We start from the raw sequence: 50,038 nt of genomic DNA on the forward strand, positions 1-50,038 counted from the left end.
ATGGCTGTAACGCAGTTAGCATTATTTGATAGGGCAGAGGAAGCGAGGGCGTATCACGACCCAAACCGCGCTGGTTTCTTCTCAATTCTTGTTGATTTAAACGGTAATAAAAGACAATCAGCACACCGACTAAGCGATATGCCAAAGGTGTTGAGTTTGATTGACCCGAACCGTGACACATGGTTAAGCCAAGCCGAATTTTACCAACCTAATCGCAGAATCGTAAACCTTGCCCGTATTGGTTTGCTCTTTGCCGATCTCGACACCTACCGTACCGACTGGGCAGATGGTCGCAGCCCCGAACAATTAGCCGATTCTGTTTTGTACTTCTGCCAGCAGGAGGGCATACCCACGCCCTCGCTATTGGTTTTTAGCGGTCGTGGCATACAGGCTAAATGGTTGTTAGAGGGTGCAGTACCACGCCATGCGCTACCACGCTGGAACGCTTGCCAGCGTTATCTAGTTGACCGTTTAAAGGAAGCGGGGGCAGACGTAGGGGCTAAAGATGCAAGCCGCGTATTACGCCTTATTGAGACGGTAAACAGCAAAAGCGGTGAAGTATGCCGCGTGGTACACGTTGAAAATGGCGCAGACGGCCAGCCAGTGCGCTACAACTTTGAATATTTAGCCGAAGTGCTTTTACCCGTTGCCCGTTGGGACATTGAAAAACAAAAGCAACAACGAGACCAGCGCGAGAAGCGCAAACAGCTAAAGCTGATAGGCGGTGGTAAGACTGATAATTTGCGAGGCTTTAGCGGTAGACAATTAGCCTGGCATCGGTTGGAAGATTTAAGAACCTTGATGACGTTGCGCGGTGGTGTGGCCGAGGGCGATAGAATGCGCCACTTGCACTGGCAGCTAAACTTTTTGCTGCTATCGGGTGCAACCAATAGCCGCTTGATGTACCAAGAGGCCGCCACGTTAGCCCGCGCCATTGATGGTGGTTGGGGTCACAACTGCAAGGAGCTAATGACGCTCTACAGCAAGGCTAAACAGTTTGAGGCTGGGCAAAAGATTAGCTTTGGCGGTAAAGAGTACCCAGCGCTCTACACGCCCCGTAACGACACCCTAATAAACCTTTTTGAAATCACAGATAATGAGCAAAGAGAGCTACGCACGATTATCAGTAAGCCGATGGCACTAGAGCGCGACAGAGACCGTAAGCAAGCTGTTAGACGTGCAGCAGGAGCAATGGAGAGGGAAATCTATCTAGGTGCAGCAAACATCAAGCAGGAGCAGGCACAGGCACTTAGAGCGCAAGGCTTGAGTGTACGGGCGATTGCAGAGCAAATGGGCATTAGTAAAACAGCAGCAGGTAGGTATATTCAGGCTGAAAATATCAAGTGTCCCAAGTCCGTCCGTATTACTAATGGCGTAGCCTGCGAGCTTTTGCGGTTTGGCTCTTAGGCTAGATAAACGTATTCATATCAGGTTGCATCAAGCTGAAAATATCAAGTGTCCCCAGTCCGTCCGTATTACTAATGGCCCCATTCCCCGCCAGCGCCATTTCTTCCAGATGCCGTGCGTGGGTATCCAGCGGCAGCATTGTTGCCAAGTGAGTTAACCAGCCATCCAGATATGCCAGATGATCGAGCAACATGAGGCTGTCACGGCATGAGGCTGATGCCCCATTCCCGAACGAAACGCAACAAACCATCATGCGTTATGCAGCGAGTAGATACTCTAAAAATACCTCATTCGGTGAGCTGTATTCCAGAGATTTGCGCCCCCGAGTGTTGAGGATGTGCTCCAGTCTCGCAATATCTTCATCGCTGACGCCATTAAAATCGGTTCCTTTCGGATAAAACCGCCGTATCAGACCGTTGGTATGCTCATTCAACCCCCGCTCCCAGGAATGATAAGGCCGGGCAAAGTAAACCTTTGCGCCCGTTACCTGAGTGATGTCCTTATGTTTCGCAAACTCGGGGCCCCATTCCCGAACGAAACGCAACAAACCATCATGCGTTATGCAGCGAGTAGATACTCTAAAAATACCTCATTCGGTGAGCTGTATTCCAGAGATTTGCGCCCCCGAGTGTTGAGGATGTGCTCCAGTCTCGCAATATCTTCATCGCTGACGCCATTAAAATCGGTTCCTTTCGGATAAAACCGCCGTATCAGACCGTTGGTATGCTCATTCAACCCCCGCTCCCAGGAATGATAAGGCCGGGCAAAGTAAACCTTTGCGCCCGTTACCTGAGTGATGTCCTTATGTTTCGCAAACTCGGGTCCGTTATCTGCCGTCAGGGTTTTAAACTCACAGAAAGTATTCGCCACGATGTCCCTGAACGCTTCCACGACGCTCTCAGCGCACTTATTGGGGAGTTTACGGATAATGACCTGCTTTGTGGCTTTGTCCACGACCGTCAGCAGGAATGACTTCTGGTCTTTGCCAAAAATCGTATCGATTTCAACATGCCCGGGAACCTGTTTGAGTTCAGCCTCAGCAGGCCTGTGCTCAATGCCAACCCTGTCCGGGATGGGCGTGCGTCCGGGCTCACCCGTATCATAGCGATAGCGTTTACCCCGGTGAGGGAGCTGAAGGTAAAGCTTACCGCCAGCCTGTCTGTCCGAACGGATATAGCGGTAGAGGGTATTTTTGCTGACGGCGATATCAAACTGGATTTTCAGTCTCCCACAGATAACCTCAGGGGAGGTATGTACAGCCAGCGCCTGCCGGAGAAAGTCTTGTGTCTGCTGGCCCAGAGGGAAACAGGCATTGTGTGCCGAGGTGGCGCCCCGCCGTTGTCTGGCTAAGGCATCAGCGCGTCTGGAGGAGTAAAGTCCGTTGAAGGCGGGGTCCGTATTACGTCTGAGCTCCCGGCTCAGGGTAGAGCGAGAGACGCCGAGCTCTCTGGCAATGCAGGACTGATTAACGCCTTCAGCTTTTCGTTTTTCGATGTAAAAGCGCTCATGCTGAGTCAAATGTTTTCCCTTCATGCAACAGGGTCTCCGACAGGGTCAATACGGCTATTTTATCCGTACCTGACCGGTGGGTCACTTTGTTGCATTTCGTTTGGGAATTGGCGGGGTCCGTTATCTGCCGTCAGGGTTTTAAACTCGCAGAAAGTATTCGCCACGATGTCCCTGAACGCTTCCACGACGCTCTCAGCGCACTTATTGGGGAGTTTACGGATAATGACCTGCTTTGTGGCTTTGTCCACGACCGTCAGCAGGAATGACTTCTGGTCTTTGCCAAAAATCGTATCGATTTCAACATGCCCGGGAACCTGTTTGAGTTCAGCCTCAGCAGGCCTGTGCTCAATGCCAACCCTGTCCGGGATGGGCGTGCGTCCGGGCTCACCCGTATCATAGCGATAGCGTTTACCCCGGTGAGGGAGCTGAAGGTAAAGCTTACCGCCAGCCTGTCTGTCCGAACGGATATAGCGGTAGAGGGTATTTTTGCTGACGGCGATATCAAACTGGATTTTCAGTCTCCCACAGATAACCTCAGGGGAGGTATGTACAGCCAGCGCCTGCCGGAGAAAGTCTTGTGTCTGCTGGCCCAGAGGGACACAGGCATTGTGTGCCGAGGTGGCGCCCCGCCGTTGTCTGGCTAAGGCATCAGCGCGTCTGGAGGAGTAAAGTCCGTTGAAGGCGGGGTCCGTATTACGTCTGAGCTCCCGGCTCAGGGTAGAGCGAGAGACGCCGAGCTCTCTGGCAATGCAGGACTGATTAACGCCTTCAGCTTTTCGTTTTTCGATGTAAAAGCGCTCATGCTGAGTCAAATGTTTTCCCTTCATGCAACAGGGTCTCCGACAGGGTCAATACGGCTATTTTATCCGTACCTGACCGGTGGGTCACTTTGTTGCATTTCGTTTGGGAATTGGCGAATTCATCCAAAAAAATAGCGATCGGACGGGGTTCGCTGTCAATACGGTCACGGGTTTCCGCTATCTGGAATAGCCGCACTAAAATCATGCGCTGCGCGGTGATCACTTTGGTGTTTCGCATGGATCCAATCACATAACAGCATCCACCGTGGTCGAAAATGGTTTTAAGATTTACACCGCCCTTGGCATTAATGGCATTCAGTAGCGCGATTTCTTCTATCTCGCCAAAGAAGCCTTTAATGGTTTCAGCGATATCTTGAACGTATTTGGAGTTATACAAGTCCCTCAAGGTCATGTCTTTTTTAAAGGTATTTGCGGTAGCACGGGCCGCTCGTCGATCATCAATCCGGTAGAAGTCGGCAGAGTTACCTTTTTTCCCTAAACTAAAACCGGCAATAAAAATTTCTTCCAGTTGTTCGGGGGTCATATCCGCCAGAAAGTCGAGTTGATATTCTGGTTTGTTTAAATCAATTAAATAAAACGGCACCCCCGCAGCCTCACATGCCGCTTTATACAGATGCGGTGCCCATTCGTCATTCTTAGGGTCTAAAACAAAAACCCCTTCACCGGCTAAAATACTTTGGTACAACAACACGCCTGACGCCACCCCTTTCCCTGCCCCTGTGGTACCAATAATATCCGCATGTTGTTTCTGCCATTTTTTGACGGAGATATATTGCGGTTGACGTTTTTCACTTAACCCAATAAATATTCCGTTATTTAAATCAACGTACCGTAGCGGGTCATATTCTTCCGGCTCAGGGAGATGACTTTTAATGTCACGGACATCAGTTCTGACATTACGCTCCAGACTTGATTTCTTAATCAGTGAATGTTTTAGTTTGTCCAGTTCGGGGGTTAACAGTCGCCGCGCCACGTAATGAAAAACAATTCCCGCCGCCGTAAAAGTAATCAGCGCTATCCACAAAATAGGCGAGGTGTTAAATCCAACCTTGCCTTCGTAAAAATAATAAACAACGGAAAAGCTCAGGGGCGAGAGAGTACCAAACAGCAAACAAATAAATGAAAATACAATAATGCACCGCTGCCAAATCGGGGCTTTATTGTGCTCATCTTTGGTGAGGAAGAAAATAAAGGGCAATGTTAGCCCCGCGAATAGAGCCAATAATAATTGGTGCGCCTGCAAATAAGCGAAGAAAACTATAGCGTTATCACTTATTGCAGAAAGTTTCTGCATTAATTTATTACTCATGGGATCCTTTATTCTTGGTTTTGTGGTTACTCATTCTGGTTACTGGTTCTGGTCGATTCTGTAACCAGAACCAGTAACCAGAATGAGTAACCAGAATTGAGGTCAAAAAGGGCAGAGACGGATCGTCTCCTTTCGGTCAAGGGTAGAGACGTACCGTCTCCTTCAATTCTACTGCAAGCGCCTTTACGTGCGGGCTGGGACGCCCTTACTCCTCGTCGCTAGGGGGTAATGCCTCGCCTGTATGTCGAGTCAAAACCCCCAAGGTCAAATACAGGGCCGAACCGTCCGCGCTACGCTTGACCACCCCCTTTGAGACCCTCGTTTTTGCCCTATTCTTTCTTTGTCTCGTTCCTCGACACGAAATAATGGGAAAACTCAGTCAAAGAGGGTGGTCAAGCGCCGGCGATAAAGCTGCCTAGCTGGACGGTACGGCCGGGCTTTGCCCCCGAACTGCGTTATTTCCTCATTTTCTTGGCTGGACGCCGAAAATAAAGAAATAACTTGTCGGCCCCCCCCGTTGCTTAATTTCCGCTCCGCTGGAAATGTGCGCAATGACACTCTGGCTACACGAATTTAAATCCGCTTATGCGTATTTCTCTTCGTTAGCTTCGTTGTCACTTTCTGGCCCGTGCCCATTACCTTCAAATCATTTCGGCTTAGGCCGAATTGCTTCTTGTTAATGAACCCGATCCCGAAAGCCGAAAGCAATCGTCTGTGAGTGGGGTGTTTATAATGCCAATGGTGGAGCGTACGATGGTTAGCATTAGCTTTTAGTCGTGGGGTATATTCAGAATAAGCCTTGCTGCTCTTGGCTTATTTGTCTCATGGATTCATTTAAAGTCAGAACATTTTTATCAAAGCCACAGTAGACTTTTCTAGCAACTAATAAAAAACGCTCTCTATCTTCGGGATAAAGAGCATCAGCAAATTCATAAACATTTTCTTTAAAAAAGACAGCATACAATAGGTCAAAAGAACCACAGCGCCGCCCCGCATCTTTATTTAAACGTAGGAGGATATTTTCAGCAATAAAACATGATCCCTTAACATTCTGGTTTTCAATTCTTGTTCCCATAAAATCCAACTTATACTTATGGCTGTACTTTAATCAAAAAATCATCCAGCGATTGACCCGCCGCTAATGCCGCCTCAATGGGTTTCGGTTTTCGCCCTACACCTGTCCACGTTTTCACTTCTCCATTTTCTTCATAGGTGTATTTAACATGGCGGCGATTGCCTTGCCGCTTCTTTTTAAGTTCCCGCCCCTGCAAATCATCAAGCGTAAATCCTTCACTGGCAATGAGCGCTATTAATTCATTTTTCTTTTCTTCCTTTTTCGCTCTCTCTGCGCATTCACGCTCAAAATCGTCTTTGCGTTCATTCAGTACCATGCCTAACTTTTCATGCGCTTCCACTAGAAAAACATAATCCATATCACGCACAAAATTTCTAATGTTACGGATATTAGAAAGGATTCGTGTTATCTCGGCGTATTTTTCTGACATTTAAAGTTCCTTTTAGTCTTCCATAGACTATTTAACGTGTTGCCATACTGAGGCAGGGATTTTATCGTAGAGTTTATTCATTGTCAGTTCAGCAAGGCGATGATCTGCCGCTGAATTGAAAACCTCTAGCTGTTCATCATCTAATGCATATTTATTACGCTCTATAATTTGCTCTAAGGTTTCCATTGTCGTACAACGACGTAACTTCATTAACCAGTCTATTTTATTCATTATTAACTTAGCCGTTAAACCAGCAGCATAAGCTGAACCGGATGAAGCAAAAAGGGCGAGAAGGATAGAAGTTGTTAATTTTTCAAGTACAATCTTGTTCGTAGACATGTTGATACTCATTTAATAAAGGTTGGTTTTTTCATGGCTACAGCCTCTTTTGCGTTCCAGCGCAAAAGAGGCACCACAAGTAGCTTTTTAAAGGGCTAACCGCGAATCTGTCCAAACTTCGCAATGATTTTGCTTATCTCTACAGGGTCAGCGCCGCTGCATCCATTTAATAAAGCCCGCCGCATATCCGCCGTTTTAGTTGGGTCAAATCGACCTTTCTTTTTAAATGCATTGAGACTGAAAAAATCACTTTCGGCAGCACGGCAGTCTTCACCGCCATCACCACCTGTCATTTTTCCGTACATGCACGTCACGACTTCACAAACATCTGCCGCGAATACCGGAACAGGGATCGTGAATGCGAGACAAAGCAAAGCCGCCCCAGAGAGGATTTTTTTCATGGATTTACCTTTTGGTCAGTAAAGTGAGTATTTCAGGCTGTTCATGGCCTATTTCACGTCAAAAATTGAAATGTTAAATCTGGACAAGGCGAGGCCAAAAACCGTCATTAACTTTCAGGGGTAAAAAAGGTGATATAGAGGTGATGGGGTGTGTATTTTACCGTCTAGCGGTGTTTGTGGGTGCGAACAGGTCGTTTTCAGTAGCAAACTCAACCATTTAACATAATGGGCATTACCCGCCCCATTCCCGAACGAAACGCAACAAACCATCATGCGTTATGCAGCGAGTAGATACTCTAAAAATACCTCATTCGGTGAGCTGTATTCCAGAGATTTGCGCCCCCGAGTGTTGAGGATGTGCTCCAGTCTCGCAATATCTTCATCGCTGACGCCATTAAAATCGGTTCCTTTCGGATAAAACCGCCGTATCAGACCGTTGGTATGCTCATTCAACCCCCGCTCCCAGGAATGATAAGGCCGGGCAAAGTAAACCTTTGCGCCCGTTACCTGAGTGATGTCCTTATGTTTCGCAAACTCGGGTCCGTTATCTGCCGTCAGGGTTTTAAACTCACAGAAAGTATTCGCCACGATGTCCCTGAACGCTTCCACGACGCTCTCAGCGCACTTATTGGGGAGTTTACGGATAATGACCTGCTTTGTGGCTTTGTCCACGACCGTCAGCAGGAATGACTTCTGGTCTTTGCCAAAAATCGTATCGATTTCAACATGCCCGGGAACCTGTTTGAGTTCAGCCTCAGCAGGCCTGTGCTCAATGCCAACCCTGTCCGGGATGGGCGTGCGTCCGGGCTCACCCGTATCATAGCGATAGCGTTTACCCCGGTGAGGGAGCTGAAGGTAAAGCTTACCGCCAGCCTGTCTGTCCGAACGGATATAGCGGTAGAGGGTATTTTTGCTGACGGCGATATCAAACTGGATTTTCAGTCTCCCAGAGATAACCTCAGGGGAGGTATGTACAGCCAGCGCCTGCCGGAGAAAGTCTTGTGTCTGCTGGCCCAGAGGGAAACAGGCATTGTGTGCCGAGGTGGCGCCCCGCCGTTGTCTGGCTAAGGCATCAGCGCGTCTGGAGGAGTAAAGTCCGTTGAAGGCGGGGTCCGTATTACGTCTGAGCTCCCGGCTCAGGGTAGAGCGAGAGACGCCGAGCTCTCTGGCAATGCAGGACTGATTAACGCCTTCAGCTTTTCGTTTTTCGATGTAAAAGCGCTCATGCTGAGTCAAATGTTTTCCCTTCATGCAACAGGGTCTCCGACAGGGTCAATACGGCTATTTTATCCGTACCTGACCGGTGGGTCACTTTGTTGCATTTCGTTTGGGAATTGGCGCCCGCCCCTCGTTTGTCAGCCAAGTTAACATGTCACCTTGGCGTTTGAGATTAACATTTATAACCCACTGCTACGTATTTGGGGTATAATGATATACATGTATATCACCTCTATTTAAGGCGTTCATATGTTAGCTATCCGTTTACCTGATGATATCGAGTCCCGTTTAGATGCACTGGCAAAGCAAACCGGTAGAACGAAAACGTTCTATGCTCGGGAAGCTATACTGGCTCATCTGGAAGATTTGGAGGATTACTACCTCTCTGCTGAAACCGCTGCTCGCGTTCGGCGTGGTGACGAACCTGTTCATTCTTCTCAAGACGTGAGGAAATCACTTGGCCTGGACGATTAATTATTCTGATCGGGCGCTCAAATCCTTACGGAAGATGGACAAACAAAGCGCCCGACGGATTGTCGACTTTATGGATAAGCGGATTGCTGCTTTAGACGATCCACGCCAGTCAGGGAAGCCGCTCAAAGGCGAGTTAGGTGAGTTCTGGCGTTATCGCGTCGGCGATTTTCGCATTTTGTGTGAAATCAGAGATGACGAGCTGATTATCCTTGCTGCCACGATAGGCCATCGCCGGGAAATTTACGCCTAGCCTTCATCGTTTCACCTCATAGCCCCATTCCCGAACGAAACGCAACAAACCATCATGCGTTATGCAGCGAGTAGATACTCTAAAAATACCTCATTCGGTGAGCTGTATTCCAGAGATTTGCGCCCGAGTGTTGAGGATGTGCTCCAGTCTCGCAATATCTTCATCGCTGACGCCATTAAAATCGGTTCCTTTCGGATAAAACCGCCGTATCAGACCGTTGGTATGCTCATTCAACCCCCGCTCCCAGGAATGATAAGGCCGGGCAAAGTAAACCTTTGCGCCCGTTACCTGAGTGATGTCCTTATGTTTCGCAAACTCGGGTCCGTTATCTGCCGTCAGGGTTTTAAACTCGCAGAAAGTATTCGCGACTGGTCATGCGGGGTGACCAGTGTAGACGCGATACAGTAATGGTGTACAATGTACATTAATAATGCAAAGGGAATGACACAGTGAGCCATGCGATAGAGTTTATCGAAACGCCGATGTTTACCCGTCAGATAAAGCCAATCGCCACGGACGACGAGCTTAAAGAACTCCAGAAAACGCTGATTGAGTCACCAGACAAAGGCGACCTCATCAGGCAAACCGGCGGGCTGCGAAAAATCAGAATGGCGACCGGCACACAGGGGAAAAGCGGCAGTGCGCGGGTGATTTACTTTCTGGCCACCGATGAGATTATCTATCTGGTGATGGCCTACCCGAAAAGCACCAAAGACAGCCTGACGAACGCCGAAAAAGCCGATCTGAAAAAGCTGACGAAACTACTGAAAGACGAGGTGTAGCATGAGTTTTTTTGACGAACTGAAAGCGTCACTCGAAGAAGCCGTCGAGATCAAACACGGCGTTAAAGCGCCTGCCCGCGTCACGCGCTACGAACTGGCTGACGTGAAGGCTCTTCGCGCTCAGCTGAATGTGACGCAGGATGAAATGGCGAAGGTGCTCGGCACCAGCCTCGATACTATCAAAAGCTGGGAGACAGGCAGACGTAACCCGACCGGACTGGCGGCAAAGGTGCTGGCGACCATACAGGCCAACCCTAAATTTTTTCAGGAACTTGCCTCACATTAAGGCTTTATGACGGAAGGGTTCGACAGGAGCCGCCGTTCGCGTGTAACGTTAACTGTAGAAAAAACAAAGCCCCGATCATCATGTGCTCAACTTGGCGGAAGATACATGATCAATCAGGGCTAGGCACAAAACCTAAGAAGGATATTAGCACATGCACAGTGCAAGACAACAGCCCGCCATAAGCTCAGGCGTGAGTGACTAACCCCGCCCTCAACCTGTTCAACGACCGCTTACCTAACAAGCCGTATTTTTCGGACGATTTGCACTTTGGTGTACGCATCGCGGGAAAAGAGCGCGCGATTCTAGCGAAGTACATACAGTTCAACCAGCCTCACGCTATGTTCTGGCTCGGTTTTGACGTTGACCGCCTCGGTGCTGCCATCGACTGGAGCGACCGCAACGCGCCGGCGCCCACGCTGACCATCACCAACCCCGAAAACGGACACGCACACCTGCTCTATGCGCTAAAAACCTCGATACGCACCGCACCCGACGGAAAAATGAAGCCGCTGAAGTACGCAGCCGCCGTAGAGAATGCGCTACGTAAAAAATTGGACGCTGACGTGGGGTATTCGGGGTTAATTTGCAAGAATCCGAACCACAGTCACTGGAAAATTGCCGTATGGCAGCCAGAACTCTATACGCTGGACTGGTTGGCTGACTCACTCGACCTTAACGCCGCGAACGACAAAGAAATCGTTGCCGACTACGGTTTAGGCCGAAACTGCACGCTGTTCGATAAAACCCGCAAGTGGGCATACCGCGCCATACGTCAGGGCTGGCCTGAGTATAAACAGTGGCTGCAATCCTGTTATGAACGTGCATACGCCTACAACCTGCAATTTGCAGTGCCTCCGCCAATTCCCAAACGAAATGCAACAAAGTGACCCACCGGTCAGGTACGGATAAAATAGCCGTATTGACCCTGTCGGAGACCCTGTTGCATGAAGGGAAAACATTTGACTCAGCATGAGCGCTTTTAGGGGTCAGTTTGGATATCGAAAATTATTGTACGTTAAGGCTGTTTTTTGACCTTTCGACTTTAGCTGGTCTCAGGCGACGAAACTTACCGGAAGCCGGTATCCGGTTGCTTTTCCAGATATAATCGCCTGTCAGATTGATGTGCTCCCAGCCTAATGGGGACAAATGCGACAACAGTTGTTCGTTGATCTTCAGCCCTTTACGCTTGAGGGCATCGACCGCTCTTTCCATATACACGGTATTCCACAGCGAGATCGCCGCCGTCAGCAGCGTCAGCCCACTGGCGCGATAGCTCTGATTTTCCGGTTTTCGATCCCTGATTTCTCCCAGCCGGTGCATAAATACCGCACGCGCCAGGGCGTTACGGGCTTCACCTTTATTCAGCCCCGCCTGTACCCGTCGACGTAGTGCAGGATCGCGGAACCAGTCGAGCATAAACAGCGTTCGCTCAATGCGACCAATTTCTCGCAGTGCTTTGGCCAGCCCGTTCTGTTTAGGGTAGCTGGCAAGCTTTTTCAGCATCAGGGATGCCGTCACTGTTCCCAGCTTTATCGAGGCCGCCAGCCGTAGTACTTCATGCCAGTGAATTTCGATCTCTTTCAGATTCAGGCTGGTCGTGGATATCAGTGACTGAAGCGCCGGGTATTGATCTGCTTTCCCTTTGATAAACAGCTTCTTGTCGTGGAGATCCCTAATTCGTGGACAAAATGCAAATCCCAGCAGATGCATCAGGGCAAAGACATGATCGGTGAAACCTGCGGTATCGGTGTAATGCTCTCTGATTTCTAGGTCACTTTCGTGGTACAGCAAGCCATCGAGCACATGGGTTGAATCCCTGACCCGACTAATTATGCAGGTGTAAAACGGGCTGTATTGATCCGAAATATGGGTATAAAACTGACGTCCAGGCTCCTGCCCATATTTCGGGTTAACCTGCCCTGCGTAGCGGCCTGAGCTGCCTGTTCTGAAATTCTGTCCATCTGATGATGACGTTGTCCCGTCTCCCCAGAATGCCGCCAACGGCCGTTTCCCCTGCGCATTTACCAGCTCTGCAAGGGCGGCTGAATAGGTTTCGTCACGGATGTACCATGCCTGAATATCTTCGAGTGATGATTTGGTGCTCCCGGGGCAGGCTTCTGCCATTTTGGTCAAACCAAGATTGATGCCATCCGCAAGAATGGTGGTGAGAAGCAGGCGGGTATCGGGACGGGTAATGTCATTTTTTATATGCGAAAAATGTCGGGTAAACGTCGTCCAGCTATTTACCTCGTCGAGAATTTCCGTGATTTTAGGGCGCGGTAACATGCTGTAAACCAGCTCTGCCAGCGGTGAAACCTGCACCGGAACGCAGTTATCCAGCGGAGAGACTTTTACGCCCCTGTCAGATATTTCCACATCGGGCAGTTCACCAAGGGCAGCCATGGCATTGACCTCTTCAAGTTTAGACTGAAGCAGAGTCATACGGCTGGTAATGTACTCATGATAATCAGCAGATACGGGCAGTGGCAGCGCCGGTGTGAGTTTGTCAAAGTCCTTTTCGGGAATGAGGTAATCATCAAAGTTTTTGTAGCGGCGTGAGCCTTTAACCCAGATATCCCCGGAGCGCAACGCTCCCTTAAGCTCGCTGAGCGCACAAAATTCATAGTACTGCCGGTCAATACCCGCAGGTGTAATCACCACCTTGCGCCAGCTTTCAGGGACAAACTCAAGAGGCGCTGTCACCGGTACTTTACGTGACTGTTTCCGGTACATATCTTTGATCACAACCAGCGCATCAGCCAGAGGTTGCGCTGCCGGGGTTGCGACTAACTGTAAAGCGGACAACATGCGAGGGGCATATTTCCGTAATGTGCTGTATTTCTCGGTAATAATATGCAGCGGGTCAAAATTATTTTTTCTGGCGAGATGGCGAGTTTCCTCCAGACTGGCGACAAATTCAGGCCATGGCAGTATGTTTTCTATTGCGAGCCATGGATCGCCACCGGAATCACGGGCTTCAGACAGAGCCTGACCGACATCGATGTATTGCCTCAGTTTTGACTGGATCAGCTTTCCAGCCTGCTGAAGGCGCTCAGCCTGTGTTCTTTTGGCTTTGCTGAAAAGGCTGTTCAGCATTCGCTCATGCAGCTCAATCACTTCGTCTGTCAGTGTGGCTCTGGCTTCTTCCAGCACACACACCAGGATCGCATGACGCCGGGCTGCTGAAAATCTGGTCAAATCCCGGCTGCTCATCTTTCGGCCTTCCCGCGCCAGTTTCAGCAACCGGTTCTGGTGAATGGTACGATCTATACCTTCCGGTAATGCCAGCGATTCAATGCTACTGAGCCGATCAAGATGTTGCAGCACGTTCTTACCATTGATTTTACCCGGCGGTTGCAGAAGCCATGTCAGCCTGGAAGGCTGATTATCTGATGACTCAAGTAAACGATCCAGGGCATCCCTGTGAGCCGGAGTTAACGGGGCATTCAGGGTCTGAAATACAATTTTATCTCCGCCTGCCATGGCTTCCGCGCAGGTACGCTCCACAACATCAATCGCAGGGATTATCACGTTGTTCTGCCGGAGATAGACCAGTAACTCTTCGGCCAGGAGAATACCTTTATCAGTGCGCGTCGCCATCGACAGCAGGTGTGTAAGACAGTCCTGTTGTATTTTGCTGGTGAACGCTTTTACGTCAAGATATCGGTACAGTTCGGTTAAATGCTCACGCCGGGTTGTATCCCTGCCGGAAAGGTAAGCAGGCCAGAGATCCCCGGTGAGTTTTAGCCTGCTGGCGATATGCTTCAGCAGCGCGTCAGATGGTGGAGTTTTTTTATCTGGGGAAAAGCCGACATTTTTCAGATAGCAAAGAAGGACGGCGAAACCAAAACGGCTGGCGGGTTTACGGTGAGCCCTGATAAGCGCCAGATCATGTTCACTGAAATACGCCATTCGGGTCAGCGTTAACTCATCGTCTGGTAATGCCCGTAATGATTCTCTTTCCGACAGCGAAAGAATCTGCCTCCTTGCCATATAGTTTCCCTCGTAAATTATTCAGTGTGGTGTTTTTAACGAAAATGGTTATCGCATAAGGGTACACCCTGACACCATAATCAAAACGTGACGGCACACGATGAATGACATAACCTATATGCGATAGAGTAAATGCAATAACCTAAATGAGATAATGCGGTGGAAAAATGTTCATCAGAGCTTATTTGAGGGCATCGACGGAAGATCAGTTCGCCGATCGGGCAAAAGAGATGCTGGAGCAGTTCGTTCAGGAACGAGGGCATAAAATCGCTAGCTATTACCGGGAGAATATCAGCGGGACAAAACTTGACCGCCCGGAGCTGGGACGCTTGCTGATGGACAGCCACCGTAATGATATTTTGCTGGTCGAGCAGATAGACCGTCTGACCCGCCTGAGCAACAGCGACTGGATGACGCTGAAAAAGCAGATAGAACAACATGAGCTGCGAATTGTCAGCTTGGATGTCCCCACCTCATGGCAGGCGTTGTCAGATAAAGATCCTTCGCAGGTTGATCCAATCACCCGTGCCGTGATAACCGCCATCAATAACATGCTTATCGACCTGATGGCCGCGATGTCGCATAAGGACTGGCTGAGTCGTCGCCAGCGGCAAAAACAGGGAATTGACCGAGCCCACACGCTTGGTAAATACCGTGGGAAGCAGGCCGATCATGAACGGCATCAGAAAGTTCTGTACTACCGACAGGTTAAGAAACTGAGTATCAGTGAAACTGCAGATGCTACGGGGTACAGTGTTTCACAGGTTTGTCGTATACAATCAATTTATAAAAAATATGATAAACAGCAGCCTTAAAATAGAATGTCGCTTTAAAATGAAATTGATTTCAATTATAACGCACTAGATTATATAAGGGATTTGTATGAGATTACAGAAAATAAGCATATCAAACTGGCGACAGTTCGGAAATGTTGATATTGACATTCATGACAAGATGACAATAATAACTGGAGCTAATGGGTCTGGTAAATCAACAATTCTGAGGATATTAGCCAAGCACTTTCAATGGGACTATAAGTTTTTGGCAGTACCTTATTATGATGAATCTCAAGAGAGATTATTATTCAAAAATTGCGAAGAAAACACACCCTTAAATAAGGGAAATTATAAAATAGGATTTATTCAATATTCAGATGGAGTGATGGCAAATTTATTGATAGAAAATGAGCTATCGAAGGTTGATTATGACGTATTAATTGAAAACAAAAACAACAAAATAAAAGGGTTGTTTATACACTCGCATAGAGTTGCAAATAGTTATAAACAAGTTGACAAAATACCCACAAAAATCATCGACGCAAATGAATCATATAAAAAACACTTGGCGGCATATAAGAGGCATATCGAGGATACGTCTTTTAATGCAAGCCCAACAGTAGAAATGAAAGAATCTTTAATATCTATGGCTGCTTTAGGCATTGGCAACGAATATGTGAAAAAAAGCACAAGGTCAGAAAAAACATTTCTTTCATTTATAGATGTATTGAGAATTGTATTGCCTGTAGACATTGGTTTTGAAAATATAAGAATTGAAATTCCCGATGTTGTGCTTGAAACAAAGTCAGGAGATTTTATATTGGATTCCACATCTGGTGGGATTATGTCAATAATTGATATCGCATGGCAAATTCTCTTATTTTCTCAAGAAAATGAATCATTTACCGTGATAATTGATGAACCTGAAAACCACCTTCATCCAGCCATGCAGCGTACTTTGCTGAATAATCTATCCGAAGCGTTTCCGAAAATTCAATTCATTGTTGTTACTCATAGTCCATTTATGGTTTCTTCAATGAAAGAGTCTAATGTATATGCCTTAAAGTATGAACATATATCAACTCCAGAAACAGGCCCCAAAAAAGTAATATCATTTAAATTAGATTTACAGCAAAAAGCAGCAACAGCAAATAAAATACTTAGAGATGTATTAGGTGTATCTATTACCATGCCGCAATGGGCTGATGATGAGTTGCAGCGGATCTGCGCAAAGTTTACGAGAGAAAATATAACAACTGAAACTCTAAAAAATCTCAGAAGTGAATTAGAGTCTTCTGGGCTGTCAGAGTTTTATCCAGAGGCTATTGATAATGTCATGGGGAGGAAATACTATGATTAAATTGACTAAATTTCCTGAACCTAAAGTCCTTATTAAAAATAGCAAGCAATGGACTGACTTGCACTTGATGAGTATATCTAAGGGGATAGAGTCAACTCACTATTTAAAATCAAAATATAATCATAAAGAAATTAAAGAACAACTGATTAAAGAGACGTCAGGAAAATGTGCTTATTGTGAAAGTAAACTACGACATATACATCATGGAGATATTGAGCATATTTATCCAAAATCGCTCGACGAATCTAAAAGATTTGAATGGGAAAATTTAACGCTATCCTGTGAGATTTGCAATCAAAATAAATCCGACATAGACCCATTTGCTGAAAATATTCAAGATCCATATTCCGGAGATCCAGAGAATGAATTGATTTTTACCGGCCCCATTGCCTTTGGAATCACCATGAAAGGTGATTCCACACAAAGAATACTAAAACTAAATAGAAGTGCGTTGATTGAACGCAGAACTGAACGACTTGAAAAATTACAATTAATACTTCAAAAAGTATGTGACCCTCAGATACCTCAATCTGTTCGCAAAGTTATTTATGACGACTTTATGAGCAATGAGGTAGATAACACGAATGAATACACATCTATGGCTAAAAGCCTGCTAAAACAGGTTCTTGATGTAACAACAAAAAAGCTCCATGAATGTTGCTAAATAGCACATAATTTAACCTATAAATGTATCATTTCGGGGCATAAAGATATGAGAGCCTGCTCAAGTTAAGGCTCTTCTTTTCTATGGTGGCCAAAAATAAACCTTAACGTACAATAATTTCCGTTTCCCAAACGGAGCCCTGTACTGCCGCCAGGTGAAAAAGCTGAGTATCCGTGAAACAGCCGATGCTACGGGCTACAGTCCCTCTCAAATATGTCGAATTCAGGCACTGCACCGAGAAAGTCAATCAGAAGTGGGGTGAGTGATCTATACGAGAGATATGATTTTTCTGGCTTTCTCAAAGTGGTCCAGTTTCATTTCCATGATCCACCATTGGGCTACTTCCATGAGTAATTCCGGGTCATCATTCTTGTTGGCAAAGAAAGCATAAAATGACACGCCAACATCATCCCCTTTCGCCGCAATCTTAGCTTCACATACTTTCACAATCTTCGCTCGGATACTGGGTCTCATTACCTTTCCCTGATGGTTGCAGATGGCACATGCTATCACACACAGGTGAATGGGTAGGAGAGGTTAAAAATTAGTCTTAACGTACAATAATTTTCGATATCCAAACTGACCCCTTTTACATCGAAAAACGAAAAGCTGAAGGCGTTAATCAGTCCTGCATTGCCAGAGAGCTCGGCGTCTCTCGCTCTACGCTGAGCCGGGAGCTCAGGCGTAATACGGACCCCGCCTTCAACGGACTTTACTCCTCCAGACGCGCTGATGCCTTAGCCAGACAACGGCGGGGCGCCACCTCGGCACACAATGCCTGTGTCCCTCTGGGCCAGCAGACACAAGACTTTCTCCGGCAGGCGCTGGCTGTACATACCTCCCCTGAGGTTATCTGTGGGAGACTGAAAATCCAGTTTGATATCGCCGTCAGCAAAAATACCCTCTACCGCTATATCCGTTCGGACAGACAGGCTGGCGGTAAGCTTTACCTTCAGCTCCCTCACCGGGGTAAACGCTATCGCTATGATACGGGTGAGCCCGGACGCACGCCCATCCCGGACAGGGTTGGCATTGAGCTGAAGTGGAATACTGAATTTGGCCATTTGAAAAGAACTGCTATTGTCAGTTCATCAACCAAACAGGTGGCATAATGACCAACAAATTTAGTCCTGAATTCAAACGTGAATGTGCGCAACTGGTCCTACTGCATAATTACACACAACCGGAAGCGGCTAAGGCGATGAATGTCAGTATCTCTGCGCTGAAGCGATGGATTTATCAGATCCGCGATGAAACCAACGGGAAAACACCGAAAGCATCCGCCATAACCCCAGAGCATATCGAAATACAGGCGCTTAAGAAAAGGTTACAACGTGTTGAAATGGAAAACGATATTCTAAAAAAGGCTACCGCGCTCTTGATGTCAGACTCCCTGAACAATTCTCGTTAGTTGAGAAACTCAGGACGCGCTTTCCTGTTGCCTTTATTTGCAATGTGTTCGGGACCCATCGCAGCAGTTATCGCTACTGGTCAAGTCGGCCACGGCTGCCTGATGCAAAACGCATCGTCTTACAGGGACTGGTTCGTGAAGTACACCGTGTCAGTAATGGCTCAGCGGGAGCAAGAAGTATTGCCGAGATGGTGAGTGCAAAAGGTGTCCCGTTAAGTCGCTGGCGAGCCAGTAAGATAATGAAAGAGCTTAATATTGTCAGTTGCCAGCAACCGGAGCATCGCTACAAAAAAGCCACAAAAGAGCATGTGGATGTCCCTAATCATCTGGATCGCCAGTTTGCAGTAACAGAGCCTAATCAGGCCTGGTGCGGCGACGTGACCTATATCTGGACGGGCAAACGCTGGGCTTATCTGGCGGTTGTTCTGGATTTATTTTCCCGCAAGCCAATAGGCTGGGCGATGTCGTTTTCTCCAGACTCAGCCCTAACAGGAAAAGCATTAACGATGGCCTGGGAAGCCCGGGGGAAACCGGCTGACGTTATGTATCATTCTGACCAAGGAAGTCACTATACCAGCAAGGAATTTAGACGGTTACTGTGGCGTTATCGGATAAAGCAAAGCATGAGTCGACGTGGGAATTGCTGGGACAACAGTCCAATGGAGCGATTTTTTCGCAGTCTTAAATCAGAATGGGTACCCAACTGTGGATACGCTAATTTTGGCGAAGCAAATAACGCCATAACGAATTACATCATTGGCTATTACAGCCAACTCAGACCCCACCAATACAATGGTGGATTAACACCCAATGAATCAGAGCGATTATTTTGGGAAAGCTCTAAAACCGTGGCCAATTTTTGTTGACCACTTCATGGTGAGCCCGGACGCACGCCCATCCCGGACAGGGTTGGCATTGAGCACAGGCCTGCTGAGGCTGAACTCAAACAGGTTCCCGGGCATGTTGAAATCGATACGATTTTTGGCAAAGACCAGAAGTCATTCCTGCTGACGGTCGTGGACAAAGCCACAAAGCAGGTCATTATCCGTAAACTCCCCAATAAGTGCGCTGAGAGCGTCGTGGAAGCGTTCAGGGACATCGTGGCGAATACTTTCTGCGAGTTTAAAACCCTGACGGCAGATAACGGACCCGAGTTTGCGAAACATAAGGACATCACTCAGGTAACGGGCGCAAAGGTTTACTTTGCCCGGCCTTATCATTCCTGGGAGCGGGGGTTGAATGAGCATACCAACGGTCTGATACGGCGGTTTTATCCGAAAGGAACCGATTTTAATGGCGTCAGCGATGAAGATATTGCGAGACTGGAGCACATCCTCAACACTCGGGGGCGCAAATCTCTGGAATACAGCTCACCGAATGAGGTATTTTTAGAGTATCTACTCGCTGCATAACGCATGATGGTTTGTTGCGTTTCGTTCGGGAATGGGGCGTTTGGATTACTTGCCCTGGCACGTGATGGCGACAAAGTAGCGGGGGCAAAGTTTGTTGAATATGCCAAGGTGATGCGCGGCAAACGCCAGCTGCTCTGGTCGCGTGGTCTAAAAGACTTGGTGGGCGTGGATGATTTAACAGACGAAGAAATTGCAGCTAAACAAGAAGATAAAGCTGATCTGTTGGGGCATATAACGCCACAGCAGTGGGGCTGGGTGCGTAAAGCAGGGTTACGTGCGCAAGTGTTGGATGCCGCAGAATTGAGTGGTTGGGTAGGAGTTGAGGCTATTATAAATTGTCTTTATGAGCCGCCTGATTAGCTTGTAATTTTATATTTAAATTAAAATTTATAGGAAAATGCTTTGGAAAAAATAAAGGATTTATTTCTCGCTGGGCTAACAGGGTTATTTTTTATAACTATGTTTGCTGCTTGGCTAACTCATGTAATTGTTTGTTTTAAAGATGATAGCTGGGGTTTTTTAATTGCTGGTGCATTATTTTTTCCTATAGCAATGTTTCATGGAATAGGTATGTGGTTAGGCTTTTTTTAGACTCGTAGAGGCTTGCTTTAGGGTTTCAAAGGACACCTTTGCAGCGCAGCTGTAGGCACGTGGTTGTTAACGAAAGTTAACAATCCATGGCCCCATTCCCGAACGAAACGCAACAAACCATCATGCGTTATGCAGCGAGTAGATACTCTAAAAATACCTCATTCGGTGAGCTGTATTCCAGAGATTTGCGCCCCCGAGTGTTGAGGATGTGCTCCAGTCTCGCAATATCTTCATCGCTGACGCCATTAAAATCGGTTCCTTTCGGATAAAACCGCCGTATCAGACCGTTGGTATGCTCATTCAACCCCCGCTCCCAGGAATGATAAGGCCGGGCAAAGTAAACCTTTGCGCCCGTTACCTGAGTGATGTCCTTATGTTTCGCAAACTCGGGTCCGTTATCTGCCGTCAGGGTTTTAAACTCGCAGAAAGTATTCGCCACGATGTCCCTGAACGCTTCCACGACGCTCTCAGCGCACTTATTGGGGAGTTTACGGATAATGACCTGCTTTGTGGCTTTGTCCACGACCGTCAGCAGGAATGACTTCTGGTCTTTGCCAAAAATCGTATCGATTTCAACATGCCCGGGAACCTGTTTGAGTTCAGCCTCAGCAGGCCTGTGCTCAATGCCAACCCTGTCCGGGATGGGCGTGCGTCCGGGCTCACCCGTATCATAGCGATAGCGTTTACCCCGGTGAGGGAGCTGAAGGTAAAGCTTACCGCCAGCCTGTCTGTCCGAACGGATATAGCGGTAGAGGGTATTTTTGCTGACGGCGATATCAAACTGGATTTTCAGTCTCCCACAGATAACCTCAGGGGAGGTATGTACAGCCAGCGCCTGCCGGAGAAAGTCTTGTGTCTGCTGGCCCAGAGGGACACAGGCATTGTGTGCCGAGGTGGCGCCCCGCCGTTGTCTGGCTAAGGCATCAGCGCGTCTGGAGGAGTAAAGTCCGTTGAAAGCGGGGTCCGTATTACGCCTGAGCTCCCGGCTCAGGGTAGAGCGAGAGACATCCAGTTCTCTGGCAATGCAGGACTGATTAACGCCTTCAGCTTTTCGTTTTTCGATGTAAAAGCGCTCATGCTGAGTCAAATGTTTTCCCTTCATGCAACAGGGTCTCCGACAGGGTCAATACGGCTATTTTATCCGTACCTGACCGGTGGGTCACTTTGTTGCATTTCGTTTGGGAATTGGCGTCTGGGTAGCCGCCAAAGGCGGCTAGTTTTAGGGGGGCGCGCTAATTGTTTAATTCAGCAGTGAATTTATCAATATCTATAGATTTTCCCTCAACTATTTCATTGTATAACTGCCGCATTTTTTGAGGGTTTACATCCTTATCAATGAATCTAAATGCTGATGCAGCAACATATTCAGGTACTGCCTCAAAAGTCATCCAGCGTCTATCTTCCGCTTGGGCAACTTGCCCTGTCGTATTTGAACCTCCAAATATATCTATAATTAGATCACCGGGCTCAGTTAACATTTTAATAAAGAACTCAGGCAGTTTTGCAGGGAAGCGAGCAGGGTGACGCTTTACATCTGCTATTTTGCAACCTGTTAAGTACAGTCCGCTTGATTCTGAGTTTGGTATTTGCAGTAAGTTTGATGGTATAGAACCACCATTATCTTTAGCAAAACCTTTACCTATGTCATGCCCAGATGGTCGTAATTGGGGCTTATAGTACTTATCTGGATTCTCAATTAGCTTCTTCATTCTATCGCTGTAAGGGGCTAGCACTTTTGTTATGTCTGCTTGTGGCCACTCTGTTTTACTAAACCACCAAACAGTGTTTACTGAGTCCTTTACGCGCATTTTTCGCTTGTTTACCCATTCGATTGGGCTTGGTAATTTTGATGGATTAAACCAGTAGAAGTCCTCTGCAAGAAAGAACCCAAGCTCATCAACCATGCGTATTAATACACGAAAATTATATAAGCTTCGTACTGGTACACCCTTCATATATGCACCACCAAAATCCACAACAAAACTGCCATCTTTCCGTAGTTTTTTATGAACAATTCGACCGAACTGCAAGAACCAATCGATGTATTCATGCTGGTCTAAATTTCCATATTCTTTTTGTCTTTGCAGTGCGAAAGGTGGACTAGTAATTACCAGATTAACGCTGTCATCAGGTAGCTCTTCAAGCAACTCAAGTGAGTCGCCAATGAATGTGGCTCCCTTTGAAGTGTAGTAAGCAGGCTGTGTTTTCATGGTTGTAGTCATTTAATATTGCTACTCAAAGTCTGTAGATTCATTGTCATCTACTGCCCATTATCTCTGATATGAACAGCAAGTCAAAGTCCTCGTCTACCAGAAAGCTTTTTGCTCTGAATCTTCGCACGGTTCGGGAGGGTCTTGGCTTGTCTCAAGAGGCGCTAGCCGACTTTGCTGGGCTTCACAGAACCTACATTGGTTCTGTAGAGCGCGGAGAGCGGAACATATCTATTGATAATATTGAGCGGTTAGCGTTAGCGCTTGGTGTGCCTCCCGCCTCATTGTTGGAAAAATCTAAGACATGAAGCTTGAGCCGCACGAAGATTATAAAGTTTTAAAGGAAGTTTGGCCCTCGGTGCAGGAGTACCAAGACCTTGCGACTAGACACGGAATTAACGATATATTTCAGGATAATGGAGGAAAACTTTTACAGGTTCTTTTACTCCTTGGTCTTGATGTTCTTCCAGGTCGAGAAGGTAATGATGCCAAGGATGCCTCTGGTCAAGAGTATGAGCTGAAATCAGTAAACATAACCCTTACGGCTGGTTTTTCGACACATCACCATATGAATCCTTCTATTATCGCTAAGTACAGAAAAGTACCTTGGGTTTTTGCGATCTATAAAGACATTAGCCTTCAATCAGTTTATCTTTTGAAACCTGAGAATTTGGAGTTTTATTACGATAGATGGGAAGAAAAATGGCACAAGGATGGTGGGAAAGATATTAATAATCCTAAAATCCCCATTAAATACGTTGTTGCAAACGGTGTACTTCTACACGGAACACCTCCTGTTTTTATTACTAAACGCACAGTTAAGCCCCCTCCTGATGCTGGTGGATTTGAACCAGATGAAGTCTAGTTTGGTTCTGCTCCAGTGACTTATTTATACCTGTAAAACGCGCATTAGCCTGCTGTTGACAGGACAGGGAAGTCGATCATGCCAAGATCACAACCCAGTGTATAAGCATCCGTACCATGGTCGTATGACCTTCTTCCTGCATTTATAGATCAAAGCAAATACTCAAATGAGTATAATAGTACTTGCATCAAATGAGTAAATGAGTAAAATCAGCACAGGCAACCAAGGCATCATCACACAACAGGGGTTTAAATATGTACGTTATTGCAGTGTTAAATCAAAAGGGCGGCTCAGGGAAAACAACAATAGCAACCCACTTAGCACGGGCTTTACAGTTGGACGGTGCAGACGTTTTGCTAGTGGATTCAGACCCACAGGGCAGCACTAGAGACTGGGCAGCAGTCAGAGAAGACCAGCCTTTAGCTGTTGTTGGTATTGACCGCCCAACGATTGAGCGCGATATAAAACATATTGCCCGTAAAGATTTTGTTGTGATTGATGGTGCGCCACAGGCGGCAGACCTTGCAGTCTCTGCGATTAAAGCGGCTGACTTTATCCTGATACCTGTGCAGCCAAGCCCATACGATGTGTGGGCAACATCAGATTTAGTTGACTTGGTAAAACAGCGCATCGAGATAACAGACGGGAAGCTAAAAGCGGCCTTTGTTGTATCAAGAGCGATTGCAGGAACAAAGATTGGTGCTGACGTTGCAGAAGTTCTAGCAGGCTATGGTTTACCCGTTTTAGATACACGCATCATGCAACGGGTTCTTTATCCAACCACCGCAGCCAGCGGAACAACCGTTATGGACGTAGAGCCAAAAGGTAGTGCCGCTAATGAAATGCGCGCCTTAGCAGCAGAGATTAAAGCAAAGCTCGTTTGAGTAAATAAGTATTTGAGTAAATGAGTAGGGGTGTGGAAATGAGTAAAGTAGGAATTTTGAAAGCTGGCCGACCAAGCAGCAGCAAAGACAAAGCCGCAACGCTGGCTAGTTTGGCTGATAAACCTAAACTGAAACGGGTTAATTTTGAGATAGATGAAGAGTTGCATTCAAAGCTGAAAATGTATGCGGCCAGCAAAGGTAAGAGCATGGCGCTTGTTTTAACTGAGTACATCGAGCGAGTAACAAAATGAGTAAATGAGTTATGGGTTAAATGAGTAAATGAGTTATGGCTCAAATGAGTAAATACTCAGTAAAAAATGTTATACGAAAAGGTTAAGATGCTGATAAGCTTGGGGCTTAGAAAAGAAAAAAGCCCCGCTGTTTAGACGGGGCTTTTCAAAATCACACTGTATGAACCTTTGCACGGGCTCATACAGCAATCGCAGACTAGGCTAGTAGACATAGCGACCTGAACAACTCTTATTCTACTGCCAAGATTTTGCTTTGACAAGTTCGCCAGCGTTAAACGTGTGTGAACTAGAGGCTAAAAAATGGCTGTAACGCAGTTAGCATTATTTGATAGGGCAGAGGAAGCGAGGGCGTATCACGACCCAAACCGCGCTGGTTTCTTCTCAATTCTTGTTGATTTAAACGGTAATAAAAGACAATCAGCACACCGACTAAGCGATATGCCAAAGGTGTTGAGTTTGATTGACCCGAACCGTGACACATGGTTAAGCCAAGCCGAATTTTACCAACCTAATCGCAGAATCGTAAACCTTGCCCGTATTGGTTTGCTCTTTGCCGATCTCGACACCTACCGTACCGACTGGGCAGATGGTCGCAGCCCCGAACAATTAGCCGATTCTGTTTTGTACTTCTGCCAGCAGGAGGGCATACCCACGCCCTCGCTATTGGTTTTTAGCGGTCGTGGCATACAGGCTAAATGGTTGTTAGAGGGTGCAGTACCACGCCATGCGCTACCACGCTGGAACGCTTGCCAGCGTTATCTAGTTGACCGTTTAAAGGAAGCGGGGGCAGACGTAGGGGCTAAAGATGCAAGCCGCGTATTACGCCTTATTGAGACGGTAAACAGCAAAAGCGGTGAAGTATGCCGCGTGGTACACGTTGAAAATGGCGCAGACGGCCAGCCAGTGCGCTACAACTTTGAATATTTAGCCGAAGTGCTTTTACCCGTTGCCCGTTGGGACATTGAAAAACAAAAGCAACAACGAGACCAGCGCGAGAAGCGCAAACAGCTAAAGCTGATAGGCGGTGGTAAGACTGATAATTTGCGAGGCTTTAGCGGTAGACAATTAGCCTGGCATCGGTTGGAAGATTTAAGAACCTTGATGACGTTGCGCGGTGGTGTGGCCGAGGGCGATAGAATGCGCCACTTGCACTGGCAGCTAAACTTTTTGCTGCTATCGGGTGCAACCAATAGCCGCTTGATGTACCAAGAGGCCGCCACGTTAGCCCGCGCCATTGATGGTGGTTGGGGTCACAACTGCAAGGAGCTAATGACGCTCTACAGCAAGGCTAAACAGTTTGAGGCTGGGCAAAAGATTAGCTTTGGCGGTAAAGAGTACCCAGCGCTCTACACGCCCCGTAACGACACCCTAATAAACCTTTTTGAAATCACAGATAATGAGCAAAGAGAGCTACGCACGATTATCAGTAAGCCGATGGCACTAGAGCGCGACAGAGACCGTAAGCAAGCTGTTAGACGTGCAGCAGGAGCAATGGAGAGGGAAATCTATCTAGGTGCAGCAAACATCAAGCAGGAGCAGGCACAGGCACTTAGAGCGCAAGGCTTGAGTGTACGGGCGATTGCAGAGCAAATGGGCATTAGTAAAACAGCAGCAGGTAGGTATATTCAGGCTGAAAATATCAAGTGTCCCAAGTCCGTCCGTATTACTAATGGCGTAGCCTGCGAGCTTTTGCGGTTTGGCTCTTAGGCTAGATAAACGTATTCATATCAGGTTGCATCAAGCTGAAAATATCAAGTGTCCCCAGTCCGTCCGTATTACTAATGGCCCCATTCCCCGCCAGCGCCATTTCTTCCAGATGCCGTGCGTGGGTATCCAGCGGCAGCATTGTTGCCAAGTGAGTTAACCAGCCATCCAGATATGCCAGATGATCGAGCAACATGAGGCTGTCACGGCATGAGGCTGATGCCCCATTCCCGAACGAAACGCAACAAACCATCATGCGTTATGCAGCGAGTAGATACTCTAAAAATACCTCATTCGGTGAGCTGTATTCCAGAGATTTGCGCCCCCGAGTGTTGAGGATGTGCTCCAGTCTCGCAATATCTTCATCGCTGACGCCATTAAAATCGGTTCCTTTCGGATAAAACCGCCGTATCAGACCGTTGGTATGCTCATTCAACCCCCGCTCCCAGGAATGATAAGGCCGGGCAAAGTAAACCTTTGCGCCCGTTACCTGAGTGATGTCCTTATGTTTCGCAAACTCGGGGCCCCATTCCCGAACGAAACGCAACAAACCATCATGCGTTATGCAGCGAGTAGATACTCTAAAAATACCTCATTCGGTGAGCTGTATTCCAGAGATTTGCGCCCCCGAGTGTTGAGGATGTGCTCCAGTCTCGCAATATCTTCATCGCTGACGCCATTAAAATCGGTTCCTTTCGGATAAAACCGCCGTATCAGACCGTTGGTATGCTCATTCAACCCCCGCTCCCAGGAATGATAAGGCCGGGCAAAGTAAACCTTTGCGCCCGTTACCTGAGTGATGTCCTTATGTTTCGCAAACTCGGGTCCGTTATCTGCCGTCAGGGTTTTAAACTCACAGAAAGTATTCGCCACGATGTCCCTGAACGCTTCCACGACGCTCTCAGCGCACTTATTGGGGAGTTTACGGATAATGACCTGCTTTGTGGCTTTGTCCACGACCGTCAGCAGGAATGACTTCTGGTCTTTGCCAAAAATCGTATCGATTTCAACATGCCCGGGAACCTGTTTGAGTTCAGCCTCAGCAGGCCTGTGCTCAATGCCAACCCTGTCCGGGATGGGCGTGCGTCCGGGCTCACCCGTATCATAGCGATAGCGTTTACCCCGGTGAGGGAGCTGAAGGTAAAGCTTACCGCCAGCCTGTCTGTCCGAACGGATATAGCGGTAGAGGGTATTTTTGCTGACGGCGATATCAAACTGGATTTTCAGTCTCCCACAGATAACCTCAGGGGAGGTATGTACAGCCAGCGCCTGCCGGAGAAAGTCTTGTGTCTGCTGGCCCAGAGGGAAACAGGCATTGTGTGCCGAGGTGGCGCCCCGCCGTTGTCTGGCTAAGGCATCAGCGCGTCTGGAGGAGTAAAGTCCGTTGAAGGCGGGGTCCGTATTACGTCTGAGCTCCCGGCTCAGGGTAGAGCGAGAGACGCCGAGCTCTCTGGCAATGCAGGACTGATTAACGCCTTCAGCTTTTCGTTTTTCGATGTAAAAGCGCTCATGCTGAGTCAAATGTTTTCCCTTCATGCAACAGGGTCTCCGACAGGGTCAATACGGCTATTTTATCCGTACCTGACCGGTGGGTCACTTTGTTGCATTTCGTTTGGGAATTGGCGGGGTCCGTTATCTGCCGTCAGGGTTTTAAACTCGCAGAAAGTATTCGCCACGATGTCCCTGAACGCTTCCACGACGCTCTCAGCGCACTTATTGGGGAGTTTACGGATAATGACCTGCTTTGTGGCTTTGTCCACGACCGTCAGCAGGAATGACTTCTGGTCTTTGCCAAAAATCGTATCGATTTCAACATGCCCGGGAACCTGTTTGAGTTCAGCCTCAGCAGGCCTGTGCTCAATGCCAACCCTGTCCGGGATGGGCGTGCGTCCGGGCTCACCCGTATCATAGCGATAGCGTTTACCCCGGTGAGGGAGCTGAAGGTAAAGCTTACCGCCAGCCTGTCTGTCCGAACGGATATAGCGGTAGAGGGTATTTTTGCTGACGGCGATATCAAACTGGATTTTCAGTCTCCCACAGATAACCTCAGGGGAGGTATGTACAGCCAGCGCCTGCCGGAGAAAGTCTTGTGTCTGCTGGCCCAGAGGGACACAGGCATTGTGTGCCGAGGTGGCGCCCCGCCGTTGTCTGGCTAAGGCATCAGCGCGTCTGGAGGAGTAAAGTCCGTTGAAGGCGGGGTCCGTATTACGTCTGAGCTCCCGGCTCAGGGTAGAGCGAGAGACGCCGAGCTCTCTGGCAATGCAGGACTGATTAACGCCTTCAGCTTTTCGTTTTTCGATGTAAAAGCGCTCATGCTGAGTCAAATGTTTTCCCTTCATGCAACAGGGTCTCCGACAGGGTCAATACGGCTATTTTATCCGTACCTGACCGGTGGGTCACTTTGTTGCATTTCGTTTGGGAATTGGCGAATTCATCCAAAAAAATAGCGATCGGACGGGGTTCGCTGTCAATACGGTCACGGGTTTCCGCTATCTGGAATAGCCGCACTAAAATCATGCGCTGCGCGGTGATCACTTTGGTGTTTCGCATGGATCCAATCACATAACAGCATCCACCGTGGTCGAAAATGGTTTTAAGATTTACACCGCCCTTGGCATTAATGGCATTCAGTAGCGCGATTTCTTCTATCTCGCCAAAGAAGCCTTTAATGGTTTCAGCGATATCTTGAACGTATTTGGAGTTATACAAGTCCCTCAAGGTCATGTCTTTTTTAAAGGTATTTGCGGTAGCACGGGCCGCTCGTCGATCATCAATCCGGTAGAAGTCGGCAGAGTTACCTTTTTTCCCTAAACTAAAACCGGCAATAAAAATTTCTTCCAGTTGTTCGGGGGTCATATCCGCCAGAAAGTCGAGTTGATATTCTGGTTTGTTTAAATCAATTAAATAAAACGGCACCCCCGCAGCCTCACATGCCGCTTTATACAGATGCGGTGCCCATTCGTCATTCTTAGGGTCTAAAACAAAAACCCCTTCACCGGCTAAAATACTTTGGTACAACAACACGCCTGACGCCACCCCTTTCCCTGCCCCTGTGGTACCAATAATATCCGCATGTTGTTTCTGCCATTTTTTGACGGAGATATATTGCGGTTGACGTTTTTCACTTAACCCAATAAATATTCCGTTATTTAAATCAACGTACCGTAGCGGGTCATATTCTTCCGGCTCAGGGAGATGACTTTTAATGTCACGGACATCAGTTCTGACATTACGCTCCAGACTTGATTTCTTAATCAGTGAATGTTTTAGTTTGTCCAGTTCGGGGGTTAACAGTCGCCGCGCCACGTAATGAAAAACAATTCCCGCCGCCGTAAAAGTAATCAGCGCTATCCACAAAATAGGCGAGGTGTTAAATCCAACCTTGCCTTCGTAAAAATAATAAACAACGGAAAAGCTCAGGGGCGAGAGAGTACCAAACAGCAAACAAATAAATGAAAATACAATAATGCACCGCTGCCAAATCGGGGCTTTATTGTGCTCATCTTTGGTGAGGAAGAAAATAAAGGGCAATGTTAGCCCCGCGAATAGAGCCAATAATAATTGGTGCGCCTGCAAATAAGCGAAGAAAACTATAGCGTTATCACTTATTGCAGAAAGTTTCTGCATTAATTTATTACTCATGGGATCCTTTATTCTTGGTTTTGTGGTTACTCATTCTGGTTACTGGTTCTGGTCGATTCTGTAACCAGAACCAGTAACCAGAATGAGTAACCAGAATTGAGGTCAAAAAGGGCAGAGACGGATCGTCTCCTTTCGGTCAAGGGTAGAGACGTACCGTCTCCTTCAATTCTACTGCAAGCGCCTTTACGTGCGGGCTGGGACGCCCTTACTCCTCGTCGCTAGGGGGTAATGCCTCGCCTGTATGTCGAGTCAAAACCCCCAAGGTCAAATACAGGGCCGAACCGTCCGCGCTACGCTTGACCACCCCCTTTGAGACCCTCGTTTTTGCCCTATTCTTTCTTTGTCTCGTTCCTCGACACGAAATAATGGGAAAACTCAGTCAAAGAGGGTGGTCAAGCGCCGGCGATAAAGCTGCCTAGCTGGACGGTACGGCCGGGCTTTGCCCCCGAACTGCGTTATTTCCTCATTTTCTTGGCTGGACGCCGAAAATAAAGAAATAACTTGTCGGCCCCCCCCGTTGCTTAATTTCCGCTCCGCTGGAAATGTGCGCAATGACACTCTGGCTACACGAATTTAAATCCGCTTATGCGTATTTCTCTTCGTTAGCTTCGTTGTCACTTTCTGGCCCGTGCCCATTACCTTCAAATCATTTCGGCTTAGGCCGAATTGCTTCTTGTTAATGAACCCGATCCCGAAAGCCGAAAGCAATCGTCTGTGAGTGGGGTGTTTATAATGCCAATGGTGGAGCGTACGATGGTTAGCATTAGCTTTTAGTCGTGGGGTATATTCAGAATAAGCCTTGCTGCTCTTGGCTTATTTGTCTCATGGATTCATTTAAAGTCAGAACATTTTTATCAAAGCCACAGTAGACTTTTCTAGCAACTAATAAAAAACGCTCTCTATCTTCGGGATAAAGAGCATCAGCAAATTCATAAACATTTTCTTTAAAAAAGACAGCATACAATAGGTCAAAAGAACCACAGCGCCGCCCCGCATCTTTATTTAAACGTAGGAGGATATTTTCAGCAATAAAACATGATCCCTTAACATTCTGGTTTTCAATTCTTGTTCCCATAAAATCCAACTTATACTTATGGCTGTACTTTAATCAAAAAATCATCCAGCGATTGACCCGCCGCTAATGCCGCCTCAATGGGTTTCGGTTTTCGCCCTACACCTGTCCACGTTTTCACTTCTCCATTTTCTTCATAGGTGTATTTAACATGGCGGCGATTGCCTTGCCGCTTCTTTTTAAGTTCCCGCCCCTGCAAATCATCAAGCGTAAATCCTTCACTGGCAATGAGCGCTATTAATTCATTTTTCTTTTCTTCCTTTTTCGCTCTCTCTGCGCATTCACGCTCAAAATCGTCTTTGCGTTCATTCAGTACCATGCCTAACTTTTCATGCGCTTCCACTAGAAAAACATAATCCATATCACGCACAAAATTTCTAATGTTACGGATATTAGAAAGGATTCGTGTTATCTCGGCGTATTTTTCTGACATTTAAAGTTCCTTTTAGTCTTCCATAGACTATTTAACGTGTTGCCATACTGAGGCAGGGATTTTATCGTAGAGTTTATTCATTGTCAGTTCAGCAAGGCGATGATCTGCCGCTGAATTGAAAACCTCTAGCTGTTCATCATCTAATGCATATTTATTACGCTCTATAATTTGCTCTAAGGTTTCCATTGTCGTACAACGACGTAACTTCATTAACCAGTCTATTTTATTCATTATTAACTTAGCCGTTAAACCAGCAGCATAAGCTGAACCGGATGAAGCAAAAAGGGCGAGAAGGATAGAAGTTGTTAATTTTTCAAGTACAATCTTGTTCGTAGACATGTTGATACTCATTTAATAAAGGTTGGTTTTTTCATGGCTACAGCCTCTTTTGCGTTCCAGCGCAAAAGAGGCACCACAAGTAGCTTTTTAAAGGGCTAACCGCGAATCTGTCCAAACTTCGCAATGATTTTGCTTATCTCTACAGGGTCAGCGCCGCTGCATCCATTTAATAAAGCCCGCCGCATATCCGCCGTTTTAGTTGGGTCAAATCGACCTTTCTTTTTAAATGCATTGAGACTGAAAAAATCACTTTCGGCAGCACGGCAGTCTTCACCGCCATCACCACCTGTCATTTTTCCGTACATGCACGTCACGACTTCACAAACATCTGCCGCGAATACCGGAACAGGGATCGTGAATGCGAGACAAAGCAAAGCCGCCCCAGAGAGGATTTTTTTCATGGATTTACCTTTTGGTCAGTAAAGTGAGTATTTCAGGCTGTTCATGGCCTATTTCACGTCAAAAATTGAAATGTTAAATCTGGACAAGGCGAGGCCAAAAACCGTCATTAACTTTCAGGGGTAAAAAAGGTGATATAGAGGTGATGGGGTGTGTATTTTACCGTCTAGCGGTGTTTGTGGGTGCGAACAGGTCGTTTTCAGTAGCAAACTCAACCATTTAACATAATGGGCATTACCCGCCCCATTCCCGAACGAAACGCAACAAACCATCATGCGTTATGCAGCGAGTAGATACTCTAAAAATACCTCATTCGGTGAGCTGTATTCCAGAGATTTGCGCCCCCGAGTGTTGAGGATGTGCTCCAGTCTCGCAATATCTTCATCGCTGACGCCATTAAAATCGGTTCCTTTCGGATAAAACCGCCGTATCAGACCGTTGGTATGCTCATTCAACCCCCGCTCCCAGGAATGATAAGGCCGGGCAAAGTAAACCTTTGCGCCCGTTACCTGAGTGATGTCCTTATGTTTCGCAAACTCGGGTCCGTTATCTGCCGTCAGGGTTTTAAACTCACAGAAAGTATTCGCCACGATGTCCCTGAACGCTTCCACGACGCTCTCAGCGCACTTATTGGGGAGTTTACGGATAATGACCTGCTTTGTGGCTTTGTCCACGACCGTCAGCAGGAATGACTTCTGGTCTTTGCCAAAAATCGTATCGATTTCAACATGCCCGGGAACCTGTTTGAGTTCAGCCTCAGCAGGCCTGTGCTCAATGCCAACCCTGTCCGGGATGGGCGTGCGTCCGGGCTCACCCGTATCATAGCGATAGCGTTTACCCCGGTGAGGGAGCTGAAGGTAAAGCTTACCGCCAGCCTGTCTGTCCGAACGGATATAGCGGTAGAGGGTATTTTTGCTGACGGCGATATCAAACTGGATTTTCAGTCTCCCAGAGATAACCTCAGGGGAGGTATGTACAGCCAGCGCCTGCCGGAGAAAGTCTTGTGTCTGCTGGCCCAGAGGGAAACAGGCATTGTGTGCCGAGGTGGCGCCCCGCCGTTGTCTGGCTAAGGCATCAGCGCGTCTGGAGGAGTAAAGTCCGTTGAAGGCGGGGTCCGTATTACGTCTGAGCTCCCGGCTCAGGGTAGAGCGAGAGACGCCGAGCTCTCTGGCAATGCAGGACTGATTAACGCCTTCAGCTTTTCGTTTTTCGATGTAAAAGCGCTCATGCTGAGTCAAATGTTTTCCCTTCATGCAACAGGGTCTCCGACAGGGTCAATACGGCTATTTTATCCGTACCTGACCGGTGGGTCACTTTGTTGCATTTCGTTTGGGAATTGGCGCCCGCCCCTCGTTTGTCAGCCAAGTTAACATGTCACCTTGGCGTTTGAGATTAACATTTATAACCCACTGCTACGTATTTGGGGTATAATGATATACATGTATATCACCTCTATTTAAGGCGTTCATATGTTAGCTATCCGTTTACCTGATGATATCGAGTCCCGTTTAGATGCACTGGCAAAGCAAACCGGTAGAACGAAAACGTTCTATGCTCGGGAAGCTATACTGGCTCATCTGGAAGATTTGGAGGATTACTACCTCTCTGCTGAAACCGCTGCTCGCGTTCGGCGTGGTGACGAACCTGTTCATTCTTCTCAAGACGTGAGGAAATCACTTGGCCTGGACGATTAATTATTCTGATCGGGCGCTCAAATCCTTACGGAAGATGGACAAACAAAGCGCCCGACGGATTGTCGACTTTATGGATAAGCGGATTGCTGCTTTAGACGATCCACGCCAGTCAGGGAAGCCGCTCAAAGGCGAGTTAGGTGAGTTCTGGCGTTATCGCGTCGGCGATTTTCGCATTTTGTGTGAAATCAGAGATGACGAGCTGATTATCCTTGCTGCCACGATAGGCCATCGCCGGGAAATTTACGCCTAGCCTTCATCGTTTCACCTCATAGCCCCATTCCCGAACGAAACGCAACAAACCATCATGCGTTATGCAGCGAGTAGATACTCTAAAAATACCTCATTCGGTGAGCTGTATTCCAGAGATTTGCGCCCGAGTGTTGAGGATGTGCTCCAGTCTCGCAATATCTTCATCGCTGACGCCATTAAAATCGGTTCCTTTCGGATAAAACCGCCGTATCAGACCGTTGGTATGCTCATTCAACCCCCGCTCCCAGGAATGATAAGGCCGGGCAAAGTAAACCTTTGCGCCCGTTACCTGAGTGATGTCCTTATGTTTCGCAAACTCGGGTCCGTTATCTGCCGTCAGGGTTTTAAACTCGCAGAAAGTATTCGCGACTGGTCATGCGGGGTGACCAGTGTAGACGCGATACAGTAATGGTGTACAATGTACATTAATAATGCAAAGGGAATGACACAGTGAGCCATGCGATAGAGTTTATCGAAACGCCGATGTTTACCCGTCAGATAAAGCCAATCGCCACGGACGACGAGCTTAAAGAACTCCAGAAAACGCTGATTGAGTCACCAGACAAAGGCGACCTCATCAGGCAAACCGGCGGGCTGCGAAAAATCAGAATGGCGACCGGCACACAGGGGAAAAGCGGCAGTGCGCGGGTGATTTACTTTCTGGCCACCGATGAGATTATCTATCTGGTGATGGCCTACCCGAAAAGCACCAAAGACAGCCTGACGAACGCCGAAAAAGCCGATCTGAAAAAGCTGACGAAACTACTGAAAGACGAGGTGTAGCATGAGTTTTTTTGACGAACTGAAAGCGTCACTCGAAGAAGCCGTCGAGATCAAACACGGCGTTAAAGCGCCTGCCCGCGTCACGCGCTACGAACTGGCTGACGTGAAGGCTCTTCGCGCTCAGCTGAATGTGACGCAGGATGAAATGGCGAAGGTGCTCGGCACCAGCCTCGATACTATCAAAAGCTGGGAGACAGGCAGACGTAACCCGACCGGACTGGCGGCAAAGGTGCTGGCGACCATACAGGCCAACCCTAAATTTTTTCAGGAACTTGCCTCACATTAAGGCTTTATGACGGAAGGGTTCGACAGGAGCCGCCGTTCGCGTGTAACGTTAACTGTAGAAAAAACAAAGCCCCGATCATCATGTGCTCAACTTGGCGGAAGATACATGATCAATCAGGGCTAGGCACAAAACCTAAGAAGGATATTAGCACATGCACAGTGCAAGACAACAGCCCGCCATAAGCTCAGGCGTGAGTGACTAACCCCGCCCTCAACCTGTTCAACGACCGCTTACCTAACAAGCCGTATTTTTCGGACGATTTGCACTTTGGTGTACGCATCGCGGGAAAAGAGCGCGCGATTCTAGCGAAGTACATACAGTTCAACCAGCCTCACGCTATGTTCTGGCTCGGTTTTGACGTTGACCGCCTCGGTGCTGCCATCGACTGGAGCGACCGCAACGCGCCGGCGCCCACGCTGACCATCACCAACCCCGAAAACGGACACGCACACCTGCTCTATGCGCTAAAAACCTCGATACGCACCGCACCCGACGGAAAAATGAAGCCGCTGAAGTACGCAGCCGCCGTAGAGAATGCGCTACGTAAAAAATTGGACGCTGACGTGGGGTATTCGGGGTTAATTTGCAAGAATCCGAACCACAGTCACTGGAAAATTGCCGTATGGCAGCCAGAACTCTATACGCTGGACTGGTTGGCTGACTCACTCGACCTTAACGCCGCGAACGACAAAGAAATCGTTGCCGACTACGGTTTAGGCCGAAACTGCACGCTGTTCGATAAAACCCGCAAGTGGGCATACCGCGCCATACGTCAGGGCTGGCCTGAGTATAAACAGTGGCTGCAATCCTGTTATGAACGTGCATACGCCTACAACCTGCAATTTGCAGTGCCTCCGCCAATTCCCAAACGAAATGCAACAAAGTGACCCACCGGTCAGGTACGGATAAAATAGCCGTATTGACCCTGTCGGAGACCCTGTTGCATGAAGGGAAAACATTTGACTCAGCATGAGCGCTTTTAGGGGTCAGTTTGGATATCGAAAATTATTGTACGTTAAGGCTGTTTTTTGACCTTTCGACTTTAGCTGGTCTCAGGCGACGAAACTTACCGGAAGCCGGTATCCGGTTGCTTTTCCAGATATAATCGCCTGTCAGATTGATGTGCTCCCAGCCTAATGGGGACAAATGCGACAACAGTTGTTCGTTGATCTTCAGCCCTTTACGCTTGAGGGCATCGACCGCTCTTTCCATATACACGGTATTCCACAGCGAGATCGCCGCCGTCAGCAGCGTCAGCCCACTGGCGCGATAGCTCTGATTTTCCGGTTTTCGATCCCTGATTTCTCCCAGCCGGTGCATAAATACCGCACGCGCCAGGGCGTTACGGGCTTCACCTTTATTCAGCCCCGCCTGTACCCGTCGACGTAGTGCAGGATCGCGGAACCAGTCGAGCATAAACAGCGTTCGCTCAATGCGACCAATTTCTCGCAGTGCTTTGGCCAGCCCGTTCTGTTTAGGGTAGCTGGCAAGCTTTTTCAGCATCAGGGATGCCGTCACTGTTCCCAGCTTTATCGAGGCCGCCAGCCGTAGTACTTCATGCCAGTGAATTTCGATCTCTTTCAGATTCAGGCTGGTCGTGGATATCAGTGACTGAAGCGCCGGGTATTGATCTGCTTTCCCTTTGATAAACAGCTTCTTGTCGTGGAGATCCCTAATTCGTGGACAAAATGCAAATCCCAGCAGATGCATCAGGGCAAAGACATGATCGGTGAAACCTGCGGTATCGGTGTAATGCTCTCTGATTTCTAGGTCACTTTCGTGGTACAGCAAGCCATCGAGCACATGGGTTGAATCCCTGACCCGACTAATTATGCAGGTGTAAAACGGGCTGTATTGATCCGAAATATGGGTATAAAACTGACGTCCAGGCTCCTGCCCATATTTCGGGTTAACCTGCCCTGCGTAGCGGCCTGAGCTGCCTGTTCTGAAATTCTGTCCATCTGATGATGACGTTGTCCCGTCTCCCCAGAATGCCGCCAACGGCCGTTTCCCCTGCGCATTTACCAGCTCTGCAAGGGCGGCTGAATAGGTTTCGTCACGGATGTACCATGCCTGAATATCTTCGAGTGATGATTTGGTGCTCCCGGGGCAGGCTTCTGCCATTTTGGTCAAACCAAGATTGATGCCATCCGCAAGAATGGTGGTGAGAAGCAGGCGGGTATCGGGACGGGTAATGTCATTTTTTATATGCGAAAAATGTCGGGTAAACGTCGTCCAGCTATTTACCTCGTCGAGAATTTCCGTGATTTTAGGGCGCGGTAACATGCTGTAAACCAGCTCTGCCAGCGGTGAAACCTGCACCGGAACGCAGTTATCCAGCGGAGAGACTTTTACGCCCCTGTCAGATATTTCCACATCGGGCAGTTCACCAAGGGCAGCCATGGCATTGACCTCTTCAAGTTTAGACTGAAGCAGAGTCATACGGCTGGTAATGTACTCATGATAATCAGCAGATACGGGCAGTGGCAGCGCCGGTGTGAGTTTGTCAAAGTCCTTTTCGGGAATGAGGTAATCATCAAAGTTTTTGTAGCGGCGTGAGCCTTTAACCCAGATATCCCCGGAGCGCAACGCTCCCTTAAGCTCGCTGAGCGCACAAAATTCATAGTACTGCCGGTCAATACCCGCAGGTGTAATCACCACCTTGCGCCAGCTTTCAGGGACAAACTCAAGAGGCGCTGTCACCGGTACTTTACGTGACTGTTTCCGGTACATATCTTTGATCACAACCAGCGCATCAGCCAGAGGTTGCGCTGCCGGGGTTGCGACTAACTGTAAAGCGGACAACATGCGAGGGGCATATTTCCGTAATGTGCTGTATTTCTCGGTAATAATATGCAGCGGGTCAAAATTATTTTTTCTGGCGAGATGGCGAGTTTCCTCCAGACTGGCGACAAATTCAGGCCATGGCAGTATGTTTTCTATTGCGAGCCATGGATCGCCACCGGAATCACGGGCTTCAGACAGAGCCTGACCGACATCGATGTATTGCCTCAGTTTTGACTGGATCAGCTTTCCAGCCTGCTGAAGGCGCTCAGCCTGTGTTCTTTTGGCTTTGCTGAAAAGGCTGTTCAGCATTCGCTCATGCAGCTCAATCACTTCGTCTGTCAGTGTGGCTCTGGCTTCTTCCAGCACACACACCAGGATCGCATGACGCCGGGCTGCTGAAAATCTGGTCAAATCCCGGCTGCTCATCTTTCGGCCTTCCCGCGCCAGTTTCAGCAACCGGTTCTGGTGAATGGTACGATCTATACCTTCCGGTAATGCCAGCGATTCAATGCTACTGAGCCGATCAAGATGTTGCAGCACGTTCTTACCATTGATTTTACCCGGCGGTTGCAGAAGCCATGTCAGCCTGGAAGGCTGATTATCTGATGACTCAAGTAAACGATCCAGGGCATCCCTGTGAGCCGGAGTTAACGGGGCATTCAGGGTCTGAAATACAATTTTATCTCCGCCTGCCATGGCTTCCGCGCAGGTACGCTCCACAACATCAATCGCAGGGATTATCACGTTGTTCTGCCGGAGATAGACCAGTAACTCTTCGGCCAGGAGAATACCTTTATCAGTGCGCGTCGCCATCGACAGCAGGTGTGTAAGACAGTCCTGTTGTATTTTGCTGGTGAACGCTTTTACGTCAAGATATCGGTACAGTTCGGTTAAATGCTCACGCCGGGTTGTATCCCTGCCGGAAAGGTAAGCAGGCCAGAGATCCCCGGTGAGTTTTAGCCTGCTGGCGATATGCTTCAGCAGCGCGTCAGATGGTGGAGTTTTTTTATCTGGGGAAAAGCCGACATTTTTCAGATAGCAAAGAAGGACGGCGAAACCAAAACGGCTGGCGGGTTTACGGTGAGCCCTGATAAGCGCCAGATCATGTTCACTGAAATACGCCATTCGGGTCAGCGTTAACTCATCGTCTGGTAATGCCCGTAATGATTCTCTTTCCGACAGCGAAAGAATCTGCCTCCTTGCCATATAGTTTCCCTCGTAAATTATTCAGTGTGGTGTTTTTAACGAAAATGGTTATCGCATAAGGGTACACCCTGACACCATAATCAAAACGTGACGGCACACGATGAATGACATAACCTATATGCGATAGAGTAAATGCAATAACCTAAATGAGATAATGCGGTGGAAAAATGTTCATCAGAGCTTATTTGAGGGCATCGACGGAAGATCAGTTCGCCGATCGGGCAAAAGAGATGCTGGAGCAGTTCGTTCAGGAACGAGGGCATAAAATCGCTAGCTATTACCGGGAGAATATCAGCGGGACAAAACTTGACCGCCCGGAGCTGGGACGCTTGCTGATGGACAGCCACCGTAATGATATTTTGCTGGTCGAGCAGATAGACCGTCTGACCCGCCTGAGCAACAGCGACTGGATGACGCTGAAAAAGCAGATAGAACAACATGAGCTGCGAATTGTCAGCTTGGATGTCCCCACCTCATGGCAGGCGTTGTCAGATAAAGATCCTTCGCAGGTTGATCCAATCACCCGTGCCGTGATAACCGCCATCAATAACATGCTTATCGACCTGATGGCCGCGATGTCGCATAAGGACTGGCTGAGTCGTCGCCAGCGGCAAAAACAGGGAATTGACCGAGCCCACACGCTTGGTAAATACCGTGGGAAGCAGGCCGATCATGAACGGCATCAGAAAGTTCTGTACTACCGACAGGTTAAGAAACTGAGTATCAGTGAAACTGCAGATGCTACGGGGTACAGTGTTTCACAGGTTTGTCGTATACAATCAATTTATAAAAAATATGATAAACAGCAGCCTTAAAATAGAATGTCGCTTTAAAATGAAATTGATTTCAATTATAACGCACTAGATTATATAAGGGATTTGTATGAGATTACAGAAAATAAGCATATCAAACTGGCGACAGTTCGGAAATGTTGATATTGACATTCATGACAAGATGACAATAATAACTGGAGCTAATGGGTCTGGTAAATCAACAATTCTGAGGATATTAGCCAAGCACTTTCAATGGGACTATAAGTTTTTGGCAGTACCTTATTATGATGAATCTCAAGAGAGATTATTATTCAAAAATTGCGAAGAAAACACACCCTTAAATAAGGGAAATTATAAAATAGGATTTATTCAATATTCAGATGGAGTGATGGCAAATTTATTGATAGAAAATGAGCTATCGAAGGTTGATTATGACGTATTAATTGAAAACAAAAACAACAAAATAAAAGGGTTGTTTATACACTCGCATAGAGTTGCAAATAGTTATAAACAAGTTGACAAAATACCCACAAAAATCATCGACGCAAATGAATCATATAAAAAACACTTGGCGGCATATAAGAGGCATATCGAGGATACGTCTTTTAATGCAAGCCCAACAGTAGAAATGAAAGAATCTTTAATATCTATGGCTGCTTTAGGCATTGGCAACGAATATGTGAAAAAAAGCACAAGGTCAGAAAAAACATTTCTTTCATTTATAGATGTATTGAGAATTGTATTGCCTGTAGACATTGGTTTTGAAAATATAAGAATTGAAATTCCCGATGTTGTGCTTGAAACAAAGTCAGGAGATTTTATATTGGATTCCACATCTGGTGGGATTATGTCAATAATTGATATCGCATGGCAAATTCTCTTATTTTCTCAAGAAAATGAATCATTTACCGTGATAATTGATGAACCTGAAAACCACCTTCATCCAGCCATGCAGCGTACTTTGCTGAATAATCTATCCGAAGCGTTTCCGAAAATTCAATTCATTGTTGTTACTCATAGTCCATTTATGGTTTCTTCAATGAAAGAGTCTAATGTATATGCCTTAAAGTATGAACATATATCAACTCCAGAAACAGGCCCCAAAAAAGTAATATCATTTAAATTAGATTTACAGCAAAAAGCAGCAACAGCAAATAAAATACTTAGAGATGTATTAGGTGTATCTATTACCATGCCGCAATGGGCTGATGATGAGTTGCAGCGGATCTGCGCAAAGTTTACGAGAGAAAATATAACAACTGAAACTCTAAAAAATCTCAGAAGTGAATTAGAGTCTTCTGGGCTGTCAGAGTTTTATCCAGAGGCTATTGATAATGTCATGGGGAGGAAATACTATGATTAAATTGACTAAATTTCCTGAACCTAAAGTCCTTATTAAAAATAGCAAGCAATGGACTGACTTGCACTTGATGAGTATATCTAAGGGGATAGAGTCAACTCACTATTTAAAATCAAAATATAATCATAAAGAAATTAAAGAACAACTGATTAAAGAGACGTCAGGAAAATGTGCTTATTGTGAAAGTAAACTACGACATATACATCATGGAGATATTGAGCATATTTATCCAAAATCGCTCGACGAATCTAAAAGATTTGAATGGGAAAATTTAACGCTATCCTGTGAGATTTGCAATCAAAATAAATCCGACATAGACCCATTTGCTGAAAATATTCAAGATCCATATTCCGGAGATCCAGAGAATGAATTGATTTTTACCGGCCCCATTGCCTTTGGAATCACCATGAAAGGTGATTCCACACAAAGAATACTAAAACTAAATAGAAGTGCGTTGATTGAACGCAGAACTGAACGACTTGAAAAATTACAATTAATACTTCAAAAAGTATGTGACCCTCAGATACCTCAATCTGTTCGCAAAGTTATTTATGACGACTTTATGAGCAATGAGGTAGATAACACGAATGAATACACATCTATGGCTAAAAGCCTGCTAAAACAGGTTCTTGATGTAACAACAAAAAAGCTCCATGAATGTTGCTAAATAGCACATAATTTAACCTATAAATGTATCATTTCGGGGCATAAAGATATGAGAGCCTGCTCAAGTTAAGGCTCTTCTTTTCTATGGTGGCCAAAAATAAACCTTAACGTACAATAATTTCCGTTTCCCAAACGGAGCCCTGTACTGCCGCCAGGTGAAAAAGCTGAGTATCCGTGAAACAGCCGATGCTACGGGCTACAGTCCCTCTCAAATATGTCGAATTCAGGCACTGCACCGAGAAAGTCAATCAGAAGTGGGGTGAGTGATCTATACGAGAGATATGATTTTTCTGGCTTTCTCAAAGTGGTCCAGTTTCATTTCCATGATCCACCATTGGGCTACTTCCATGAGTAATTCCGGGTCATCATTCTTGTTGGCAAAGAAAGCATAAAATGACACGCCAACATCATCCCCTTTCGCCGCAATCTTAGCTTCACATACTTTCACAATCTTCGCTCGGATACTGGGTCTCATTACCTTTCCCTGATGGTTGCAGATGGCACATGCTATCACACACAGGTGAATGGGTAGGAGAGGTTAAAAATTAGTCTTAACGTACAATAATTTTCGATATCCAAACTGACCCCTTTTACATCGAAAAACGAAAAGCTGAAGGCGTTAATCAGTCCTGCATTGCCAGAGAGCTCGGCGTCTCTCGCTCTACGCTGAGCCGGGAGCTCAGGCGTAATACGGACCCCGCCTTCAACGGACTTTACTCCTCCAGACGCGCTGATGCCTTAGCCAGACAACGGCGGGGCGCCACCTCGGCACACAATGCCTGTGTCCCTCTGGGCCAGCAGACACAAGACTTTCTCCGGCAGGCGCTGGCTGTACATACCTCCCCTGAGGTTATCTGTGGGAGACTGAAAATCCAGTTTGATATCGCCGTCAGCAAAAATACCCTCTACCGCTATATCCGTTCGGACAGACAGGCTGGCGGTAAGCTTTACCTTCAGCTCCCTCACCGGGGTAAACGCTATCGCTATGATACGGGTGAGCCCGGACGCACGCCCATCCCGGACAGGGTTGGCATTGAGCTGAAGTGGAATACTGAATTTGGCCATTTGAAAAGAACTGCTATTGTCAGTTCATCAACCAAACAGGTGGCATAATGACCAACAAATTTAGTCCTGAATTCAAACGTGAATGTGCGCAACTGGTCCTACTGCATAATTACACACAACCGGAAGCGGCTAAGGCGATGAATGTCAGTATCTCTGCGCTGAAGCGATGGATTTATCAGATCCGCGATGAAACCAACGGGAAAACACCGAAAGCATCCGCCATAACCCCAGAGCATATCGAAATACAGGCGCTTAAGAAAAGGTTACAACGTGTTGAAATGGAAAACGATATTCTAAAAAAGGCTACCGCGCTCTTGATGTCAGACTCCCTGAACAATTCTCGTTAGTTGAGAAACTCAGGACGCGCTTTCCTGTTGCCTTTATTTGCAATGTGTTCGGGACCCATCGCAGCAGTTATCGCTACTGGTCAAGTCGGCCACGGCTGCCTGATGCAAAACGCATCGTCTTACAGGGACTGGTTCGTGAAGTACACCGTGTCAGTAATGGCTCAGCGGGAGCAAGAAGTATTGCCGAGATGGTGAGTGCAAAAGGTGTCCCGTTAAGTCGCTGGCGAGCCAGTAAGATAATGAAAGAGCTTAATATTGTCAGTTGCCAGCAACCGGAGCATCGCTACAAAAAAGCCACAAAAGAGCATGTGGATGTCCCTAATCATCTGGATCGCCAGTTTGCAGTAACAGAGCCTAATCAGGCCTGGTGCGGCGACGTGACCTATATCTGGACGGGCAAACGCTGGGCTTATCTGGCGGTTGTTCTGGATTTATTTTCCCGCAAGCCAATAGGCTGGGCGATGTCGTTTTCTCCAGACTCAGCCCTAACAGGAAAAGCATTAACGATGGCCTGGGAAGCCCGGGGGAAACCGGCTGACGTTATGTATCATTCTGACCAAGGAAGTCACTATACCAGCAAGGAATTTAGACGGTTACTGTGGCGTTATCGGATAAAGCAAAGCATGAGTCGACGTGGGAATTGCTGGGACAACAGTCCAATGGAGCGATTTTTTCGCAGTCTTAAATCAGAATGGGTACCCAACTGTGGATACGCTAATTTTGGCGAAGCAAATAACGCCATAACGAATTACATCATTGGCTATTACAGCCAACTCAGACCCCACCAATACAATGGTGGATTAACACCCAATGAATCAGAGCGATTATTTTGGGAAAGCTCTAAAACCGTGGCCAATTTTTGTTGACCACTTCATGGTGAGCCCGGACGCACGCCCATCCCGGACAGGGTTGGCATTGAGCACAGGCCTGCTGAGGCTGAACTCAAACAGGTTCCCGGGCATGTTGAAATCGATACGATTTTTGGCAAAGACCAGAAGTCATTCCTGCTGACGGTCGTGGACAAAGCCACAAAGCAGGTCATTATCCGTAAACTCCCCAATAAGTGCGCTGAGAGCGTCGTGGAAGCGTTCAGGGACATCGTGGCGAATACTTTCTGCGAGTTTAAAACCCTGACGGCAGATAACGGACCCGAGTTTGCGAAACATAAGGACATCACTCAGGTAACGGGCGCAAAGGTTTACTTTGCCCGGCCTTATCATTCCTGGGAGCGGGGGTTGAATGAGCATACCAACGGTCTGATACGGCGGTTTTATCCGAAAGGAACCGATTTTAATGGCGTCAGCGATGAAGATATTGCGAGACTGGAGCACATCCTCAACACTCGGGGGCGCAAATCTCTGGAATACAGCTCACCGAATGAGGTATTTTTAGAGTATCTACTCGCTGCATAACGCATGATGGTTTGTTGCGTTTCGTTCGGGAATGGGGCGTTTGGATTACTTGCCCTGGCACGTGATGGCGACAAAGTAGCGGGGGCAAAGTTTGTTGAATATGCCAAGGTGATGCGCGGCAAACGCCAGCTGCTCTGGTCGCGTGGTCTAAAAGACTTGGTGGGCGTGGATGATTTAACAGACGAAGAAATTGCAGCTAAACAAGAAGATAAAGCTGATCTGTTGGGGCATATAACGCCACAGCAGTGGGGCTGGGTGCGTAAAGCAGGGTTACGTGCGCAAGTGTTGGATGCCGCAGAATTGAGTGGTTGGGTAGGAGTTGAGGCTATTATAAATTGTCTTTATGAGCCGCCTGATTAGCTTGTAATTTTATATTTAAATTAAAATTTATAGGAAAATGCTTTGGAAAAAATAAAGGATTTATTTCTCGCTGGGCTAACAGGGTTATTTTTTATAACTATGTTTGCTGCTTGGCTAACTCATGTAATTGTTTGTTTTAAAGATGATAGCTGGGGTTTTTTAATTGCTGGTGCATTATTTTTTCCTATAGCAATGTTTCATGGAATAGGTATGTGGTTAGGCTTTTTTTAGACTCGTAGAGGCTTGCTTTAGGGTTTCAAAGGACACCTTTGCAGCGCAGCTGTAGGCACGTGGTTGTTAACGAAAGTTAACAATCCATGGCCCCATTCCCGAACGAAACGCAACAAACCATCATGCGTTATGCAGCGAGTAGATACTCTAAAAATACCTCATTCGGTGAGCTGTATTCCAGAGATTTGCGCCCCCGAGTGTTGAGGATGTGCTCCAGTCTCGCAATATCTTCATCGCTGACGCCATTAAAATCGGTTCCTTTCGGATAAAACCGCCGTATCAGACCGTTGGTATGCTCATTCAACCCCCGCTCCCAGGAATGATAAGGCCGGGCAAAGTAAACCTTTGCGCCCGTTACCTGAGTGATGTCCTTATGTTTCGCAAACTCGGGTCCGTTATCTGCCGTCAGGGTTTTAAACTCGCAGAAAGTATTCGCCACGATGTCCCTGAACGCTTCCACGACGCTCTCAGCGCACTTATTGGGGAGTTTACGGATAATGACCTGCTTTGTGGCTTTGTCCACGACCGTCAGCAGGAATGACTTCTGGTCTTTGCCAAAAATCGTATCGATTTCAACATGCCCGGGAACCTGTTTGAGTTCAGCCTCAGCAGGCCTGTGCTCAATGCCAACCCTGTCCGGGATGGGCGTGCGTCCGGGCTCACCCGTATCATAGCGATAGCGTTTACCCCGGTGAGGGAGCTGAAGGTAAAGCTTACCGCCAGCCTGTCTGTCCGAACGGATATAGCGGTAGAGGGTATTTTTGCTGACGGCGATATCAAACTGGATTTTCAGTCTCCCACAGATAACCTCAGGGGAGGTATGTACAGCCAGCGCCTGCCGGAGAAAGTCTTGTGTCTGCTGGCCCAGAGGGACACAGGCATTGTGTGCCGAGGTGGCGCCCCGCCGTTGTCTGGCTAAGGCATCAGCGCGTCTGGAGGAGTAAAGTCCGTTGAAAGCGGGGTCCGTATTACGCCTGAGCTCCCGGCTCAGGGTAGAGCGAGAGACATCCAGTTCTCTGGCAATGCAGGACTGATTAACGCCTTCAGCTTTTCGTTTTTCGATGTAAAAGCGCTCATGCTGAGTCAAATGTTTTCCCTTCATGCAACAGGGTCTCCGACAGGGTCAATACGGCTATTTTATCCGTACCTGACCGGTGGGTCACTTTGTTGCATTTCGTTTGGGAATTGGCGTCTGGGTAGCCGCCAAAGGCGGCTAGTTTTAGGGGGGCGCGCTAATTGTTTAATTCAGCAGTGAATTTATCAATATCTATAGATTTTCCCTCAACTATTTCATTGTATAACTGCCGCATTTTTTGAGGGTTTACATCCTTATCAATGAATCTAAATGCTGATGCAGCAACATATTCAGGTACTGCCTCAAAAGTCATCCAGCGTCTATCTTCCGCTTGGGCAACTTGCCCTGTCGTATTTGAACCTCCAAATATATCTATAATTAGATCACCGGGCTCAGTTAACATTTTAATAAAGAACTCAGGCAGTTTTGCAGGGAAGCGAGCAGGGTGACGCTTTACATCTGCTATTTTGCAACCTGTTAAGTACAGTCCGCTTGATTCTGAGTTTGGTATTTGCAGTAAGTTTGATGGTATAGAACCACCATTATCTTTAGCAAAACCTTTACCTATGTCATGCCCAGATGGTCGTAATTGGGGCTTATAGTACTTATCTGGATTCTCAATTAGCTTCTTCATTCTATCGCTGTAAGGGGCTAGCACTTTTGTTATGTCTGCTTGTGGCCACTCTGTTTTACTAAACCACCAAACAGTGTTTACTGAGTCCTTTACGCGCATTTTTCGCTTGTTTACCCATTCGATTGGGCTTGGTAATTTTGATGGATTAAACCAGTAGAAGTCCTCTGCAAGAAAGAACCCAAGCTCATCAACCATGCGTATTAATACACGAAAATTATATAAGCTTCGTACTGGTACACCCTTCATATATGCACCACCAAAATCCACAACAAAACTGCCATCTTTCCGTAGTTTTTTATGAACAATTCGACCGAACTGCAAGAACCAATCGATGTATTCATGCTGGTCTAAATTTCCATATTCTTTTTGTCTTTGCAGTGCGAAAGGTGGACTAGTAATTACCAGATTAACGCTGTCATCAGGTAGCTCTTCAAGCAACTCAAGTGAGTCGCCAATGAATGTGGCTCCCTTTGAAGTGTAGTAAGCAGGCTGTGTTTTCATGGTTGTAGTCATTTAATATTGCTACTCAAAGTCTGTAGATTCATTGTCATCTACTGCCCATTATCTCTGATATGAACAGCAAGTCAAAGTCCTCGTCTACCAGAAAGCTTTTTGCTCTGAATCTTCGCACGGTTCGGGAGGGTCTTGGCTTGTCTCAAGAGGCGCTAGCCGACTTTGCTGGGCTTCACAGAACCTACATTGGTTCTGTAGAGCGCGGAGAGCGGAACATATCTATTGATAATATTGAGCGGTTAGCGTTAGCGCTTGGTGTGCCTCCCGCCTCATTGTTGGAAAAATCTAAGACATGAAGCTTGAGCCGCACGAAGATTATAAAGTTTTAAAGGAAGTTTGGCCCTCGGTGCAGGAGTACCAAGACCTTGCGACTAGACACGGAATTAACGATATATTTCAGGATAATGGAGGAAAACTTTTACAGGTTCTTTTACTCCTTGGTCTTGATGTTCTTCCAGGTCGAGAAGGTAATGATGCCAAGGATGCCTCTGGTCAAGAGTATGAGCTGAAATCAGTAAACATAACCCTTACGGCTGGTTTTTCGACACATCACCATATGAATCCTTCTATTATCGCTAAGTACAGAAAAGTACCTTGGGTTTTTGCGATCTATAAAGACATTAGCCTTCAATCAGTTTATCTTTTGAAACCTGAGAATTTGGAGTTTTATTACGATAGATGGGAAGAAAAATGGCACAAGGATGGTGGGAAAGATATTAATAATCCTAAAATCCCCATTAAATACGTTGTTGCAAACGGTGTACTTCTACACGGAACACCTCCTGTTTTTATTACTAAACGCACAGTTAAGCCCCCTCCTGATGCTGGTGGATTTGAACCAGATGAAGTCTAGTTTGGTTCTGCTCCAGTGACTTATTTATACCTGTAAAACGCGCATTAGCCTGCTGTTGACAGGACAGGGAAGTCGATCATGCCAAGATCACAACCCAGTGTATAAGCATCCGTACCATGGTCGTATGACCTTCTTCCTGCATTTATAGATCAAAGCAAATACTCAAATGAGTATAATAGTACTTGCATCAAATGAGTAAATGAGTAAAATCAGCACAGGCAACCAAGGCATCATCACACAACAGGGGTTTAAATATGTACGTTATTGCAGTGTTAAATCAAAAGGGCGGCTCAGGGAAAACAACAATAGCAACCCACTTAGCACGGGCTTTACAGTTGGACGGTGCAGACGTTTTGCTAGTGGATTCAGACCCACAGGGCAGCACTAGAGACTGGGCAGCAGTCAGAGAAGACCAGCCTTTAGCTGTTGTTGGTATTGACCGCCCAACGATTGAGCGCGATATAAAACATATTGCCCGTAAAGATTTTGTTGTGATTGATGGTGCGCCACAGGCGGCAGACCTTGCAGTCTCTGCGATTAAAGCGGCTGACTTTATCCTGATACCTGTGCAGCCAAGCCCATACGATGTGTGGGCAACATCAGATTTAGTTGACTTGGTAAAACAGCGCATCGAGATAACAGACGGGAAGCTAAAAGCGGCCTTTGTTGTATCAAGAGCGATTGCAGGAACAAAGATTGGTGCTGACGTTGCAGAAGTTCTAGCAGGCTATGGTTTACCCGTTTTAGATACACGCATCATGCAACGGGTTCTTTATCCAACCACCGCAGCCAGCGGAACAACCGTTATGGACGTAGAGCCAAAAGGTAGTGCCGCTAATGAAATGCGCGCCTTAGCAGCAGAGATTAAAGCAAAGCTCGTTTGAGTAAATAAGTATTTGAGTAAATGAGTAGGGGTGTGGAAATGAGTAAAGTAGGAATTTTGAAAGCTGGCCGACCAAGCAGCAGCAAAGACAAAGCCGCAACGCTGGCTAGTTTGGCTGATAAACCTAAACTGAAACGGGTTAATTTTGAGATAGATGAAGAGTTGCATTCAAAGCTGAAAATGTATGCGGCCAGCAAAGGTAAGAGCATGGCGCTTGTTTTAACTGAGTACATCGAGCGAGTAACAAAATGAGTAAATGAGTTATGGGTTAAATGAGTAAATGAGTTATGGCTCAAATGAGTAAATACTCAGTAAAAAATGTTATACGAAAAGGTTAAGATGCTGATAAGCTTGGGGCTTAGAAAAGAAAAAAGCCCCGCTGTTTAGACGGGGCTTTTCAAAATCACACTGTATGAACCTTTGCACGGGCTCATACAGCAATCGCAGACTCCAGGCTAGTAGACATAGCGACCTGAACAACTCTTATTCTACTGCCAAGATTTTGCTTTGACAAGTTCGCCAGCGTTAAACGTGTGTGAACTAGAGGCTAAAAA

General features: G+C 47.0%; 64 protein-coding genes and 4 pseudogenes. 38 read left to right on the top strand and 30 right to left on the bottom strand.

Translation table 11 applies throughout. The features are described 5' to 3' along the window. The coding region (locus tag ACWJJO_RS23240; RefSeq protein WP_481091664.1) for a replication protein at positions 1–1,407 on the top strand (1,407 nt) is incomplete at its 5' end. Position 1,408: 1 nt separating this feature from the next. On the opposite strand, the gene ACWJJO_RS23245 is transcribed toward ACWJJO_RS23240, so the two are convergent. From ACWJJO_RS23245 to ACWJJO_RS23290, 10 genes are all read right to left on the bottom strand, one after another. After that, a complete protein-coding gene (locus tag ACWJJO_RS23245; RefSeq protein ID WP_481091665.1) occupies positions 1,409–1,600 on the bottom strand; it encodes a hypothetical protein in 192 nt (63 codons plus the stop codon). Between the two features lie 63 nt (positions 1,601–1,663). After that, positions 1,664–1,954: an IS30 family transposase gene (locus tag ACWJJO_RS23250; RefSeq protein WP_481090985.1), complete on the bottom strand. Its 291-nt coding sequence runs from the start codon at positions 1,952–1,954 to the stop codon at positions 1,664–1,666. Positions 1,955–1,965: 11 nt separating this feature from the next. Further along, positions 1,966–2,940, bottom strand: a complete 975-nt coding sequence (locus ACWJJO_RS23255) for an IS30 family transposase (protein ID WP_481090511.1) — start codon at positions 2,938–2,940, stop codon at positions 1,966–1,968. Between the two features lie 35 nt (positions 2,941–2,975). Then, entirely contained in the window at positions 2,976–3,743 is a 768-nt protein-coding gene (locus tag ACWJJO_RS23260) for an IS30 family transposase (RefSeq protein WP_481091666.1), read from the bottom strand. Then, complete coding sequence (locus ACWJJO_RS23265) at positions 3,715–5,046, bottom strand: helicase HerA domain-containing protein (protein ID WP_481091667.1); 1,332 nt, start codon at positions 5,044–5,046, stop codon at positions 3,715–3,717. The genes ACWJJO_RS23260 and ACWJJO_RS23265 overlap by 29 nt, the downstream gene beginning before the upstream one ends. Before the next feature lie 787 nt (positions 5,047–5,833). Continuing rightward, on the bottom strand, positions 5,834–6,121 hold the full coding sequence (locus ACWJJO_RS23270) for a hypothetical protein (protein ID WP_481091668.1): 288 nt from the start codon (positions 6,119–6,121) through the stop codon (positions 5,834–5,836). A 16-nt stretch (positions 6,122–6,137) separates the two neighbouring features. Then, complete coding sequence (locus tag ACWJJO_RS23275) at positions 6,138–6,551, bottom strand: H-NS family histone-like protein (RefSeq protein WP_481091669.1); 414 nt, start codon at positions 6,549–6,551, stop codon at positions 6,138–6,140. Between the two features lie 27 nt (positions 6,552–6,578). Beyond that, entirely contained in the window at positions 6,579–6,782 is a 204-nt protein-coding gene (gene hha / locus ACWJJO_RS23280) for a hemolysin expression modulator Hha (RefSeq protein WP_481091681.1), read from the bottom strand. 203 nt (positions 6,783–6,985) lie between these two features. Continuing rightward, positions 6,986–7,291 (bottom strand): conjugal transfer protein, encoded by a 306-nt coding sequence (locus tag ACWJJO_RS23285; RefSeq protein ID WP_481091670.1) that lies wholly within the window; start codon positions 7,289–7,291, stop codon positions 6,986–6,988. A gap of 276 nt (positions 7,292–7,567) precedes the next feature. Continuing rightward, the gene (locus tag ACWJJO_RS23290) at positions 7,568–8,542 is read right to left on the bottom strand and encodes an IS30 family transposase (protein WP_481090518.1); all 975 of its coding nucleotides are present in this window, start codon (positions 8,540–8,542) and stop codon (positions 7,568–7,570) included. Between the two features lie 216 nt (positions 8,543–8,758). Here ACWJJO_RS23290 and relB (ACWJJO_RS23295) point away from each other — a divergent pair, with 216 nt between their 5' ends. Beyond that, complete coding sequence (gene relB, locus ACWJJO_RS23295) at positions 8,759–8,983, top strand: type II toxin-antitoxin system RelB family antitoxin (protein WP_481091671.1); 225 nt, start codon at positions 8,759–8,761, stop codon at positions 8,981–8,983. Between the two features lie 34 nt (positions 8,984–9,017). Continuing rightward, positions 9,018–9,233 (top strand): type II toxin-antitoxin system RelE family toxin, encoded by a 216-nt coding sequence (locus ACWJJO_RS23300; RefSeq protein WP_481091672.1) that lies wholly within the window; start codon positions 9,018–9,020, stop codon positions 9,231–9,233. Positions 9,234–9,323: 90 nt separating this feature from the next. Here ACWJJO_RS23300 and ACWJJO_RS23305 read toward each other — a convergent pair whose 3' ends face one another. Next, positions 9,324–9,572 (bottom strand): IS30 family transposase, encoded by a 249-nt coding sequence (locus ACWJJO_RS23305; RefSeq protein WP_481091682.1) that lies wholly within the window; start codon positions 9,570–9,572, stop codon positions 9,324–9,326. 110 nt (positions 9,573–9,682) lie between these two features. Here ACWJJO_RS23305 and ACWJJO_RS23310 point away from each other — a divergent pair, with 110 nt between their 5' ends. From ACWJJO_RS23310 to ACWJJO_RS23320, 3 genes and pseudogenes are all read left to right on the top strand, one after another. Then, on the top strand, positions 9,683–10,015 hold the full coding sequence (locus ACWJJO_RS23310; protein WP_481091673.1) for a type II toxin-antitoxin system RelE/ParE family toxin: 333 nt from the start codon (positions 9,683–9,685) through the stop codon (positions 10,013–10,015). Position 10,016: 1 nt separating this feature from the next. Beyond that, positions 10,017–10,301: a NadS family protein gene (nadS, locus tag ACWJJO_RS23315; RefSeq protein WP_015060318.1), complete on the top strand. Its 285-nt coding sequence runs from the start codon at positions 10,017–10,019 to the stop codon at positions 10,299–10,301. Between the two features lie 194 nt (positions 10,302–10,495). Further along, positions 10,496–11,155 (top strand): annotated as a pseudogene (locus tag ACWJJO_RS23320) (replication initiation protein); the annotation flags it as partial. 151 nt (positions 11,156–11,306) lie between these two features. Here ACWJJO_RS23320 and ACWJJO_RS23325 read toward each other — a convergent pair. Continuing rightward, positions 11,307–14,294 (bottom strand): Tn3 family transposase, encoded by a 2,988-nt coding sequence (locus ACWJJO_RS23325; protein WP_481091648.1) that lies wholly within the window; start codon positions 14,292–14,294, stop codon positions 11,307–11,309. Between the two features lie 167 nt (positions 14,295–14,461). Here ACWJJO_RS23325 and ACWJJO_RS23330 point away from each other — a divergent pair, with 167 nt between their 5' ends. The 4 genes and pseudogenes from ACWJJO_RS23330 to ACWJJO_RS23345 form a co-directional block, all read left to right on the top strand. Then, positions 14,462–15,109, top strand: coding sequence for a recombinase family protein (locus tag ACWJJO_RS23330; protein ID WP_481091647.1), 648 nt, complete (start codon positions 14,462–14,464; stop codon positions 15,107–15,109). A 67-nt stretch (positions 15,110–15,176) separates the two neighbouring features. Further along, positions 15,177–16,430, top strand: coding sequence for an AAA family ATPase (locus tag ACWJJO_RS23335; RefSeq protein WP_481091646.1), 1,254 nt, complete (start codon positions 15,177–15,179; stop codon positions 16,428–16,430). After that, a complete protein-coding gene (locus tag ACWJJO_RS23340; RefSeq protein ID WP_481091645.1) occupies positions 16,423–17,094 on the top strand; it encodes an HNH endonuclease in 672 nt (223 codons plus the stop codon). Before ACWJJO_RS23335 ends, ACWJJO_RS23340 begins: the two co-directional genes overlap by 8 nt. Positions 17,095–17,233: 139 nt before the next feature. Beyond that, a pseudogene (locus ACWJJO_RS23345) lies at positions 17,234–17,356 on the top strand (recombinase family protein); the annotation flags it as partial. A gap of 5 nt (positions 17,357–17,361) precedes the next feature. Here the strand turns inward: ACWJJO_RS23345 and ACWJJO_RS23350 are convergent. Next, positions 17,362–17,568: a DUF6500 family protein gene (locus tag ACWJJO_RS23350; protein WP_025901656.1), complete on the bottom strand. Its 207-nt coding sequence runs from the start codon at positions 17,566–17,568 to the stop codon at positions 17,362–17,364. Between the two features lie 119 nt (positions 17,569–17,687). On the opposite strand from ACWJJO_RS23350, the gene ACWJJO_RS23355 reads away from it, so the two are divergent. From ACWJJO_RS23355 to ACWJJO_RS23375, 5 genes are all read left to right on the top strand, one after another. Next, a complete protein-coding gene (locus tag ACWJJO_RS23355) occupies positions 17,688–18,206 on the top strand; it encodes a transposase (protein WP_481091683.1) in 519 nt (172 codons plus the stop codon). Next, positions 18,206–19,371, top strand: a protein-coding gene (locus ACWJJO_RS23360; protein WP_481090543.1) for an IS3 family transposase whose coding sequence is annotated in 2 segments (ribosomal slippage) — positions 18,206–18,452 and positions 18,452–19,371 — 1,167 coding nt in all. Because the reading frame shifts where the segments join, the coding sequence is not laid out codon by codon here. Before ACWJJO_RS23355 ends, ACWJJO_RS23360 begins: the two co-directional genes overlap by 1 nt. 30 nt (positions 19,372–19,401) lie before the next feature. Next, a complete protein-coding gene (locus ACWJJO_RS23365) occupies positions 19,402–19,917 on the top strand; it encodes an IS30 family transposase (protein ID WP_481091684.1) in 516 nt (171 codons plus the stop codon). 3 nt (positions 19,918–19,920) lie between these two features. After that, complete coding sequence (locus ACWJJO_RS23370; protein WP_481091674.1) at positions 19,921–20,277, top strand: hypothetical protein; 357 nt, start codon at positions 19,921–19,923, stop codon at positions 20,275–20,277. 42 nt (positions 20,278–20,319) lie between these two features. Continuing rightward, on the top strand, positions 20,320–20,508 hold the full coding sequence (locus ACWJJO_RS23375; RefSeq protein ID WP_481091675.1) for a hypothetical protein: 189 nt from the start codon (positions 20,320–20,322) through the stop codon (positions 20,506–20,508). 127 nt (positions 20,509–20,635) lie between these two features. Here ACWJJO_RS23375 and ACWJJO_RS23380 read toward each other — a convergent pair whose 3' ends face one another. After that, positions 20,636–21,610, bottom strand: coding sequence for an IS30 family transposase (locus ACWJJO_RS23380; RefSeq protein ID WP_481090564.1), 975 nt, complete (start codon positions 21,608–21,610; stop codon positions 20,636–20,638). 130 nt (positions 21,611–21,740) lie between these two features. After that, entirely contained in the window at positions 21,741–22,718 is a 978-nt protein-coding gene (locus ACWJJO_RS23385) for a DNA-methyltransferase (RefSeq protein WP_481091676.1), read from the bottom strand. Between the two features lie 71 nt (positions 22,719–22,789). On the opposite strand from ACWJJO_RS23385, the gene ACWJJO_RS23390 reads away from it, so the two are divergent. The 5 genes from ACWJJO_RS23390 (at position 22,790) to ACWJJO_RS23410 (ending at position 26,425) form a co-directional block, all read left to right on the top strand. Beyond that, complete coding sequence (locus tag ACWJJO_RS23390; protein ID WP_481091677.1) at positions 22,790–23,026, top strand: helix-turn-helix domain-containing protein; 237 nt, start codon at positions 22,790–22,792, stop codon at positions 23,024–23,026. Continuing rightward, positions 23,023–23,583, top strand: a complete 561-nt coding sequence (locus tag ACWJJO_RS23395) for a restriction endonuclease (RefSeq protein ID WP_481091678.1) — start codon at positions 23,023–23,025, stop codon at positions 23,581–23,583. Before ACWJJO_RS23390 ends, ACWJJO_RS23395 begins: the two co-directional genes overlap by 4 nt. Before the next feature lie 254 nt (positions 23,584–23,837). After that, positions 23,838–24,467, top strand: coding sequence for a ParA family partition ATPase (gene parA / locus ACWJJO_RS23400; RefSeq protein WP_481091679.1), 630 nt, complete (start codon positions 23,838–23,840; stop codon positions 24,465–24,467). 38 nt (positions 24,468–24,505) lie between these two features. Then, positions 24,506–24,718 carry a plasmid partition protein ParG gene (locus tag ACWJJO_RS23405; RefSeq protein WP_481091680.1) on the top strand — a complete coding sequence of 71 codons (213 nt, stop codon included), beginning with the start codon at positions 24,506–24,508 and terminating at the stop codon, positions 24,716–24,718. Between the two features lie 300 nt (positions 24,719–25,018). Next, positions 25,019–26,425, top strand: coding sequence for a replication protein (locus ACWJJO_RS23410; RefSeq protein ID WP_481091664.1), 1,407 nt, complete (start codon positions 25,019–25,021; stop codon positions 26,423–26,425). A gap of 1 nt (position 26,426) precedes the next feature. Here the strand turns inward: ACWJJO_RS23410 and ACWJJO_RS23415 are convergent, their stop codons facing one another. The 10 genes from ACWJJO_RS23415 to ACWJJO_RS23460 all read right to left on the bottom strand — a co-directional run bounded on the left by ACWJJO_RS23415 (position 26,427) and on the right by ACWJJO_RS23460 (position 33,560). Beyond that, on the bottom strand, positions 26,427–26,618 hold the full coding sequence (locus ACWJJO_RS23415; protein WP_481091665.1) for a hypothetical protein: 192 nt from the start codon (positions 26,616–26,618) through the stop codon (positions 26,427–26,429). A gap of 63 nt (positions 26,619–26,681) precedes the next feature. Then, entirely contained in the window at positions 26,682–26,972 is a 291-nt protein-coding gene (locus ACWJJO_RS23420) for an IS30 family transposase (RefSeq protein WP_481090985.1), read from the bottom strand. An 11-nt stretch (positions 26,973–26,983) separates the two neighbouring features. Further along, positions 26,984–27,958, bottom strand: coding sequence for an IS30 family transposase (locus ACWJJO_RS23425; RefSeq protein WP_481090511.1), 975 nt, complete (start codon positions 27,956–27,958; stop codon positions 26,984–26,986). A gap of 35 nt (positions 27,959–27,993) precedes the next feature. Continuing rightward, positions 27,994–28,761, bottom strand: coding sequence for an IS30 family transposase (locus tag ACWJJO_RS23430; RefSeq protein WP_481091666.1), 768 nt, complete (start codon positions 28,759–28,761; stop codon positions 27,994–27,996). Continuing rightward, positions 28,733–30,064, bottom strand: coding sequence for a helicase HerA domain-containing protein (locus tag ACWJJO_RS23435; protein WP_481091667.1), 1,332 nt, complete (start codon positions 30,062–30,064; stop codon positions 28,733–28,735). Before ACWJJO_RS23435 ends, ACWJJO_RS23430 begins: the two co-directional genes overlap by 29 nt. Before the next feature lie 787 nt (positions 30,065–30,851). After that, a complete protein-coding gene (locus ACWJJO_RS23440) occupies positions 30,852–31,139 on the bottom strand; it encodes a hypothetical protein (protein ID WP_481091668.1) in 288 nt (95 codons plus the stop codon). Between the two features lie 16 nt (positions 31,140–31,155). After that, positions 31,156–31,569 (bottom strand): H-NS family histone-like protein, encoded by a 414-nt coding sequence (locus ACWJJO_RS23445; RefSeq protein WP_481091669.1) that lies wholly within the window; start codon positions 31,567–31,569, stop codon positions 31,156–31,158. A gap of 27 nt (positions 31,570–31,596) precedes the next feature. After that, positions 31,597–31,800: a hemolysin expression modulator Hha gene (gene hha / locus ACWJJO_RS23450; protein WP_481091681.1), complete on the bottom strand. Its 204-nt coding sequence runs from the start codon at positions 31,798–31,800 to the stop codon at positions 31,597–31,599. Positions 31,801–32,003: 203 nt separating this feature from the next. Beyond that, positions 32,004–32,309, bottom strand: a complete 306-nt coding sequence (locus ACWJJO_RS23455) for a conjugal transfer protein (RefSeq protein WP_481091670.1) — start codon at positions 32,307–32,309, stop codon at positions 32,004–32,006. 276 nt (positions 32,310–32,585) lie between these two features. Next, a complete protein-coding gene (locus ACWJJO_RS23460; protein ID WP_481090518.1) occupies positions 32,586–33,560 on the bottom strand; it encodes an IS30 family transposase in 975 nt (324 codons plus the stop codon). 216 nt (positions 33,561–33,776) lie between these two features. Between ACWJJO_RS23460 and relB (ACWJJO_RS23465) the strand changes: the two genes are divergently transcribed. Then, positions 33,777–34,001: a type II toxin-antitoxin system RelB family antitoxin gene (gene relB, locus ACWJJO_RS23465; RefSeq protein WP_481091671.1), complete on the top strand. Its 225-nt coding sequence runs from the start codon at positions 33,777–33,779 to the stop codon at positions 33,999–34,001. 34 nt (positions 34,002–34,035) lie between these two features. Next, positions 34,036–34,251, top strand: coding sequence for a type II toxin-antitoxin system RelE family toxin (locus ACWJJO_RS23470; protein ID WP_481091672.1), 216 nt, complete (start codon positions 34,036–34,038; stop codon positions 34,249–34,251). A 90-nt stretch (positions 34,252–34,341) separates the two neighbouring features. On the opposite strand, the gene ACWJJO_RS23475 is transcribed toward ACWJJO_RS23470, so the two are convergent. Beyond that, positions 34,342–34,590 carry an IS30 family transposase gene (locus tag ACWJJO_RS23475; RefSeq protein ID WP_481091682.1) on the bottom strand — a complete coding sequence of 83 codons (249 nt, stop codon included), beginning with the start codon at positions 34,588–34,590 and terminating at the stop codon, positions 34,342–34,344. A 110-nt stretch (positions 34,591–34,700) separates the two neighbouring features. Between ACWJJO_RS23475 and ACWJJO_RS23480 the strand changes: the two genes are divergently transcribed. The 3 genes and pseudogenes from ACWJJO_RS23480 to ACWJJO_RS23490 form a co-directional block, all read left to right on the top strand. Continuing rightward, positions 34,701–35,033, top strand: a complete 333-nt coding sequence (locus ACWJJO_RS23480; protein WP_481091673.1) for a type II toxin-antitoxin system RelE/ParE family toxin — start codon at positions 34,701–34,703, stop codon at positions 35,031–35,033. Between the two features lies 1 nt (position 35,034). Then, positions 35,035–35,319: a NadS family protein gene (nadS, locus tag ACWJJO_RS23485; protein WP_015060318.1), complete on the top strand. Its 285-nt coding sequence runs from the start codon at positions 35,035–35,037 to the stop codon at positions 35,317–35,319. A gap of 194 nt (positions 35,320–35,513) precedes the next feature. Continuing rightward, a pseudogene (locus ACWJJO_RS23490) lies at positions 35,514–36,173 on the top strand (replication initiation protein); the annotation flags it as partial. Positions 36,174–36,324: 151 nt separating this feature from the next. Here ACWJJO_RS23490 and ACWJJO_RS23495 read toward each other — a convergent pair. Then, positions 36,325–39,312, bottom strand: coding sequence for a Tn3 family transposase (locus tag ACWJJO_RS23495; RefSeq protein ID WP_481091648.1), 2,988 nt, complete (start codon positions 39,310–39,312; stop codon positions 36,325–36,327). Between the two features lie 167 nt (positions 39,313–39,479). On the opposite strand from ACWJJO_RS23495, the gene ACWJJO_RS23500 reads away from it, so the two are divergent. The 4 genes and pseudogenes from ACWJJO_RS23500 to ACWJJO_RS23515 form a co-directional block, all read left to right on the top strand. Then, positions 39,480–40,127, top strand: a complete 648-nt coding sequence (locus tag ACWJJO_RS23500; protein ID WP_481091647.1) for a recombinase family protein — start codon at positions 39,480–39,482, stop codon at positions 40,125–40,127. 67 nt (positions 40,128–40,194) lie between these two features. Then, entirely contained in the window at positions 40,195–41,448 is a 1,254-nt protein-coding gene (locus ACWJJO_RS23505) for an AAA family ATPase (RefSeq protein ID WP_481091646.1), read from the top strand. Continuing rightward, positions 41,441–42,112 (top strand): HNH endonuclease, encoded by a 672-nt coding sequence (locus ACWJJO_RS23510; RefSeq protein ID WP_481091645.1) that lies wholly within the window; start codon positions 41,441–41,443, stop codon positions 42,110–42,112. The genes ACWJJO_RS23505 and ACWJJO_RS23510 overlap by 8 nt, the downstream gene beginning before the upstream one ends. 139 nt (positions 42,113–42,251) lie before the next feature. Further along, positions 42,252–42,374: pseudogene (locus ACWJJO_RS23515) on the top strand (recombinase family protein); the annotation flags it as partial. 5 nt (positions 42,375–42,379) lie between these two features. Here the strand turns inward: ACWJJO_RS23515 and ACWJJO_RS23520 are convergent. Continuing rightward, positions 42,380–42,586, bottom strand: coding sequence for a DUF6500 family protein (locus ACWJJO_RS23520; RefSeq protein WP_025901656.1), 207 nt, complete (start codon positions 42,584–42,586; stop codon positions 42,380–42,382). 119 nt (positions 42,587–42,705) lie between these two features. Here ACWJJO_RS23520 and ACWJJO_RS23525 point away from each other — a divergent pair, with 119 nt between their 5' ends. The 5 genes from ACWJJO_RS23525 (at position 42,706) to ACWJJO_RS23545 (ending at position 45,526) form a co-directional block, all read left to right on the top strand. Next, complete coding sequence (locus ACWJJO_RS23525; RefSeq protein ID WP_481091683.1) at positions 42,706–43,224, top strand: transposase; 519 nt, start codon at positions 42,706–42,708, stop codon at positions 43,222–43,224. Then, positions 43,224–44,389 (top strand): IS3 family transposase gene (locus tag ACWJJO_RS23530; RefSeq protein ID WP_481090543.1). Its coding sequence is split into 2 segments (ribosomal slippage): positions 43,224–43,470 and positions 43,470–44,389, totalling 1,167 coding nucleotides; the frame shifts between segments, so codons are not numbered across the junction. The genes ACWJJO_RS23525 and ACWJJO_RS23530 overlap by 1 nt, the downstream gene beginning before the upstream one ends. A 30-nt stretch (positions 44,390–44,419) precedes the next feature. Further along, on the top strand, positions 44,420–44,935 hold the full coding sequence (locus tag ACWJJO_RS23535; RefSeq protein ID WP_481091684.1) for an IS30 family transposase: 516 nt from the start codon (positions 44,420–44,422) through the stop codon (positions 44,933–44,935). A gap of 3 nt (positions 44,936–44,938) precedes the next feature. Then, positions 44,939–45,295, top strand: a complete 357-nt coding sequence (locus tag ACWJJO_RS23540) for a hypothetical protein (RefSeq protein ID WP_481091674.1) — start codon at positions 44,939–44,941, stop codon at positions 45,293–45,295. Between the two features lie 42 nt (positions 45,296–45,337). After that, positions 45,338–45,526, top strand: coding sequence for a hypothetical protein (locus ACWJJO_RS23545; protein WP_481091675.1), 189 nt, complete (start codon positions 45,338–45,340; stop codon positions 45,524–45,526). Between the two features lie 127 nt (positions 45,527–45,653). Here ACWJJO_RS23545 and ACWJJO_RS23550 read toward each other — a convergent pair whose 3' ends face one another. Then, positions 45,654–46,628, bottom strand: coding sequence for an IS30 family transposase (locus tag ACWJJO_RS23550; RefSeq protein WP_481090564.1), 975 nt, complete (start codon positions 46,626–46,628; stop codon positions 45,654–45,656). Between the two features lie 130 nt (positions 46,629–46,758). Continuing rightward, a complete protein-coding gene (locus ACWJJO_RS23555; RefSeq protein WP_481091676.1) occupies positions 46,759–47,736 on the bottom strand; it encodes a DNA-methyltransferase in 978 nt (325 codons plus the stop codon). Positions 47,737–47,807: 71 nt separating this feature from the next. On the opposite strand from ACWJJO_RS23555, the gene ACWJJO_RS23560 reads away from it, so the two are divergent. The 4 genes from ACWJJO_RS23560 (at position 47,808) to ACWJJO_RS23575 (ending at position 49,736) form a co-directional block, all read left to right on the top strand. After that, a complete protein-coding gene (locus ACWJJO_RS23560) occupies positions 47,808–48,044 on the top strand; it encodes a helix-turn-helix domain-containing protein (protein WP_481091677.1) in 237 nt (78 codons plus the stop codon). Continuing rightward, the gene (locus ACWJJO_RS23565) at positions 48,041–48,601 is read left to right on the top strand and encodes a restriction endonuclease (RefSeq protein WP_481091678.1); all 561 of its coding nucleotides are present in this window, start codon (positions 48,041–48,043) and stop codon (positions 48,599–48,601) included. The genes ACWJJO_RS23560 and ACWJJO_RS23565 overlap by 4 nt, the downstream gene beginning before the upstream one ends. 254 nt (positions 48,602–48,855) lie before the next feature. Then, a complete protein-coding gene (gene parA / locus ACWJJO_RS23570; RefSeq protein WP_481091679.1) occupies positions 48,856–49,485 on the top strand; it encodes a ParA family partition ATPase in 630 nt (209 codons plus the stop codon). Between the two features lie 38 nt (positions 49,486–49,523). After that, positions 49,524–49,736, top strand: coding sequence for a plasmid partition protein ParG (locus ACWJJO_RS23575; protein WP_481091680.1), 213 nt, complete (start codon positions 49,524–49,526; stop codon positions 49,734–49,736). The last annotated feature ends 302 nt before the right edge of the window (positions 49,737–50,038 follow it).

It is taken from the genome of Yersinia antarctica (assembly GCF_056636475.1).

Excerpts from the sequence above, each read along its gene's own strand:
- ACWJJO_RS23245 (WP_481091665.1), bottom strand. The coding sequence starts at position 1,600 with ATGTTGCTCGATCATCTGGCATATCTGGATGGCTGGTTAACTCACTTG.
- ACWJJO_RS23255 (WP_481090511.1), bottom strand. The coding sequence starts at position 2,940 with ATGAAGGGAAAACATTTGACTCAGCATGAGCGCTTTTACATCGAAAAA.
- ACWJJO_RS23260 (WP_481091666.1), bottom strand. The coding sequence starts at position 3,743 with ATGAAGGGAAAACATTTGACTCAGCATGAGCGCTTTTACATCGAAAAA.
- ACWJJO_RS23265 (WP_481091667.1), bottom strand. The coding sequence starts at position 5,046 with ATGAGTAATAAATTAATGCAGAAACTTTCTGCAATAAGTGATAACGCT.
- ACWJJO_RS23270 (WP_481091668.1), bottom strand. The coding sequence starts at position 6,121 with ATGGGAACAAGAATTGAAAACCAGAATGTTAAGGGATCATGTTTTATT.
- ACWJJO_RS23275 (WP_481091669.1), bottom strand. The coding sequence starts at position 6,551 with ATGTCAGAAAAATACGCCGAGATAACACGAATCCTTTCTAATATCCGT.
- hha (WP_481091681.1), bottom strand. The coding sequence starts at position 6,782 with ATGAATAAAATAGACTGGTTAATGAAGTTACGTCGTTGTACGACAATG.
- ACWJJO_RS23285 (WP_481091670.1), bottom strand. The coding sequence starts at position 7,291 with ATGAAAAAAATCCTCTCTGGGGCGGCTTTGCTTTGTCTCGCATTCACG.
- ACWJJO_RS23290 (WP_481090518.1), bottom strand. The coding sequence starts at position 8,542 with ATGAAGGGAAAACATTTGACTCAGCATGAGCGCTTTTACATCGAAAAA.
- relB (WP_481091671.1), top strand. The coding sequence starts at position 8,759 with ATGTTAGCTATCCGTTTACCTGATGATATCGAGTCCCGTTTAGATGCA.
- ACWJJO_RS23300 (WP_481091672.1), top strand. The coding sequence starts at position 9,018 with ATGGACAAACAAAGCGCCCGACGGATTGTCGACTTTATGGATAAGCGG.
- nadS (WP_015060318.1), top strand. The coding sequence starts at position 10,017 with ATGAGTTTTTTTGACGAACTGAAAGCGTCACTCGAAGAAGCCGTCGAG.
- ACWJJO_RS23325 (WP_481091648.1), bottom strand. The coding sequence starts at position 14,294 with ATGGCAAGGAGGCAGATTCTTTCGCTGTCGGAAAGAGAATCATTACGG.
- ACWJJO_RS23330 (WP_481091647.1), top strand. The coding sequence starts at position 14,462 with ATGTTCATCAGAGCTTATTTGAGGGCATCGACGGAAGATCAGTTCGCC.
- ACWJJO_RS23335 (WP_481091646.1), top strand. The coding sequence starts at position 15,177 with ATGAGATTACAGAAAATAAGCATATCAAACTGGCGACAGTTCGGAAAT.
- ACWJJO_RS23340 (WP_481091645.1), top strand. The coding sequence starts at position 16,423 with ATGATTAAATTGACTAAATTTCCTGAACCTAAAGTCCTTATTAAAAAT.
- ACWJJO_RS23350 (WP_025901656.1), bottom strand. The coding sequence starts at position 17,568 with ATGAGACCCAGTATCCGAGCGAAGATTGTGAAAGTATGTGAAGCTAAG.
- ACWJJO_RS23370 (WP_481091674.1), top strand. The coding sequence starts at position 19,921 with ATGATGGTTTGTTGCGTTTCGTTCGGGAATGGGGCGTTTGGATTACTT.
- ACWJJO_RS23380 (WP_481090564.1), bottom strand. The coding sequence starts at position 21,610 with ATGAAGGGAAAACATTTGACTCAGCATGAGCGCTTTTACATCGAAAAA.
- ACWJJO_RS23385 (WP_481091676.1), bottom strand. The coding sequence starts at position 22,718 with ATGAAAACACAGCCTGCTTACTACACTTCAAAGGGAGCCACATTCATT.
- ACWJJO_RS23390 (WP_481091677.1), top strand. The coding sequence starts at position 22,790 with ATGAACAGCAAGTCAAAGTCCTCGTCTACCAGAAAGCTTTTTGCTCTG.
- ACWJJO_RS23395 (WP_481091678.1), top strand. The coding sequence starts at position 23,023 with ATGAAGCTTGAGCCGCACGAAGATTATAAAGTTTTAAAGGAAGTTTGG.
- parA (WP_481091679.1), top strand. The coding sequence starts at position 23,838 with ATGTACGTTATTGCAGTGTTAAATCAAAAGGGCGGCTCAGGGAAAACA.
- ACWJJO_RS23405 (WP_481091680.1), top strand. The coding sequence starts at position 24,506 with ATGAGTAAAGTAGGAATTTTGAAAGCTGGCCGACCAAGCAGCAGCAAA.
- ACWJJO_RS23410 (WP_481091664.1), top strand. The coding sequence starts at position 25,019 with ATGGCTGTAACGCAGTTAGCATTATTTGATAGGGCAGAGGAAGCGAGG.
- ACWJJO_RS23415 (WP_481091665.1), bottom strand. The coding sequence starts at position 26,618 with ATGTTGCTCGATCATCTGGCATATCTGGATGGCTGGTTAACTCACTTG.
- ACWJJO_RS23425 (WP_481090511.1), bottom strand. The coding sequence starts at position 27,958 with ATGAAGGGAAAACATTTGACTCAGCATGAGCGCTTTTACATCGAAAAA.
- ACWJJO_RS23430 (WP_481091666.1), bottom strand. The coding sequence starts at position 28,761 with ATGAAGGGAAAACATTTGACTCAGCATGAGCGCTTTTACATCGAAAAA.
- ACWJJO_RS23435 (WP_481091667.1), bottom strand. The coding sequence starts at position 30,064 with ATGAGTAATAAATTAATGCAGAAACTTTCTGCAATAAGTGATAACGCT.
- ACWJJO_RS23440 (WP_481091668.1), bottom strand. The coding sequence starts at position 31,139 with ATGGGAACAAGAATTGAAAACCAGAATGTTAAGGGATCATGTTTTATT.
- ACWJJO_RS23445 (WP_481091669.1), bottom strand. The coding sequence starts at position 31,569 with ATGTCAGAAAAATACGCCGAGATAACACGAATCCTTTCTAATATCCGT.
- hha (WP_481091681.1), bottom strand. The coding sequence starts at position 31,800 with ATGAATAAAATAGACTGGTTAATGAAGTTACGTCGTTGTACGACAATG.
- ACWJJO_RS23455 (WP_481091670.1), bottom strand. The coding sequence starts at position 32,309 with ATGAAAAAAATCCTCTCTGGGGCGGCTTTGCTTTGTCTCGCATTCACG.
- ACWJJO_RS23460 (WP_481090518.1), bottom strand. The coding sequence starts at position 33,560 with ATGAAGGGAAAACATTTGACTCAGCATGAGCGCTTTTACATCGAAAAA.
- relB (WP_481091671.1), top strand. The coding sequence starts at position 33,777 with ATGTTAGCTATCCGTTTACCTGATGATATCGAGTCCCGTTTAGATGCA.
- ACWJJO_RS23470 (WP_481091672.1), top strand. The coding sequence starts at position 34,036 with ATGGACAAACAAAGCGCCCGACGGATTGTCGACTTTATGGATAAGCGG.
- nadS (WP_015060318.1), top strand. The coding sequence starts at position 35,035 with ATGAGTTTTTTTGACGAACTGAAAGCGTCACTCGAAGAAGCCGTCGAG.
- ACWJJO_RS23495 (WP_481091648.1), bottom strand. The coding sequence starts at position 39,312 with ATGGCAAGGAGGCAGATTCTTTCGCTGTCGGAAAGAGAATCATTACGG.
- ACWJJO_RS23500 (WP_481091647.1), top strand. The coding sequence starts at position 39,480 with ATGTTCATCAGAGCTTATTTGAGGGCATCGACGGAAGATCAGTTCGCC.
- ACWJJO_RS23505 (WP_481091646.1), top strand. The coding sequence starts at position 40,195 with ATGAGATTACAGAAAATAAGCATATCAAACTGGCGACAGTTCGGAAAT.
- ACWJJO_RS23510 (WP_481091645.1), top strand. The coding sequence starts at position 41,441 with ATGATTAAATTGACTAAATTTCCTGAACCTAAAGTCCTTATTAAAAAT.
- ACWJJO_RS23520 (WP_025901656.1), bottom strand. The coding sequence starts at position 42,586 with ATGAGACCCAGTATCCGAGCGAAGATTGTGAAAGTATGTGAAGCTAAG.
- ACWJJO_RS23540 (WP_481091674.1), top strand. The coding sequence starts at position 44,939 with ATGATGGTTTGTTGCGTTTCGTTCGGGAATGGGGCGTTTGGATTACTT.
- ACWJJO_RS23550 (WP_481090564.1), bottom strand. The coding sequence starts at position 46,628 with ATGAAGGGAAAACATTTGACTCAGCATGAGCGCTTTTACATCGAAAAA.
- ACWJJO_RS23555 (WP_481091676.1), bottom strand. The coding sequence starts at position 47,736 with ATGAAAACACAGCCTGCTTACTACACTTCAAAGGGAGCCACATTCATT.
- ACWJJO_RS23560 (WP_481091677.1), top strand. The coding sequence starts at position 47,808 with ATGAACAGCAAGTCAAAGTCCTCGTCTACCAGAAAGCTTTTTGCTCTG.
- ACWJJO_RS23565 (WP_481091678.1), top strand. The coding sequence starts at position 48,041 with ATGAAGCTTGAGCCGCACGAAGATTATAAAGTTTTAAAGGAAGTTTGG.
- parA (WP_481091679.1), top strand. The coding sequence starts at position 48,856 with ATGTACGTTATTGCAGTGTTAAATCAAAAGGGCGGCTCAGGGAAAACA.
- ACWJJO_RS23575 (WP_481091680.1), top strand. The coding sequence starts at position 49,524 with ATGAGTAAAGTAGGAATTTTGAAAGCTGGCCGACCAAGCAGCAGCAAA.